Annotated in this window: 52 protein-coding genes (2 of these 52 cut by a window edge); 32 read left to right on the forward strand and 20 right to left on the reverse strand. The window is 56.2% G+C overall.

The window, feature by feature from the left end:
- A protein-coding gene (locus J2D75_RS07435; protein ID WP_207854143.1) for an amidase crosses the window boundary here: on the reverse strand, positions 1-714 show its 5' portion. The gene continues 651 nt to the left of window position 1, outside the view; the window shows 714 of its 1,365 coding nt (coding positions 1-714); it begins with the start codon at positions 712-714; its stop codon lies beyond the left edge, outside the window.
- 338 nt (positions 715-1,052) lie between these two features.
- On the opposite strand from J2D75_RS07435, the gene J2D75_RS07440 reads away from it, so the two are divergent.
- Positions 1,053-2,510, forward strand: a complete 1,458-nt coding sequence (locus J2D75_RS07440) for an APC family permease (protein ID WP_243428590.1) — start codon at positions 1,053-1,055, stop codon at positions 2,508-2,510.
- A 180-nt stretch (positions 2,511-2,690) separates the two neighbouring features.
- Positions 2,691-2,930, forward strand: a complete 240-nt coding sequence (locus J2D75_RS07445) for a hypothetical protein (RefSeq protein WP_207854144.1) — start codon at positions 2,691-2,693, stop codon at positions 2,928-2,930.
- 37 nt (positions 2,931-2,967) lie between these two features.
- On the opposite strand, the gene J2D75_RS07450 is transcribed toward J2D75_RS07445, so the two are convergent.
- The gene (locus J2D75_RS07450; protein WP_207854231.1) at positions 2,968-3,705 is read right to left on the reverse strand and encodes a DODA-type extradiol aromatic ring-opening family dioxygenase; all 738 of its coding nucleotides are present in this window, start codon (positions 3,703-3,705) and stop codon (positions 2,968-2,970) included.
- 420 nt (positions 3,706-4,125) lie between these two features.
- Here J2D75_RS07450 and J2D75_RS07455 point away from each other — a divergent pair, with 420 nt between their 5' ends.
- From J2D75_RS07455 to J2D75_RS07475, 5 genes are all read left to right on the forward strand, one after another.
- Positions 4,126-4,458 carry an acyl-CoA thioesterase gene (locus tag J2D75_RS07455; RefSeq protein ID WP_207854232.1) on the forward strand — a complete coding sequence of 111 codons (333 nt, stop codon included), beginning with the start codon at positions 4,126-4,128 and terminating at the stop codon, positions 4,456-4,458.
- Positions 4,459-4,595: 137 nt separating this feature from the next.
- Positions 4,596-5,495 (forward strand): bifunctional methylenetetrahydrofolate dehydrogenase/methenyltetrahydrofolate cyclohydrolase FolD, encoded by a 900-nt coding sequence (gene folD, locus J2D75_RS07460; RefSeq protein ID WP_207854233.1) that lies wholly within the window; start codon positions 4,596-4,598, stop codon positions 5,493-5,495.
- Positions 5,496-5,582: 87 nt separating this feature from the next.
- Positions 5,583-6,200: an HAD family hydrolase gene (locus J2D75_RS07465; RefSeq protein ID WP_207854145.1), complete on the forward strand. Its 618-nt coding sequence runs from the start codon at positions 5,583-5,585 to the stop codon at positions 6,198-6,200.
- Positions 6,201-6,314: 114 nt separating this feature from the next.
- Positions 6,315-8,762: a GcvT family protein gene (locus J2D75_RS07470; protein ID WP_207854146.1), complete on the forward strand. Its 2,448-nt coding sequence runs from the start codon at positions 6,315-6,317 to the stop codon at positions 8,760-8,762.
- 67 nt (positions 8,763-8,829) lie between these two features.
- Positions 8,830-9,708 (forward strand): phosphotransferase, encoded by an 879-nt coding sequence (locus J2D75_RS07475; RefSeq protein WP_207854147.1) that lies wholly within the window; start codon positions 8,830-8,832, stop codon positions 9,706-9,708.
- A gap of 10 nt (positions 9,709-9,718) precedes the next feature.
- Here the strand turns inward: J2D75_RS07475 and J2D75_RS07480 are convergent, their stop codons facing one another.
- Entirely contained in the window at positions 9,719-10,753 is a 1,035-nt protein-coding gene (locus tag J2D75_RS07480; RefSeq protein WP_243428591.1) for an alcohol dehydrogenase catalytic domain-containing protein, read from the reverse strand.
- Between the two features lie 229 nt (positions 10,754-10,982).
- On the opposite strand from J2D75_RS07480, the gene J2D75_RS07485 reads away from it, so the two are divergent.
- From J2D75_RS07485 to J2D75_RS07495, 3 genes are read left to right on the forward strand one after another with little or no spacing between them, the layout of a single operon-like run.
- Positions 10,983-14,174 (forward strand): efflux RND transporter permease subunit, encoded by a 3,192-nt coding sequence (locus J2D75_RS07485; RefSeq protein ID WP_207854148.1) that lies wholly within the window; start codon positions 10,983-10,985, stop codon positions 14,172-14,174.
- Positions 14,174-15,370 (forward strand): efflux RND transporter periplasmic adaptor subunit, encoded by a 1,197-nt coding sequence (locus J2D75_RS07490; RefSeq protein WP_207854149.1) that lies wholly within the window; start codon positions 14,174-14,176, stop codon positions 15,368-15,370. Before J2D75_RS07485 ends, J2D75_RS07490 begins: the two co-directional genes overlap by 1 nt.
- A complete protein-coding gene (locus J2D75_RS07495; protein WP_207854150.1) occupies positions 15,367-16,908 on the forward strand; it encodes an efflux transporter outer membrane subunit in 1,542 nt (513 codons plus the stop codon). The genes J2D75_RS07490 and J2D75_RS07495 overlap by 4 nt, the downstream gene beginning before the upstream one ends.
- A gap of 19 nt (positions 16,909-16,927) precedes the next feature.
- Here the strand turns inward: J2D75_RS07495 and J2D75_RS07500 are convergent, their stop codons facing one another.
- From J2D75_RS07500 to J2D75_RS07510, 3 genes are all read right to left on the reverse strand, one after another.
- A complete protein-coding gene (locus J2D75_RS07500; RefSeq protein ID WP_207854151.1) occupies positions 16,928-18,133 on the reverse strand; it encodes an arabinose transporter in 1,206 nt (401 codons plus the stop codon).
- Between the two features lie 134 nt (positions 18,134-18,267).
- Positions 18,268-19,683 (reverse strand): carbohydrate porin, encoded by a 1,416-nt coding sequence (locus J2D75_RS07505; protein ID WP_207854235.1) that lies wholly within the window; start codon positions 19,681-19,683, stop codon positions 18,268-18,270.
- A gap of 467 nt (positions 19,684-20,150) precedes the next feature.
- Positions 20,151-21,449: a C4-dicarboxylate transporter DctA gene (locus J2D75_RS07510; protein ID WP_207854152.1), complete on the reverse strand. Its 1,299-nt coding sequence runs from the start codon at positions 21,447-21,449 to the stop codon at positions 20,151-20,153.
- 272 nt (positions 21,450-21,721) lie between these two features.
- On the opposite strand from J2D75_RS07510, the gene J2D75_RS07515 reads away from it, so the two are divergent.
- Genes J2D75_RS07515 through ureG form a run of 7 tightly spaced genes read left to right on the forward strand, consistent with a single transcriptional unit; the run spans position 21,722 to position 26,686 of the window.
- Positions 21,722-22,543, forward strand: coding sequence for an urease accessory protein UreD (locus J2D75_RS07515; RefSeq protein ID WP_207854153.1), 822 nt, complete (start codon positions 21,722-21,724; stop codon positions 22,541-22,543).
- Between the two features lie 34 nt (positions 22,544-22,577).
- Positions 22,578-22,880: an urease subunit gamma gene (locus J2D75_RS07520; protein WP_207854154.1), complete on the forward strand. Its 303-nt coding sequence runs from the start codon at positions 22,578-22,580 to the stop codon at positions 22,878-22,880.
- The gene (locus J2D75_RS07525) at positions 22,864-23,208 is read left to right on the forward strand and encodes an urease subunit beta (RefSeq protein ID WP_207854155.1); all 345 of its coding nucleotides are present in this window, start codon (positions 22,864-22,866) and stop codon (positions 23,206-23,208) included. The genes J2D75_RS07520 and J2D75_RS07525 overlap by 17 nt, the downstream gene beginning before the upstream one ends.
- Positions 23,205-24,911, forward strand: a complete 1,707-nt coding sequence (ureC, locus tag J2D75_RS07530) for an urease subunit alpha (RefSeq protein ID WP_207854156.1) — start codon at positions 23,205-23,207, stop codon at positions 24,909-24,911. Before J2D75_RS07525 ends, ureC begins: the two co-directional genes overlap by 4 nt.
- Positions 24,911-25,366: an urease accessory protein UreE gene (locus tag J2D75_RS07535; RefSeq protein ID WP_207854157.1), complete on the forward strand. Its 456-nt coding sequence runs from the start codon at positions 24,911-24,913 to the stop codon at positions 25,364-25,366. The genes ureC and J2D75_RS07535 overlap by 1 nt, the downstream gene beginning before the upstream one ends.
- Complete coding sequence (locus J2D75_RS07540; protein WP_408736749.1) at positions 25,356-26,075, forward strand: urease accessory protein UreF; 720 nt, start codon at positions 25,356-25,358, stop codon at positions 26,073-26,075. Before J2D75_RS07535 ends, J2D75_RS07540 begins: the two co-directional genes overlap by 11 nt.
- Positions 26,072-26,686: an urease accessory protein UreG gene (gene ureG, locus J2D75_RS07545; RefSeq protein ID WP_207854158.1), complete on the forward strand. Its 615-nt coding sequence runs from the start codon at positions 26,072-26,074 to the stop codon at positions 26,684-26,686. Before J2D75_RS07540 ends, ureG begins: the two co-directional genes overlap by 4 nt.
- Here ureG and J2D75_RS07550 read toward each other — a convergent pair.
- The 5 genes from J2D75_RS07550 to J2D75_RS07570 are packed head-to-tail and all read right to left on the reverse strand — an operon-like array spanning position 26,664 to position 31,328.
- Entirely contained in the window at positions 26,664-27,428 is a 765-nt protein-coding gene (locus J2D75_RS07550) for an MBL fold metallo-hydrolase (RefSeq protein ID WP_207854159.1), read from the reverse strand. The two genes, ureG and J2D75_RS07550, sit on opposite strands and share 23 nt — an antisense overlap.
- 33 nt (positions 27,429-27,461) lie before the next feature.
- Complete coding sequence (locus J2D75_RS07555) at positions 27,462-28,595, reverse strand: ABC transporter ATP-binding protein (RefSeq protein WP_207854160.1); 1,134 nt, start codon at positions 28,593-28,595, stop codon at positions 27,462-27,464.
- On the reverse strand, positions 28,596-29,414 hold the full coding sequence (locus J2D75_RS07560) for an ABC transporter permease (RefSeq protein ID WP_207854161.1): 819 nt from the start codon (positions 29,412-29,414) through the stop codon (positions 28,596-28,598).
- Complete coding sequence (locus J2D75_RS07565) at positions 29,411-30,271, reverse strand: ABC transporter permease (RefSeq protein ID WP_207854162.1); 861 nt, start codon at positions 30,269-30,271, stop codon at positions 29,411-29,413. The genes J2D75_RS07560 and J2D75_RS07565 overlap by 4 nt, the downstream gene beginning before the upstream one ends.
- Complete coding sequence (locus J2D75_RS07570; RefSeq protein WP_207854163.1) at positions 30,264-31,328, reverse strand: ABC transporter substrate-binding protein; 1,065 nt, start codon at positions 31,326-31,328, stop codon at positions 30,264-30,266. The genes J2D75_RS07565 and J2D75_RS07570 overlap by 8 nt, the downstream gene beginning before the upstream one ends.
- Before the next feature lie 423 nt (positions 31,329-31,751).
- Here J2D75_RS07570 and J2D75_RS07575 point away from each other — a divergent pair, with 423 nt between their 5' ends.
- The 3 genes from J2D75_RS07575 (at position 31,752) to J2D75_RS07585 (ending at position 34,811) form a co-directional block, all read left to right on the forward strand.
- Positions 31,752-32,684, forward strand: coding sequence for a LysR family transcriptional regulator (locus tag J2D75_RS07575; protein WP_207854164.1), 933 nt, complete (start codon positions 31,752-31,754; stop codon positions 32,682-32,684).
- A gap of 154 nt (positions 32,685-32,838) precedes the next feature.
- Positions 32,839-33,894 carry an agmatinase gene (gene speB / locus J2D75_RS07580; RefSeq protein WP_207854165.1) on the forward strand — a complete coding sequence of 352 codons (1,056 nt, stop codon included), beginning with the start codon at positions 32,839-32,841 and terminating at the stop codon, positions 33,892-33,894.
- A gap of 125 nt (positions 33,895-34,019) precedes the next feature.
- A complete protein-coding gene (locus J2D75_RS07585) occupies positions 34,020-34,811 on the forward strand; it encodes a DeoR/GlpR family DNA-binding transcription regulator (RefSeq protein WP_207854166.1) in 792 nt (263 codons plus the stop codon).
- Positions 34,812-34,822: 11 nt separating this feature from the next.
- Here the strand turns inward: J2D75_RS07585 and J2D75_RS07590 are convergent, their stop codons facing one another.
- Positions 34,823-35,608, reverse strand: a complete 786-nt coding sequence (locus J2D75_RS07590) for an inositol monophosphatase family protein (protein WP_207854167.1) — start codon at positions 35,606-35,608, stop codon at positions 34,823-34,825.
- 176 nt (positions 35,609-35,784) lie between these two features.
- Between J2D75_RS07590 and J2D75_RS07595 the strand changes: the two genes are divergently transcribed.
- Positions 35,785-36,924, forward strand: coding sequence for a THUMP domain-containing class I SAM-dependent RNA methyltransferase (locus J2D75_RS07595; protein ID WP_207854168.1), 1,140 nt, complete (start codon positions 35,785-35,787; stop codon positions 36,922-36,924).
- Between the two features lie 17 nt (positions 36,925-36,941).
- Here the strand turns inward: J2D75_RS07595 and J2D75_RS07600 are convergent, their stop codons facing one another.
- From J2D75_RS07600 to J2D75_RS07615, 4 genes are all read right to left on the reverse strand, one after another.
- A complete protein-coding gene (locus tag J2D75_RS07600; protein WP_207854169.1) occupies positions 36,942-37,889 on the reverse strand; it encodes an NUDIX hydrolase in 948 nt (315 codons plus the stop codon).
- Positions 37,890-37,974: 85 nt separating this feature from the next.
- The gene (nadC, locus tag J2D75_RS07605) at positions 37,975-38,829 is read right to left on the reverse strand and encodes a carboxylating nicotinate-nucleotide diphosphorylase (protein ID WP_207854170.1); all 855 of its coding nucleotides are present in this window, start codon (positions 38,827-38,829) and stop codon (positions 37,975-37,977) included.
- A gap of 26 nt (positions 38,830-38,855) precedes the next feature.
- On the reverse strand, positions 38,856-39,836 hold the full coding sequence (gene nadA, locus J2D75_RS07610) for a quinolinate synthase NadA (protein WP_207854171.1): 981 nt from the start codon (positions 39,834-39,836) through the stop codon (positions 38,856-38,858).
- A gap of 118 nt (positions 39,837-39,954) precedes the next feature.
- On the reverse strand, positions 39,955-40,692 hold the full coding sequence (locus J2D75_RS07615; RefSeq protein WP_207854172.1) for a putative quinol monooxygenase: 738 nt from the start codon (positions 40,690-40,692) through the stop codon (positions 39,955-39,957).
- A 208-nt stretch (positions 40,693-40,900) separates the two neighbouring features.
- Between J2D75_RS07615 and cydD the strand changes: the two genes are divergently transcribed.
- From cydD to J2D75_RS07640, 5 genes are all read left to right on the forward strand, one after another.
- Positions 40,901-42,601 carry a thiol reductant ABC exporter subunit CydD gene (gene cydD, locus J2D75_RS07620; RefSeq protein WP_265782960.1) on the forward strand — a complete coding sequence of 567 codons (1,701 nt, stop codon included), beginning with the start codon at positions 40,901-40,903 and terminating at the stop codon, positions 42,599-42,601.
- Positions 42,598-44,340 (forward strand): thiol reductant ABC exporter subunit CydC, encoded by a 1,743-nt coding sequence (gene cydC / locus J2D75_RS07625; RefSeq protein ID WP_243428592.1) that lies wholly within the window; start codon positions 42,598-42,600, stop codon positions 44,338-44,340. The genes cydD and cydC overlap by 4 nt, the downstream gene beginning before the upstream one ends.
- A gap of 51 nt (positions 44,341-44,391) precedes the next feature.
- Positions 44,392-45,987, forward strand: a complete 1,596-nt coding sequence (locus tag J2D75_RS07630) for a cytochrome ubiquinol oxidase subunit I (RefSeq protein WP_207854174.1) — start codon at positions 44,392-44,394, stop codon at positions 45,985-45,987.
- A 66-nt stretch (positions 45,988-46,053) separates the two neighbouring features.
- Positions 46,054-47,190, forward strand: coding sequence for a cytochrome d ubiquinol oxidase subunit II (gene cydB, locus J2D75_RS07635; RefSeq protein WP_207854175.1), 1,137 nt, complete (start codon positions 46,054-46,056; stop codon positions 47,188-47,190).
- A 13-nt stretch (positions 47,191-47,203) separates the two neighbouring features.
- Positions 47,204-47,398: a hypothetical protein gene (locus tag J2D75_RS07640; protein ID WP_207854176.1), complete on the forward strand. Its 195-nt coding sequence runs from the start codon at positions 47,204-47,206 to the stop codon at positions 47,396-47,398.
- Positions 47,399-47,689: 291 nt separating this feature from the next.
- Here J2D75_RS07640 and J2D75_RS07645 read toward each other — a convergent pair whose 3' ends face one another.
- Both J2D75_RS07645 and J2D75_RS07650 read right to left on the reverse strand, forming a co-directional pair.
- A complete protein-coding gene (locus J2D75_RS07645) occupies positions 47,690-48,712 on the reverse strand; it encodes an alpha-E domain-containing protein (RefSeq protein WP_207854177.1) in 1,023 nt (340 codons plus the stop codon).
- The gene (locus J2D75_RS07650) at positions 48,694-50,172 is read right to left on the reverse strand and encodes a circularly permuted type 2 ATP-grasp protein (protein ID WP_207854178.1); all 1,479 of its coding nucleotides are present in this window, start codon (positions 50,170-50,172) and stop codon (positions 48,694-48,696) included. Before J2D75_RS07650 ends, J2D75_RS07645 begins: the two co-directional genes overlap by 19 nt.
- 269 nt (positions 50,173-50,441) lie before the next feature.
- Between J2D75_RS07650 and J2D75_RS07655 the strand changes: the two genes are divergently transcribed.
- Entirely contained in the window at positions 50,442-51,281 is an 840-nt protein-coding gene (locus J2D75_RS07655; protein ID WP_207854179.1) for a transglutaminase family protein, read from the forward strand.
- Positions 51,278-52,378, forward strand: a complete 1,101-nt coding sequence (locus tag J2D75_RS07660) for a zinc-binding metallopeptidase family protein (protein WP_207854180.1) — start codon at positions 51,278-51,280, stop codon at positions 52,376-52,378. The genes J2D75_RS07655 and J2D75_RS07660 overlap by 4 nt, the downstream gene beginning before the upstream one ends.
- Before the next feature lie 31 nt (positions 52,379-52,409).
- On the opposite strand, the gene J2D75_RS07665 is transcribed toward J2D75_RS07660, so the two are convergent.
- Both J2D75_RS07665 and J2D75_RS07670 read right to left on the reverse strand, forming a co-directional pair.
- Positions 52,410-53,384, reverse strand: a complete 975-nt coding sequence (locus J2D75_RS07665; RefSeq protein ID WP_207854181.1) for an ABC transporter permease — start codon at positions 53,382-53,384, stop codon at positions 52,410-52,412.
- 8 nt (positions 53,385-53,392) lie between these two features.
- Positions 53,393-54,418: an ABC transporter permease gene (locus tag J2D75_RS07670; protein WP_243428593.1), complete on the reverse strand. Its 1,026-nt coding sequence runs from the start codon at positions 54,416-54,418 to the stop codon at positions 53,393-53,395.
- A 227-nt stretch (positions 54,419-54,645) separates the two neighbouring features.
- Between J2D75_RS07670 and J2D75_RS07675 the strand changes: the two genes are divergently transcribed.
- From J2D75_RS07675 to J2D75_RS07690, 4 genes are all read left to right on the forward strand, one after another.
- Entirely contained in the window at positions 54,646-54,795 is a 150-nt protein-coding gene (locus tag J2D75_RS07675) for a hypothetical protein (protein WP_207854182.1), read from the forward strand.
- 92 nt (positions 54,796-54,887) lie between these two features.
- On the forward strand, positions 54,888-56,042 hold the full coding sequence (locus J2D75_RS07680) for a pyridoxal phosphate-dependent aminotransferase (protein ID WP_207854183.1): 1,155 nt from the start codon (positions 54,888-54,890) through the stop codon (positions 56,040-56,042).
- A gap of 135 nt (positions 56,043-56,177) precedes the next feature.
- Positions 56,178-57,656 (forward strand): IMP dehydrogenase, encoded by a 1,479-nt coding sequence (gene guaB, locus J2D75_RS07685; RefSeq protein WP_207854184.1) that lies wholly within the window; start codon positions 56,178-56,180, stop codon positions 57,654-57,656.
- Positions 57,657-57,665: 9 nt separating this feature from the next.
- On the forward strand, positions 57,666-57,671 hold the 5' portion of the coding sequence (locus J2D75_RS07690) for an RsmB/NOP family class I SAM-dependent RNA methyltransferase (RefSeq protein ID WP_207854185.1). The gene runs 1,314 nt beyond the window's last position; only the first 6 of its 1,320 coding nucleotides appear in the window; it begins with the start codon at positions 57,666-57,668; its stop codon lies off the right edge, out of view.

A 57,671-nucleotide genomic window follows, 5' to 3' on the forward strand; every position in this document is an offset into this window, starting at 1 on the left:
CCCCGTTGCCATCAGGCTGTCAGCGGCCCAGCAGCACTGCACCGTGCGACCAAGGCTGCCAACTGAATCCAGTGTGTAAGATAATGGCACCGTACCCTGGGTGGAAATACGTCGTGCGGTTGGTTTGAAACCGACAAGACCGGTCAGGGCCGCCGGGATCCGGCATGACCCGCCAGTATCGCTGCCAATCCCGACACAGGCCATGCCATCGGAAACTGAAATGGCGGCACCAGAGGAAGACCCGCCGGGAATGCGCCGCTCAGCCCTGTGCCACGGATTGGCCGGGGTGCCGAAATGTGGGTTAATACCAACCCCGGAAAACGCAAATTCCGTCATTGTGGTGCGGCCCATACTGATCATGCCCGCCTGCTTCAGGCTGCGTATGGCGGGGGCATCCGTGCTGGCGGGAGCAGCCTTGTCCAATACCCGAGAGCCTGCACGGCTGACAGAGCCTGCTTCATCAAACAGATCCTTGATAGAAAGCGGCAGCCCGGCTGCAATGGAGGGCGCACGCCCCTGCTGGCGGAGTGTGTCTATTATATTAGCCTGCTGGCGGGCTTTATCCGCATGCACGGCCATGAAAACACGTGATCCTTCGCCGTTTACATCGTGGATACGCTCAAGGGCCTGTTCCACCAGTTCACGGGCCGTGGTGCGACCATCCGCCAGAGCCAGAGCCGCATCAAGCAGGGAAGGGAAGGGAGAAGGCGTCATGAGGCGGATCCTGATCGTGGCGATGGTTCTTTAATAACTGATGCCGAATGTATCACGAACCACGAGAAGACAAAGACTGCCACGGTATAGGCAGGCTGTCTGATCGACTGTGCTCTGATGTTATCAGATTGTGCCCGGCTGTCATTAGCTCAGGCGGCGACCGGTCATAACATAACCAATCAGCCTACCCGCGGGGAATGTCTGACGCATGGTGGGGAGAGACGGTGCACCTACTGGGGCACCGGGCCATATGGGCGGGGCTTTGTGGGTATATTGTTACGAAATGGCAATTAGTGACTATCGGAGCAGGTCATCACGGTCATGGAAAGGGAAAGACTTTGACAAAAGAAAACGGAACAGTCCCGCTTTCGGATAACGGGCCATCGGGGTTAAAGGGAAATCTCGGCGTTGCGTCCATTGTCATGATGGTGGTGGCGGCCGCAGCCCCACTGACCGTCATGGCCGCCAATAGTCCGCTTATTATTGCGATGGGCAATGGCATTGCAGCTCCATTGGATGCAGCGATTGCAACGCTGATCATGTATTTGTTTACCGCCGGTTTTATTGTTATGTCGCGCTATGTGACCAATGCCGGAGCGTTTTACGCCTATATTCAGAAAGGGCTTGGCCGTCAGGTTGGGCTGGCTTCTGCTACGCTGGCAACGGCGTCATATACGTTCATTGTGTTGGCGCTGGAGGCCTATCTTGGCTACACGTTGGCCGAACTGCTGCACAATACATTATCCATTACAGTGCCTTGGTGGATCATGTCGTTTGTAGTCGTATTGGTTGCCGGTTTTCTGGGGTATCGGCATATTGAAATGAGTTCACGCTTTCTCGGTGTAGCCCTTGTACTTGAGGTGGGCGTTGTTTTGCTGGCCGATCTGGTGGTGCTGGTTACCAAAGGCACGGCATTGCTTGATCCCGCGCCATTTACACAACATGCAGCCCTGAGCGGGTCGCCCGGTCTGGGCCTGATGTTTGCCATTTACTGCTTTATCGGCTTTGAATCGACCGTCATTTTTCGGGATGAAGCACGCAATCCTGAAGTAACCATTCCGCGCGCAACTTATATCGCCGTGTTTGGTGTTGGACTGTTTTACGTTATTTCCATGTGGTGCGAAGTTGCGGGCATCGGGCTGGGCCAGACTGTCCAGATGGCCAATGAGCACACAGGCGATATGTACCTGATTTTCATCCATAGCTATATGGGAAAAGTCGCTGAGGATATTGTCAATGTCCTGCTGATTACCAGCCTGTTTGCCTGTATTCTGGCGTTCCATAATGTTGTTGTGCGGTATCAGTTTGTCATGGCGCGCTACAATGTGCTGCCGCCCCTGATTTCACGCGTGCATGACAAGCATGAATCTCCGCATATGTCGTCTTTGGTACAGACAGGCACTTCGCTGGTGGGGCTGATTGTGCTCGTCATTCTGGGTCTTGATCCTGTCACGCAAATCTATGCTTGGGCAGCAACGGCTGGCACGTTGGGTTATATGGTTATTCTGTCCATGACCTGCCTGTCCATTCTGGTATTCTTCAATGTGCGTCGTGGTGGAAAAGGGGGTGTGTGGCACACACTCATTGCACCGATCGGGGCGCTGTGCGGGTTGCTGCTCTGTTTAGGGGTCGCCATTGTCAATCTTCCGGCTCTTATCGGGGGAGATAATGCCTCGGTTGCCGCATGGGGAGTTGGGGTGCTGGTGCTTGTATCCTTTATTGTAGGATATGGCGCAGCAGGACGCCTGAAAATGAAAGACCCGGCCCGCTTTGAAGCTCTTAAAGAGCTGGCCTGAATTATTCAGACAAAAAACGCCTGCCAAGACAATTGGCAGGCGGCACTTCGTTGTCATAAATTTGTTGTTCAGGCGTACAGGCTCAGTCCGCTCTGATCACTGCTGTCAGTCTGATCGGTGGTTTGTGTTCCGCTAACACTCATGACGGAAATGATATTTCCACTAGAATCTTTTTCAATAATGACCGGTGTGCCATCAGCACTGGCGGAAGTAATCGTAACGGTTGAAGATGACGAAGACGAGCTGTTCGTGTCAGAACTGCTCGCGCTGTCAGTATCGGTTCCGCTGTTGCCCGATGTCAGGGTATCCAACAGGCTTTTGGTCAATGTCGCTGTGCTGAGAGATGAAGAAGAGGACATGGCGTTTTCTTTCCTGTTTCCAGACACGGCATTGCCCGTCAAAGGACGGATTTCTCCATGATTAGCATACAGACGCCCCGCCCGGCAATTGAACCCGTCTAGCCAAAGCGAAAGCCCGAAAGAGCCTTGCCCATGACAATATCGCTATAGGTACGGACACCCCGGTCATGACCTGCCGCACCAGCTGCGAACATGAGCGGGAGGAGGTGTTCCTCACGCGGGTGGCAGATGCGTGCTCCGGGCGCCTGCTCCCATGCCAGCAGGCGCTGATTGCGCTCTGCGGGCAGGGCTTCTGCTGTATTGCGCAGCCATGTATCAAACTGCACGGATGTCTCATCCGTTCGTGGGCTGCCACTCATGAAATGTCGGAGGTTATGGTAACTCATGCCTGTAGCGATAATCAGGATATTGTCCTGACGCAGCGGCTCCAGCGCCTGACCGACACGCATTTCCTGCGCAGCATCCAGTTTAGCACTCATGGAAAGCTCGATAACCGGAATATCAGCATCAGGAAATGCCAGTAGAAATGGAATGAAAACCCCGTGGTCCAAGCCGCGTGTGGCATCGCCCTCGCAGGCAATATCGTTCTGCCGGAGCAAAGCCTGCACATGAGCTGCTAGCGCGGGGGATCCGGGGGCGGGATATTTCAGAGCATAAGTATGCTCGGGAAAACCATAATAATCATAGATCAGGGGAGGGTGCGCGGCTGTTGTAACGGTTGGAACGGACGTCTCCCAATGGCCCGACATAACGACAATACCCGATGGTTTGCGGGGGAGGGTTATGGCAAGCCCTTGCAGATGGGCCGCCAGATTTTCCCATCCCGGCCAGTCCATGAAAAAGCACGGGCCACCACCATGGGGTAAAAAAAGCACAGGCTGGCGTGTGGGCGCTGCGGCCGACGTGGTTGTATGCACGGTCTCAACCTTTTTCTGGGTTATATGTCTTGCTATCTGGGCACTTTATATCATGGTGTTCGCGCTTTATTCTTGCTCATATGGATGGAATAATTTTCCACTCGAACCTCTTGAACGCCTTTTTTCCTGCTTGTCAGGTGATGCTGTTGGGGGTTTGTGATCAACCCTGTGTGAAAAATGGCCGGACAGGGCTACCCTGTGCATTAAGCGCGTTACGTATAAAGGGAAAATGTGCAATTTTCCTGATGCTGTTATATCAGGACCGGAGCCGTTTCAGTGGAAAACGCGGAACAGAGTAATTGGATTCATGACGCAAATCTGGCCGTGCGCGTGGTGGCCATGCGGCGTGATACCAATGCCGCAGGCGATGTATTTGGCGGTTGGGTTGCCTCGCACATGGATCTTGCGGCCAGCACGGCAGCGGAAGATCGGGCCGGATGTAAATGCGCGACTGTCGCGGTCGATGGTCTGGTTTTTCACCGGCCCATGGCCGTGGGTGATGAACTGAATGTTTATACGCGTATCCTGCGTGTGGGCCGTACGTCCATGACTATTGAGGTCGAAGCCATTCGCCGGGTACGCCGCACGGCTATCCGGCAGAAAGTGACGCAGGCACGTTTTACCTTTGTCGCTCTTGATCAGGATGGTCGTCCCTGTCTGGTTGATCGCTAAGCCGCTTTTTTCTTTCTGGACAACACACCACACAAAAGCACAGACAAAGGCTGCATGTGCCTGCGGCCTGTCGTTTCATGCGCGAAGACAGCCCGCAGGGTTTGCCGTATGAAACGCAAGGGGCAGGTGTGACAGATATGTGTAGTGCGCGGGCGGATATTATCGACGGAAAGGCTTTTGCAGCGGCTCTCAGGCAGAAAATTGCCACGCAGGTGGCGCGTCTGAAGGCCGAATACGACATCGTGCCGGGGCTGGCCGTAGTGCTGGTGGGAGAAGACCCGGCCTCTGCGGTGTATGTGCGCAACAAAGAGCGTATGACAGCAGAAGTGGGCATGAATGGGCACGCATTCAAACTGCAAGCAAGCGCTTCGGAAGCGGAACTGCTTGAACTGATAGAACAGTTGAATGCCGATGCGTCCATTCATGGTATTCTGGTGCAGTTACCCCTGCCTGCCCACATGGATGCCCGTAAGGTTATCAATACCATTACCCCCGCAAAAGACGTGGATGGTTTTCATGTGATCAATGCCGGTCTGCTTGCGACCGGGCAGGAGGCCATGGTGCCCTGCACACCCCTTGGATGCCTTATGCTGCTGAGAGATCGGCTTGGCAGTCTGGCAGGGTATAAGGCGTTGATTGTGGGGGCGTCCAATATTGTCGGCAAACCTATGGCGCAATTACTTCTGGCTGAAAAATGCACTGTCAGCATTGCGCATTCCAAAACCCGAGATCTGGAGGCGGAAGTGCGTCAGGCGGAAATTCTGGTTGTGGCGGCAGGCCGGGCAGAACTGATCCCTGGTGCGTGGATTAAGCCCGGAGCTGTGGTGATTGATGTCGGGATCAATCGTATAGAGCGGGATGGCAAGCCTGTTCTGGTGGGGGATGTTGCGTTTGAACAGGCTGTGCAGGTAGCCGGAGCCATTACGCCGGTGCCCGGCGGTGTTGGCCCCATGACCATTGCCTGCCTGCTGGCCAACGCTCTGACAGCCTGCTGCCGTGCAGTCGGCGCCTCTGAGCCTGCGGAACTTGTCGCCTGAAATAGAACAAATCTGCACTGGCTCGTGTGCGCGTTGCCCATTGGGTAACGCTGTGCCGGGCGTGCAGTGTAATGGGGTGAGACAGACATGATCTGTTTTGATTTTGATGGCGTTATTTCGGACTCCCTGCTCATGTGGGGCGGTGTGCTGCATAAAACGGCAGCCCGGTTCAGTATCGACCTGCCTGATGATATGCGGCCTTTCCAGCGCCTGCGTCCGCTGACTTTCGAAACATTGGGCAAGGCGCTCGGGGTCGATCCTGTAGCCTTCAGTAATGCTATGGCGGCAGAAGCCGCCAGCAATGCTGCTGTGCCCCCTCTGGTAAAGGGTATGCGGAGCGTTTTGGATACCCTGCTGGGGCAGGAACCTCTGGTTATTGTCAGTTCCAGCCGCCGGGCCGTGATCGAGCGGTTTCTGGTGGAACATGATCTGAGTCATGTCTTTAACGATGTGATCGGCAGCGATGTCTATCCCTCGAAGGTGGAAGTCCTGCGCGCACTCCTGCCAGCAGGGGCCAGAATTATGGTGGGGGACGCCGCCAGCGACATGGAAGCCGCCCGTGCCGTGGGTATCAGGGCCGTTGGCGTTTTGTGGGGCTGGCAGGATGCGGACATGCTGACAGATGCCCATGAACTGGTGAAAACCCCGGCTGCTTTGCTGGATGCTTTGGCCCCCGTTCAGGTTGGCTCCGCACATAGCCACTAAAAGCAACATATAGTGTGGTTTTGTTGTTGACTTGAGTGGGAAAAGCCGCACACTGAACATCTGATACGTAAGCACTGTCCGGGAATGCCTTCCCGGCCGCACGGAGCAAGGTTCATGTCGGAGTTTCCCACACACGCGCGTGTTGTTGTCATTGGCGGGGGCATTATGGGGGCCTCGACCGCGTATCATCTGGCCAAGCTGGGCTGGAAGGATACGATTGTCATTGAGCGGCACAAGCTAACCTCAGGCACCACATTTCATGCGGCAGGGCTGGTAGGGCAGCTACGCTCTAATGCCAACATTACCCAGCTTCTGGGGGAGTCCGTCAAACTCTACAAAACTCTCGAGCAGGAAACCGGTCTGGCAACCGGCTGGAAGATGAATGGTGGGCTGCGGCTCGCCTGTAACGAGGAACGTTGGACCGAGGTGCGGCGTCAGGCCACAACGGCGCGCTCGTTTGGGCTGGAGATGCACCTGCTATCTCCCAAAGAGGCGCTGGATCTCTGGCCCCTTATGGATATTTCGGATCTCGTGGGGGCGGCTTTCCTGCCAACCGACGGACAGGCCAATCCATCCGACATTACTGCCTCTCTGGCCAAGGGCGCTCGTTTGCACGGTGCGCGTATTTTTGAAGATACCGATGTAACCGGCTTCAAGGTTGAGAATGGCCGTGTGACAGAGGTGCAGACCAGCCGTGGCACGGTTCAGTGCGAGATCGTGGTCAACTGTGCAGGGCAGTGGGCGCGTGAACTGGGTGCTCAAGTGGGTGTGAATGTGCCGCTGGTTTCTGTTGAGCATCAGTATATGATCACAGAGCAGATCGCGGGTGTAACATCCAACTTGCCAACCCTGCGTGATCCCGATCGTCTGACTTATTATAAAGAAGAAGTCGGCGGGTTAGTCATGGGTGGATATGAACCCAATCCCATCGCATGGGCGGCGGATGGTTTTCCCGACAGGTTCAATTTCCAGCTTCTAGGCTCGAATTTCGATCATTTCGAACAGTTGACTGAGCTGGCTCTAGGCCGCGTCCCTGCTCTGGCGACTGCCGGGGTAAAAGAGCTGATCAACGGGCCGGAAAGCTTTACGCCAGATGGTAACTTCATCCTAGGATTGGCGCCCGAGCTGGATAATTATTATCTGGGCTGTGGTTTTAACGCCTTTGGTATTGCGGCAGGTGGTGGGGCTGGCAAGGTTCTGGCGGAGTGGATCGTGGGGGGAGAGCCGCCCTATGATCTCTCTGCAGTTGATATTCTACGGTTTGGTCGCAACCATCAGGACGTCAACTGGGTGCGCAGCCGCACTCTGGAAGCGTATGCAAAGCATTACACAATTGCATGGCCCAGCGAGGAATATAAAAGCGGCCGTCCCCTGCGACGTTCTCCGCTTTACGACCGGCTTAAGGTACAGGGCGCCGTATTTGGTGAGAAACTGGGATGGGAAAGGCCAAACTGGTTTGCTGCCCCCGGTGAGGACGCCGCCGATCACTACACTTTTGGGCGTCCCAACTGGTTCGGAGCTGTTGCGCGAGAGCATGCGGCAACACGTGATGCGGTAAGTGTGTTTGATCAGACATCTTTCGCCAAATTTATGCTGGCTGGGCGAGATGCGGCAGAGGCTCTATCCGTTATCAGTGCGGCGAACGTACACAAAGCTCCCGGCAGTCTGATCTATTCGTTGATGCTCAACTCGCATGGTGGCATTGAATCAGACTTTACCGCTGCACGCATTGCGCAGGATGAATACTACCTTGTTTGCGGCACAGGGGCTGCAACCCGCGACTTTGACTGGATCAAGCGGCATATCCCCCGCGGCATGGATGCGCGGCTGATTGATGTCTCTTCAATGTATTCAACCCTGTCGCTCATGGGGCCACAGGCACGGCGTGTACTGGAAAAACTGACGCGCGATGATGTCTCGAATGCCGCGTTCCCGTTCGGAACATGGCGCACGTTGCATATTGCGGGCGCGCCAGTACGGGCCTTACGCGTTACTTATGTGGGTGAACTCGGTTGGGAGCTGCATATACCGGTTGAATTCGCCGCAACTGTTTATGATGCGCTGATGCAGGCCGGGCAGGCTTTTGGTCTTTGCAATGCCGGTTATCGTGCCATTGAAACCCTGCGTCTGGAAAAAGGCTATCGGGCTTTTGGCTCTGACATTGGCCCCGACCATACCCCTTACGAGGCAGGACTTGGCTGGCTGCTGAAAATGAAGAGCGGTCTGCCCTTTATCGGTCGAGAAGCATTGGAAAAACTGCAGGATGCGCCATTACGCAAGAAACTGGTTTGTTTCACTGTAGAAGACCCTACGGTTGTGCTGCTGGGGCGTGAGACGATCTATCGCAATGGAGAGCGCGTAGGTTGGGTTGGTTCCGCAGGTTTTGGGCATACGATTGGTAAACCCATTGCTTATGGTTATGTCCGGCAGTCAGAAGGGGATGTCACCGATGAGTTCGTGCTGTCCGGCCAGTATGAACTGGATGTCGCAACAATACGTGTGCCGGCAACGGCTCATCTGAAACCGCTTTACGATGCCCAGCGCAGCCGTATTCTAGGGTAAGGGAGCAGGCAGGAGCGGGCTTTCCAGGCCCGCAGGTTAGCATGACGGCATCTGAGAAGGACGGCGCATGACACAGACACTGCATGATAGGCTGAAGGCGCTGCCATGCTGGACGGGGCCAGTTGATCCGCGCCCGTTAGGGGGCGGCATTACAAACAGCAATTTTGTGGTGGATGATGGGCCCCGGCGTTATGTCGTGCGTGTGGGGCAGGATATTCCCCTGCACAATGTCATGCGTTTTAACGAGCAGGCGGCCTCCCATGCGGCCGCGTTAGCCGGTATTTCTCCTTCAGTGCGCTATGCCGAAGCCGATTTACTGGTTATTGATTTCATAGAGGGGCAAACACTCGACGCGGCAGGAGTACGCGCCCGTTTGCCGGCTGTCGTCGATCTTGTTCGCCGTATGCATCATGGCATACAGGAACATCTGTCCGGGCCTGCTCTGAGTTTCTGGATTTTTCATGTTCTACGGAATTACCTGCGCGTTTTACGACGCAAGGATTCCAGCCCACCAGTAGAGCTTGATAGACTGGAGCGGATTACCCATGAACTGGAGCAGGCTTTGGGGCCTGTCGAGACCGTTTTTGCCCATAATGACCTGCTGCCTGCGAATTTTCTCGATGATGGGCAGCGTATCTGGTTGATCGACTGGGACTATGGTGGGTTTAACACGCCGCTGTTCGATCTCGGTAACCTGGCTTCGAACAATGCGTTTGATGCAGCCGAGCGTGAGGCCATGCTGGCACTTTATTATGGTCATCCACCAGATGATGCCCTGCGTTATCGCTTGCAGGTTATGGCCGTAGCTTCGATGCTGCGTGAAGGATTGTGGAGCATGGTTTCTGAAACGGAATCCACAATCGCTTTTGATTATCGGGATTATACCCGCATGAATATGAGCGTGTTCGAGCAGGAACTTGAGATACTCAACATCATGCGAGGCTGATGGGCCCTTTTTAGGGAGCCAACACAATACGGCCGGGCAGGCCACCCTTGCGGGTCTGTTCAAGTGCTGTTTCAAACGCTTCCAACGGCAGGGTCTGAGCAACCGGAACACGCAGTATGCCACGGGCCAGAAGGTCTATGGCTTCGTGCAGATCTGACAGGGTGGCTCCAACGGAGCCGATAAATGAGACTTCGCGCACGATCAGGTCAATCGGGTGTGTCTGGAATGTATCCTGTGTATAGCCGATAAGCACCAGTCTGCCACGGCGGCGCAGCATATCCATGCCGGAGCGGATACTGGCCGCTGTCCCCACCAGTTCAAAGACTATATCCGCACCTTCGCCCGTTATTTCCTTCACGCGTGCGGCAAGATCGGGTTCCTGCGTGGCATCGAGGGTGTATTCGGCTCCCTGTTCATGAGCGAGAACCTCTCTGGCTCCCCCGCGCCCAACAGCGATAACGCGTGCGCCTGCATTTCTGGCATATTGCAACAGGGCCAGCCCCACCCCACCCGTGCCATAAACGACCACCCATTCACCCGGCCTGATTGTAGCCAAGCGCCCGGCATGTACGGCTGTTGAACCCGCACAGCCCATAACGGCGGCCTCAGCCGTAGAAACATGATCGGGGAGGGGGACGCAGTTACGCACTGGCACACAGATATATTCAGCAAAACCGCCATCCGCATTGAAACCGGGCTGCGCATGCGGGGCGGGGCAGAGATGCTCGTCTCCTTTCAGGCAGTAGCGGCAATGGCCACAACCCTCATAATAATAAATAGCGGCACGCTGTCCCAGCCATGTGTCGGAAACACCAGCACCACAACACATAATGGTGCCGGCAATTTCATGACCAACAGCAAAGTTCCGTCCACCCAGATCAAGCAGTCCATCGCGGATATGCAGATCCGTGCGGCAGACACCGCAGGCATTGATCCGCACCAGCACCTCTCCTTCAGCGGGTGAGGGGATAGAGACGGCGCGCAGGGCAAAAGGCTTGCCCGGCTCAATGAGTTGCACGGCCCGCATGGTGGCTGATTCTGACATGATGTGGCCCTGCGTTCTGATTGCGGAATGGTTTGTCTGCGTATGATAGGCAAAGAGCGATAGCCCGGCAACAGCAGAAAAAACGGCACTTAATAGCGCTTTTACAGGCTGTATGGCGCAATATTAATTTGTTTTTTATATCAATAAAATTTTTTGTAACAGATTTTTGAATAAAAAATTCCTACCGTCAGGCCGATCCCGACCACAATCCATCGAGAACTGGGAAGGCATGAATGCAATCGTCATAACCGCATTGAAACGGCCCTATACTTTTGTGGTCCTTTCACTGCTCATTCTCGCGTTTGGCGTGCTGTCCGTAATGCGCGCGCCAACCGATGTGTTTCCCAATATCAAGCTGCCAGTTGTGTCCGTTGTGTGGACATACGGCGGCATGCTGCCAGAGGAATTTGCAGGACGCATAACGTACAATTACGAACTGGCTGTAACCTCCACCGTGGAGGGCATCGAGCATATGGAAAGCAGCTCGTATTATGGCCGCAGTATCGTCAACATCTACTTCCAGCCCGGCACGGATATCGGCGAGGCGGAAGCTGAAGTTACGGCTATTTCCCAGACCGTTATCAAGCAGCTTCCCGATAATATTCCTGCCCCTATGGTCATGCGTCTGGATGCGTCCTCCGTGCCGGTTCTGGCGCTGCAGGTCACATCTGACAAACAGACCCCGTCAGATCTGTTCAAGATCGCGATGACGCGCATCCGGCCTATTCTCGTGACAGTGCCGGGCTCGGTGCTGCCACAGGCTTATGGCGGTATGGACAGCTTCATTATGGTCGCACTGAACCAGAAGCAGCTTCAGGCACACCATCTCTCCGCTATGGACGTGCAGAACGCTTTGCGTAAGCAGAACATCGTACTGCCTGCGGGTGATCAGAAAATTGATCGCACGGACTGGATGGTTCAGACCAACGCCACCCCCCGCTCCATGCAGGAACTGGGTGATATTCCCGTCAAGCGTGTAGGTAACTCGGTCATTTATGTCCATGACGTGGCCAATGTGTACCGTGGCGGACACCCCCAGACCAACCTTGTGCTGGTGCAGGGCAAGCAGGGTGTCATGATCGTCGTCATGAAAAGTGGCGAAGCATCAACGCTTGATGTCGTGTCCAGAACCAAGGAACTGCTGCCGCGTGTGCGCCAGCTCGTACCGCCTGACGTGCATATTTCGGTGCTGAACGATGCCTCGGTTTTCGTGAAAGACGCCATCAAGGATGTGGTCCGCGAAATGCTGACAGCCGCTGTGCTGACTGGCCTTGTCGTGCTGCTGTTCCTTGGTTCCTGGCGCTCGACCATCATTATCGCCACGTCTATTCCGCTGTGCATTCTGGCTGCCATTATCTGCCTGCTTTGGGCGGGGCAGACCATCAATGTCATGACTTTGGGTGGTCTGGCGCTGGCCGTTGGTATTCTGGTGGATGATGCAACCGTCATGATCGAGAATATCGATACCCACCTTGAAATGGGCAAAGATCTGGAAACAGCCATTATCGATGCGGCTAACCAGATTGTTATTCCCACGCTGGTTTCCACCCTGTGCATCTGCATTGTGTGGACACCACTGTTCCGCCTGAGCGGTGTGGCTGGCTGGCTGTTCATGCCGATGGCCGAGGCGATTGTCTTCGCCATGCTGGCATCGTTTATCCTGTCGCGTACTCTGGTGCCGACCATGGCCAAATATCTTCTGGCAGGACAGGTACATCCGGGGCTGCATGGCGATGAGCATGAAGCCTTGCCAAAAGGGTTTTTTGGGCAGTTCCAGAACAAGTTCGAACATGCGTTTCACGCTTTCAAGCTCCGCTACGGGCGGGTGCTGGAACGTGCCGTCACTCGACGTCGCAAGTTTGTCACGGTGTTTCTCGGGTTATCTGTTCTCTCTCTTGCGCTCTTTGCAGTCGTCGGACAGGATTTCTTTCCCGAGGTGAAATCCGGCGCGTTGCAAATGCATGTGCGCGCGCCCCTTGGCTCGCGTATTGAAACCACGGGGCGTATCGCCAGTCTGATAGATGACCGGATTGAGCAGATTCTGCCTGGCAAGGTGGAAGGCATTATCAACAACTGCGGTCTGCCCGAAGGCCCGCATAATCAGGCGTTTATTCCCACGCCCACAATCGGTACACAGGATTGCGACCTGAGCATTACCCTTAAGGACGAGGTCTCTCCCGTATGGGATTACCGCGCCCTGCTACGGCGCAAGCTTTCAGCCAGTTTCCCCGGCACGGTCTTTACGTTCCAGCCTGCCGACCTGACTGAAAAAATCCTGAACTTCGGCTCACCCGCACCGGTTGATATCCAGATATCCGGCCCGGATATTCGCGATAACTACCGTTATGCCCGCCTGCTGGTTAACCGCCTGCGCAGCATACCCGGAGCCGTGGATACAGTTATCCAGCAGACCATGCGCACGCCAACACTGTTCGTGCAGGGCAACCGTACATTCAGTCAGGCCACTGGCATGACGGAAGGTGATATTGCCAATAACGAACTGATGACTCTCTCAGGCAGCCAGACGGTAGACCCGCAATACTGGCTCGACCCAAAAACCGGCATTACGTTTCCACTTAATGTCTATGTCTCACAGGATCAGCTTACCCACTACAACAACCTGCTGACCATTCCTGTCGATAAGGGGGATAACGACCCCGAAGGCAAGGACATGCAGCTTCTGGGCAGTATCAGCACGGTTACGCCTATCGGCACGCCGGGACAGGTGTCTCACTATAACTCCATGCCTGATATTGATATTTACGTTTCGACAGAGTTTACCGATCTCGGGTCTGTTCTGGCTCAGGTCAAACGTGACATCGCAGCGACAAAAGGCGATCTACCGCGTGGTGTTGCTGTGGATATCCGTGGGCAGGCCACAACCATGCACAGCGCTTATGTGGAGCTGATTGCCGGTCTCGTGGTTTCGGTGGTGCTGATCTACATGCTGATTGTGGTCAACTTCCAGTCTTGGATTGATCCTTTCATTATCATCTCGGCATTGCCGGGCGCGTTGGCCGGTATTGCATGGAGCCTGTTCCTGACCCAGACACGCCTGTCCGTGCCGGCATTGACGGGGGCCATCATGTGCATGGGAACGGCTACGGCCAACTCCATTCTGGTGGTGTCCTTCGCCAAGGAGCGTTTCGCCATGCACCGTAGTGCTGTAGCGGCTGCGGTTGAAGCGGGGATAGGTCGTATCCGTCCTGTCATCATGACAGCATCGGCTATGATTATCGGCATGGTGCCAATGGCTATCAGCAACTCTCAGAATGCTCCGCTGGGTAAGGCGGTCATTGGCGGGCTGATTGTGGCCACTATTTCCACCCTGCTTTTTGTCCCCTGTGTTTATGCAATTTTCCATCATCGTCCGGAAAAGCCGTCCAGCACGGATACGGCACACCGGCAGGAGGCTGTCTGATGTCTGTTTCCCGCAAAGGCAGAATCTTCATCATTCTTCTTGTGGTTGTCATCGTGGCGGATGTCGCGCATCTGCTGGTTCAGCGTGCCCGCAATGGCGTTCGCATCCAGCAGGATGCGGCCTATAGTCGGGTGCCCGATGTAGCGCTTGTGCTGCCAAAGCCCGCGCCGCCAACCGTCACCATGACCCTGCCGGGCACAATCAGCGCATGGTACGAAGCGCCCATTTACGCACAGGTCTCGGGCTATGTGAAAATGTGGTACCGTGATTATGGTGCGATCGTGAAAAAAGGCGATCTTCTGGCAGAGATCAACGCGCCCAGACTTGATGCGGAATACGCTCAGGCACAGGCAGACCTGAAAGTTGCTCAGGCCAAATATGGTCTGGCGGCCATAACCGCTACACGCTGGCGCTCAATGGGGCAGTCTCAGGCGGTTTCTGGTCAGTCTGTTTCCGTGCAGAACGCCAACGAGCAATCCGCCAAGGCTGAACTGGAAGCCGCCGAACACAAGGTGGCCCAGTATCAGGCTACGATCCACTTCAAGAGCATTGAAGCCCCGTTTGATGGCGTGGTGATCGCACGTAGCATCAACGTGGGGGATTATGTTGGGGCGGGTAGCGGCAATATGAACGCGAACGGCACGGCCAGTGAGCTGTTTACCGTGGCGGACACGCATGCCATGCGGCTCTTTGTATCCGTGCCGGAAACGTTTTCTTCCATCCTGCGTCCGGGGCTGGTGGCAAAGGTGAGCGTACCGCAGTTCCCCAACAAGGTGTTTGACGCCAAGTTCCTGACCATTGCCAAGGGATTTGATCCGAATACCCGTACGGTGGTGACGGAATTTTCCATCGACAATGCGGAGCAGAAACTGTGGCCGGGCAGCTTTGCTTCCGTCACGCTTACAGCTCCGGCGGATCAGGGCGTTTTCACCATCCCCACCGGCGCACTGGTATTCCAGGAGCACGGCATGCAGGTGGCGACAGTCGATGCCAAGGAAATCACCCATTATCACAACATTACCGTGGGTCGGATGTCGGACGCCTATACCGAAGTCAGTGCCGGCCTGTCTCCTGATGACCGGATCATCAACAACCCACCGGCTGACCTGATGGAAGGCGGCAAGGTCAGGCCTGTCGAACCGGAAAAAGGCTACCTCAATACGCCAGCCGCCGCTGGGGAGGAGGAGGACGAATGAAACAGACCCTCTCGCGTTTGGGTACAGTGCGCGCGCGTCGTCTGACGGCGCGGGCAGCCCTGCTGCTTTCCCTGACAGTGCTGAGCGCCTGCGATCTGGCGCCACGTTATGATCCGCCACATTATGTGGTTCCGGCATCATGGCACGGACAAGGCCCCTTCAAGGATGCGGTGCCCAGCACCGTAACCCTGAAGCCGGACTGGTGGACAGTGTTTGGTGACACCACCCTGAACGGACTTGAGCAGGAAGCTTTGGCAAACAATGCCGATCTTCAGGCGGCGGCAGAGCGTTTCTCGCAATCCCGCGCGATTGTCATGGAAGCGCGTTCGGATCTGTTGCCGCATCTGGGCATGGCGTTTGGCGCGAGCGACAACAAAAGCTCGGCTGACCGTCTGTTCCGCTACAAAGGGCCGATTACGGCAACGGACGAGTTTTATTCGGGCCTTGCAAGCTGGGAGCCGGATATCTGGTCGGCTATCCGTAATCAGGTGCGGGTGCAGAAATACTACGCTCAGGAGCAGGCGGCTGATTATGCCGCCGCACGCCTCAGCCTTCAGTCAGAACTGGCGACAGACTATTTTGCCTTGCGCGGGCTGGATGCCCAGCATGCTATTTATACCCAGTCTATCGCGTATTATCAGCAGGCTCTGCACGTAACCCAGACACGGCTTGATAATCAGGACGCCACAGGCATTGATGTAGCGCGCGCCCAGAACCAGCTCTACATGACACAGGCGCGCCTGCTTGATGTGCAGGCCCAGCGCGAAGTGCTTGAGCACGGCATTGCGGTGCTGGTGAATGAACAGCCTTCCACCTTCCATATCGCGCCGGTGGATGAGCTGACCAATGTGGAGCCGATCGTACCCACCGGCCTGCCATCCGACCTGCTGGAACGCAGGCCCGATATCGCAGCCTCAGAACGCAGTATGGCGCAGGCTAACCGGGCGATTGGTATCGCACGGGCGGCGTTTTACCCACATGTGTTTTTCAGTGCCAATGGCGGGTTTGATTCCAATGGGTTCAATCTGGCCAATCTGGCCAACAGCATGTGGTCTTATGGCGCCTCGGTTTCCATGCCTCTGTTTGAAGGTGGGTTACGCCGTGCCCAGTTGCAGCATTCGTGGTCTGTCTATCGTGAAACGCTGGATCATTACCGCATGACGGTTCTCTCGGCTTTTGGTGATGTCGAAAACGGTCTGTCCCTGACAAACCGGCTGCGGGCGGAAACCGAGCGTCTGGGGCAGGCGGTTGAAACGGCGCAAAAAGCTCAGACCCTGACAATGACTCTCTATAAAGGGGGCGCTGACAGCTATCTGGATGCCCTGATTGCGCAGGTTAATACACTGGACGCCCGGATCGACCGAGTGCAGGTGCAGGCGCGCGCTCTGCAAAGCACGGTAGGGCTTATCCGTGCTCTGGGCGGTGGCTGGCGTCAGAGCGACCTGCCAACACCTGATGCCACCATGACATTTGGTGTCATGCAGTATTCCGGTTTGCAAACACCGGCTGACACCATGCAGCAGCTTAACAAACACTGACGGTCTTCTGGCTGGCAGGTTAAGGGCTTTCCCTGGTCTGGCGGGCTTCTTTCAGCGCCAGGGAAATGCTCAACCCCCAACCGGCACAAGCTGCCAGCATACCAACCAGAAAAACCACGCTCTCGCCCATTCTGTCAGCCAGAAGGCCTGTAAGCGGGCCAGTGGCTCCATAAGCAAGATCCTGAAACGCGGCAAAGCCCCCCATCGCCGTACCCCGCATATGAGGCGAAACCCGACGCACGACTTCCAGACCCATTGCGGGAAAAATCATGGAACAGCCAGCACCGGTCAGGGCGGCTCCAGCAAGGGCGAGTTCAGGGCCCGTGGCACACCATAACAAAAGCTGTCCGCAGGTTTCGACGCCCAGAGACAGTACGGCCACCCTTGCTCCGCCTATTTTATCGGGGAGATGACCACACAGAATACGCACCAGCACAAAAGCACCGCCGAAAAATGTTAAGCCCAGACTGGCATGTGGCCAGTGCTGGTGCAGAAAAATCAGTGGCATGAAAGCGCCGATTGCCGCAAAGCCGATCCCTTGCAAAAAGACGATAAAGCCAAGGTCGCGGATGCGGGCAATGATGGAGGTCAATGGCTGGCGTTCACCAGGATGCGGCGCTACGGGAGTAATGGGCCAGACTATGGCAAGGCCCGCCAGCGGTGCGATCAGGCAGGCCAAACCCACCCCAAGATACCCGGCGTGATCATAAAGGGTCAGCCCTAGCGGGCTACCTGCGGCCAGTGAGCCATACATGCCCATACCCACCACGGACAACACGCGGCCAGAGCGATGATGCCCCATCAGGCCGATACTCCAGGCCAGAAGCCCGACAACGGTCAGGCTTTCACCCAGCCCAAGCACCAGACGCCCCAGAATTAAGACGAGAAAACTCGGAACCGTAGCCTCAATCCATGTGGAGCCGATACAGATCAGACTGCTGAGCGCGTATAGTACAAGCCCTTGTAACATGCAGTGCCGTCCACCCCGCTGGTCAGCCAGTCGGCCGGCAAAACCCCGTGTCAGGATGGTGGAGGCAAATGCAACGCCCACAGCCAGTCCCGCCATGGCGTTACCCATGTGCAGGGTGGTTGCAACCTGAATGGCCGTTGTCGGCATGGACATAGCCACGCACAGGTACGACAGGAATAAGGCTCCCACCTGCCAGTACAGCATGCGCATGGGCGTTTCTGCGGCGGGGGAGGCGGCAGACGGTGTGGGCGACATGAAAACAGCTTCCTTGATATGCCGCGCATGCGGCCGCCATGACATTGGAGCACTCTATGTCATGGCCTGCATGCGGGTAGCCCCTATAAGCCTGTGTTTATGCAAGATGGGGCGACACCTGTTAAGAGTGGATGTTACAGAGCGGCAATCACCTTCAGACCAGCCAGCACGGCGTTGGGAATGACAGAGGTCTCACCGGGGCGCATCACGTATTCAAATTCCGGTGTAACCACCAGACCCGGTGTAACGGGAATACCGTAATAGGCCTCCAGTATGGCGGAGTGTGTCTGTGGGGCGTTGACATAAGCTCCCATCGACATCCCCGCGGATTGGCGTAACTCCTGCCCGTAGGTCAGCCGCGGGCTGAGTTGGTAATAGGAATACATGATGCCCACCCTGTCTCGTGGACGACCGGGCACCAGACCGAGGAGCGATGTGCCGACATAGAACTCGTTGGCAAAAGTGGAATTGCTCGGTGTGTTGTGTACAAACCCTGCGAGCACATATCCCCCCGCCATCTGATGTTCGCCACTGGCGCGATAAACCATCTGATCTGCTTCGATATAGAATGTATCGCGCGCTTTATCCGCATGCCGGGGCACGGAACCGGCATAAGCCGCAGGAATTGTCCCAATCAGATCCGGGTAGGGCGAGGTGTCATGCCCGTAACCAATTTTGTAATGTCCGGGCAGTTTTTTGGGGCCAATAAAGGGCTCCCATGTCAATTCAATAGGGGTCTGTATGCCCGTTGCGGTTTCGCTACCCCATGCCCAGCCGGTATTGTCCTGCGGCTTGGGGCCAATCCTGTAAATACCCGTACGCAGCGTCAGATCACGGGTCGGGCGAATGCGCAGCGTGCCACCCCACGAGGTTTTGGGATAAACGCTCCAGCCTGCCGGTTCTCGGATCGCCATAGGTGCTGAGCACATCGTCATGAACGTACATAGCAGCACCGATGTGGCATAGGTGTGCGTGATGGCAATGCGACCGATATTGATGTTGATCCGGTTGTTAAGAAAGGATTTTTCCAGATACAGATCAGCCAGCCGGGCTGCTGCCGGGCCATGAATGCTCCAGACTTCCGTCAGGAGCACATTGCGCTCCCCAACATGATCCCAGCCAACCTGACGGCCTTCACGGTTCATGACAATACCGTGCAGATACCAGCCTGCCAGCGGGCGCCAGTCCGTTAGCCTGCCAAGATCGAACAGCATGCTGGCGCGCACTTCATGGGTGTAGTCCATCCCTTTCGACAGGCCGCCTGCGACATTACCCATGCCTTCACCCTTGTAGGTGAATTCAAAGCTGAATCCCTTATCGCGCAGGCGCTCACGCCACGGTTTGAGAGCGGGAACAAGGTTGCCGCCAGCCTGCTCCGCCACAAAATACCCAGCACTGACATCCTGCCGGCGGAGTGCATCCGTATTATGGCTGAGCAGATAAGAGAGGCTAACCGTCTGAAACCATGAATCCAGATGCTCTTCGGCAATCGGTCGCTTGGGTTTGGCGTGGGGCTTGGGCACCTCAGGCGGCGCAATGGGGGGTGTCATCGCGTGATCTGCTGCCTCGGTTCTATCAGCAGGAGCGGTGGTCTGAGCTACGGCAGGGTTGAGCGAAAGACCCGAGCTCACAAACACAATGCAGGCCAGTATGGGGGCTGCGCAGCTACAGAAAAAACGATGCAAGGAATGGCGCAGCCCGTTCCAGTGGGCCGCGTGCAAAGATAGTGCATGACGCATGGCGATAATCCACAAAACCGACTGCAGACCGCTAGCGCTGCGGCCAGACAGGCACGCGCGAACAGGCTGCAGAAACAGCAAAAGACTGAGCGCCGGCCCTGCTGGACACAGGATGTGGCGGGGCCGGTCTCGTTATGGTGCGTGTGGGAGCGTGTCCCGCCGGTTTACGGCCGCAGTATCAGACCGCGAAGCCCGGCGATACGGCGGCTACGGTGCGGTTTTGTGAACGGGGAGGAGCATCGAGAGAGAGATTGATCATTGGTTTTTTCTTTTTCTTATTATTCAATGATGCCTGCCGTGCCCTGTCCATGCAGGGCATCGTGCAGTTTTTTGTCATCCAGCGCGTTTTCCCAGCGCGAGATCACAATAGCGGCGACCGCATTTCCAATCAGGTTGGTGAGCGATCGGCATTCGGACATAAAGCGGTCAATACCCAGAATAAGCGCCATGCCACCCACAGGCACGCTGGGCACGACAGAGAGGGTTGCCGCCAGAGTAATAAACCCGGCTCCTGTAACCCCTGCTGCCCCCTTGGAACTGACCATGGCAACCAGAAGCAGGGCAATCTGTTCGCTGAAAGAGAGATGGATATCCGTCGCCTGTGCAATGAACAGGGCAGACAGGGTCATGTAGATATTCGTCCCATCAAGGTTGAAAGAATACCCCATAGGCACAACCAATCCGACAATGCCCTGATTACAGCCGGCCTGTTCCAGTTTGGCGATCAGGCCCGGCAGAGCAGATTCAGAAGAACTGGTGCCCAGCACGATCAGCAGTTCTTCCTTTATGAATCCTAGCAGCCGGATAATGCTGAACCCGGCCAGACGGGCCACCACACCCAGCACGATCCCGACAAACAGAATAGCAGTCAGGTAAAAAGCCAGAACAAGGCCGATCAGGTGCAGCACTGTGCCAATGCCGAATTTGCCGATTGTAAACGCCATAGCCCCGAACGCCCCAACCGGGGCAAGGTACATGACCAGCCGTACAACGCCAAAAACCATTTCGGTCAGACTGCGGAACAGGTTCAGCACGGTTTCTCCAGCCTTGCCCATCCGGGCGAGGCTGATCCCGAACAGAATGGCGACCAGCAGCACCTGCAGGATCTCACCCGAGGTAAAAGCCCCAGCGGTGGTGGAAGGAATGATCTGGAGCAGAAAGTCCGAAAAACCGTGGTGCTCCTGTGCCGCGGCAACAAACTGGCTGACGGAACGCGTATCCAGACTGTCGGCATGGATATGCATGCCCGCACCGGGGCGAACGACATTCGCCACCACCATGCCGATCACAAGTGCGAATGTTGAGAAAAACAGGAAGTAGATCATGGCCTTGCCCGCGATCCGTCCTGTCTGTTTCAAGTCGGCCATACCGGCAATACCGGTGCAGACGGTCAGAAAAATAACCGGCGCGATAACCATCTTGATCAGTTTGACGAAAGCATCTCCCAGCGGTTTCAGCGATGCGCCGAAAGACGGAAACAGGACACCAACAATAACACCGGCAATAACGGCAATGATGACCTGAAGATAAAGGAAACGCTGATGCGACCCAGCAAGGGGAGAAGGGGAAGGAAGCACTCTGCTACTCTTTCTGTTTTTGTTTTTTTAGCGACGTCTGTGCTTCTGGAGCTTCCTTGTTATAGCGGAAACCGTGTCCAGATGGCCGACACGTTAACCTGTATTCACCCTCCTTGGAAAGAGGGGCGATGTTTTCATGCCCTGCGCCATACGCAATTCTACGGATGTCCGATCCCGTGATGTCGGCTTGAAAGGGATTGAACCGGCAGGTTTTTTGCGCCATCGTCATAATCACAACATAGCAACAGACAGTGCGGGAACAGGAAAAACAGGTGAGTAGCCTCCAGCGCGCGCAGGGACGCTTCGGCCTGACCGTCCAGAACAGGGAAGGCCAGACCCGTTGTGCCGATCTGGCGCAAGGTGGGTGCTGTCGGCTGTTGTTCCCTCGCATTGCCCGTTCAGGACTGGAGGCCGTTACCGTCAATATCTCAGGCGGCATTGTCGCGGGGGATCGGATCGAGGGACGTATCCAGTGCCGGGAAGGAACGGAACTGGTCGTAACCTCTCAGGCGGCTGAACGTATCTACCGGGCGCGGCCGGGCGAGAGCGCTGCCCAGATCAGCGTTACGTGTGAGATCGGGGCGGATGCCACCCTGGAATGGCTGCCGCATGGCACCATCTTTTTTGATAACAGCCACCTTGAGCGGCGCATGTGCGTTGAAATGACCAGCACATCGCGCTTTCTTTATCTCGAAAATCGGGTGTTCGGCCGGACAGCTTCCGGCGAGGTGCTTAGTCGGCTCAATGTGCGCGACACTCTGTCAATCAAGCGGGATGGACAGCCGCTCTTGGAAGACCGTCTGGCGATTGCGGGTGAAGAGATGACCGCGTTCTTTGACCGCGCCGTGGTGGCAGCGGGGCAGATGGCCGTAGCCACGCTGGTGTGGGTGGCGCCCGAGGCGCAAGCGCAGCTGGCTGACATACGCACCCTATGCAAAACATACAATGCGGTCGATCTGGCCGCATCAGCATGGAACGGCATGCTGGTGGTGCGCGGGCTTGCTGCCAGCGGCTGGCAGCTTGATCAGGCATGCCACGCTCTTGTAGCGCAGTTGCGGCAACAAAAAGCCGCGCCCGTTACCTGGCGCACATAATCATTTTATCTGGGAACAAGGACCGGACAGGACGATGAATCTGCTCCCGCGCGAGAAAGACAAGCTGCTTGTTGCCATGGCTGCCATGGTGGCGCGGCGCAGGTTGGAACGAGGGGTATTGCTCAACTACCCCGAGGCCGTGGCCCTGATTACCGACCATGTGGTGGAAGGCGCGCGCGATGGCCGCAGCGTTTCTGAACTGATGGAAAGTGGTGGGCATGTGCTGACACGCGATCAGGTCATGCGTGGCGTGCCGGAAATGATCCATGATGTTCAGGTAGAAGCAACTTTTCCCGATGGCACAAAACTGGTGACAGTCCATGACCCGATACGATGATCCGCTGCCCCCCGGCGCCGTGCCGGGAGAGTTCCTTGTGGCTGAAGGTGATATTACCCTCAATGAAGGCCAGCCCCGCATGGTGGTGTCCGTTACCAATACGGGCGACAGGCCCGTGCAGGTCGGGAGCCATTATCACTTTGCCGAGGTCAACCCGGCTTTGATATTCGACCGCCTTCGCACACGTGGCTGGCGGCTGGATGTGCCATCTGGCGGGGCGCTACGGTTTGAGCCGGGGCAGGAGCGCGAGGTCACGCTCGTGCCGCTGCGTGGCAAGCGACGGGTCATCGGCTTTCGGGGGGATGTCATGGGGAGACTGGGGGCATGACGCGGCTTTCACGGTTCGAATACGCAGCACAGTTCGGCCCCACCGTGGGAGACCGGGTGCGTCTGGCTGATACAGCCCTGCTGGTGGAAGTGGAGAAAGACTACACCATCTATGGCGAGGAAGTGCGTTTTGGCGGCGGCAAAACCATCCGTGACGGCATGGGCCAGTCACAGGTTTCCCGCGCCGAAGGGGCCGCCGATACAGTCATTACCAATGTGGTGATTATTGATTACTGGGGCATTGTCAAAGCAGATGTGGCCCTGCGCGATGGCCGGATTGCGGCTATTGGCAAGGCGGGCAATCCCGATATTCAACCCGGTGTCGATATTATCGTGGGGCCGGGAACAGAAATTATCGCGGGGGAAGGCAAAATCCTGACGGCTGGCGGGGTGGATAGTCATATCCATTTCATCTGCCCCCAACAGATTGAGGAGGCGCTGGCCTCGGGCATCACCACGATGGTGGGGGGAGGCACCGGCCCCGCCACCGGTACGGCTGCCACAACCTGCACGCCCGGCCCGTGGCATCTTTCGCGCATGATTCAGGCAGCGGAAGATTTTCCGGTCAATCTGGCTTTTGCGGGCAAGGGCAACGCCTCCCGACCCGAAGCGCTTGAGGAAATGGTGCGCGCGGGTGCTTCATGCCTGAAACTGCATGAGGACTGGGGATCAACCCCTGCTGCCATCAACTGCTGCCTTGATGTGGCCGACCGGATGGACGTGCAGGTCATGATCCACACCGACACGCTCAATGAAAGCGGCTTTGTGGAAGATACCATTGCCGCTTTTGAAGGTCGTACCATCCACGCTTTCCATACCGAAGGGGCAGGGGGCGGGCATGCACCCGATATTATCCGCGTGGCCGGATTGCCGAATGTGCTGCCATCTTCTACCAACCCAACACGACCGTACACCCGCAATACGCTTGACGAACATCTGGACATGTTGATGGTCTGCCATCATCTTGATTCCCGTGTGCCAGAAGATATTGCTTTTGCTGAAAGCCGTATCCGGCGGGAAACCATCGCTGCTGAAGATATTTTTCATGACATGGGCGCCCTGTCGATGATGTCTTCCGACAGTCAGGCCATGGGCCGGGTGGGCGAGGTACCTCTGCGCACATGGCAGACAGCCCATAAAATGAAGGTTCAGCGCGGCGCTCTGGCTGGCGATGGCGATGCGGATAACAACCGCGTCAAACGCTACATTGCTAAATACACGATTAACCCCGCCATTGCCCATGGGCTATCGCATGAAGTTGGCTCGGTCGAGGCGGGCAAGCTGGCTGACCTGGTGCTGTGGACACCGGCCTTCTTTGGTGTCAAGCCCGATCTGGTGATCAAGGGAGGGGCCATTGCTTACGCCATGATGGGCGATCCCAATGCTTCCATTCCCACGCCGCAGCCAGTTTACGGGCGCATGATGTTCGGGGCATATGGGGGGGCGCGCCTATGCACGAGCTTAACCTTTGTTTCCAAGGCTGCTTTGGAAAACAATATAGCCCGTAATCTCGGCTTGCGCAGGCCGTTGTCGGCTGTATGCAACACGCGCGGCGGTATTGGCAAACGCAGCATGATCCACAACAGCGCCACACCCCATATTGAAGTAGATTCCGAAACATACGAAGTCCGTGCCGATGGTGTTCTACTGACCTGCGAGGCTGCGGATATACTGCCTATGGCCCAGAGGTATTTCCTGTTCTGATGCACGATATTGTAGAGATTCTGGCGGCTGGAAGCTGGAACACGGAAGATGCGGTAGAACGCTTTACTGCTGATTACGAAGGACGGCACCGACGCCGTGCGAGCCTGACCCTGCAATCGGGAGAGCGGGTTATGCTGGAACTCGAACACCCACGCCTGCTACGCGAGGGAGAAGCCCTGCGGCTGGATGACGGACGCCTTGTCAGCATCCACGCCCTGCCGGAGCAGTTGATGGAGGTTACAGCCCATACGCCGCTCCATCTGCTGCAACTGGCATGGCACATCGGCAACCGTCATTTACCTGCCGCGATAGAGAGTTCCCGTATTCTCGTGCGTGAGGATCACGTTATTGCCGAAATGCTGCACGGGCTGGGTGCGCATGTTCACCGGATAGAAGCCGCATTCGATCCTGAAGGTGGAGCTTACGCTCCACGTCCTCATGATCATGGGCATTAACACGGCTCCTGCACCCCGCGTGCCGGATGAAAACAGGATGGAAGACCACGGTCTGGATTTCCTGCGTTTGCTGTCATGGGTTTCTCCTGCCTTTCCGACCGGGGGTTTTGCTTACAGCCATGCGCTGGAATGGGCAGTAGAACACGGAGATATTACGGCAGTAGACAGTCTGGTGGACTGGATCAGCGCCCTGCTTACCCACGGTAGCCTGCGTGCGGATATGATTTTTGTTCGCCATGCCTGGCAGGCAGGAGAAGATGTGCGCCAGTTGGAAGACCTGGCCGCCTATGCTTGCGCCTGTGCATCCTCCCGTGAGCGATATGAAGAAACAGTTTATCAGGGCGAGGCTTTTCTGAAAGCTGCGGCCGTGTGGGATGATACTGTACTGCAAACGCGCCGTGCAGCAATACGCTGGCCCCTGCCGGTAGCACAGGGTGCGGTTTTCCGGCGCGGGGGCGCACCTGTCCGGCAGGCCGTGCTGGCTGGGGGGCATATGGCGGTTGCGGCTTTGGTGTCTGCTGCTGTCCGCCTTGTACCACTTGGCCAGACTGATGGCCTGCGTGCGCAGGTAAAACTGGAAACAGTCATACTGGACGCGCTTAAACAGACAGAACAATGCGGGCTGGATGATGTCGGCACAGCCTGTTTCCGCTCCGATCTGGCAGCCATGCACCATGAAACACAGGAAACGAGGCTTTTCAGAACATGACAAAAGCAAAATACGGCCCGCTTCGGGTGGGCATTGGCGGGCCGGTTGGCACAGGAAAAACCGCATTGATGGATGCGCTGTGCCGTTATTTCCGCAATGATTACAACATCGCGGCCATAACAAACGACATCTATACGCGAGAGGATGCCGAATTCCTGACCCGCGCTGGCTCTCTGCCTTCAGAGCGGATCATGGGCATTGAAACCGGCGGCTGTCCGCATACGGCTATCCGTGAAGATGCCAGCATTAATCTGGCCGGAGTAGCGGAGCTGACGGCCCGTTTTGAAGGGCTGGAACTGATTCTGGTTGAAAGCGGAGGCGATAATCTGGCAGCTACCTTCAGTCCGGAACTGGCTGATTTAACCATTTATGTCATTGATGTTTCAGCAGGGGATAAAATCCCGCGTAAAGGTGGCCCCGGCATTACCCGTAGCGATCTGCTGGTGATCAACAAGATTGATCTGGCGCCGCATGTAGGAGCTGATCTCGCTGTTATGGACCGGGATAGCCGCCGTATGCGGGGAGAACGGCCTTTTGTGTTTACCAATATCCGCGCAGGAGAAGGGGTTGAGGCAATCGCGCGCTTTATTATCGAGCGGGGTGGATTGTAGCCACTGGGCAACCTGCCTTGCGTCGTCCATTGATATATTCGGCGCAAAGCTGGCGGAACCGCACGCCCCCAAAACTGGGGAAATGCCCACCATGCACGATACTGACGGGCATTTTCTCAAGTTTTTCAAGTGTGGAGACGTAATCCGGCACAGAGGAATGATAGGTATCATCCAGCAGGGGGCCATCATACACAACATCGCCAGATAGCAAGGTACCGGTCGCCTTTTCCCACAATGCAATGCCTCCGGGTGAATGGCCGGGTGTGTGCAGGACTTCAAAAACCCGGTTGCCCATATCTATGACATCGCCCTGTTTAAGCAGGCGCGTGGGGGTGACGGCGGTAATACTGTACTGCTGTGTGTTCCAGCCCTGCGGGCAGGCATCGAACATATCCTCGTTTGCATAGAGTGCAGCCAGAGTATGCTCGCCGTCCGGATTTTGCAGGATAGGAGCCTCTGCGGCATGAATAGCACAGTGTTCGAACTCATGGTGGCAGCCGATATGATCGAAATGAGCATGGCTGGCCACGCAAAGCACAGGACGTTCCGCCAGCATCCGCACATGCTGGCGTAAGGGTACCGCTCCTAAGCCGCTATCAAACAGCAGATCGTAATCGCGCCCACGCACATGCCACATATTACAACGGAAAAAGGGCTTGATCCACGGTTCGTGGATTAGCGTTATATCATCGGCATACGGTACGGTCTCATACCATCTGTCATGGGCGATAAAACCTGCCATTGCATCCTCTGGCGTCTGTGGGGGCGGGGAAGTCTAGCCTTCCTGTGCGGGTACGATGGTAATATCGTCCACCAGAGCATGGGGTGTTATGGTATCCCCACTTGCGGGTACCTGCCGTGCAGGGCTGTGCAGCACAAAGGTCTGGCCTGTTTCTGAGCGCGCAAAAACCCTGACATAATTCCCCTGAAAAACCGTTTCGCACACAAGCGCCTGACCTATGGCCTGCCCGTAATCGGGGGTGGTTTTGATATTTTCAGGCCGAATGATTGCAACAGCCTTATCCCCTATACACCAGGTTCGGCTCTGTGTGTCCGTGTCTGTCATAGCACCTTCAGCGGGAGCGGCCATGCCCCGTAAAAACCCTTGCTGGGTTTCAAGAGTAATGACCTGACCATCCTGCGCATGAATGCGTCCTTCTATTTGCGTACTTTCACCCATGAATGTAGCGGCAAAACGTGTTGCCGGGCGCATATAAACCCGGCGGGGTGGCCCCATATCCTCAATGCGACCATGGCTCATGACAACAATCAGATCCGCCAGAGCCATAGCTTCTTCCTGATCATGGGTCACATGAACAAAAGTACGGTTCATCTGCCGCTGGATGCGGTGTAGTTCGTCCTGCATCTGGCGGCGCAGGGCCAGATCAAGCGCGCCGAGCGGCTCGTCCAGCAACAGGATTTCCGGTTCTACCGCCAGTGCGCGCGCCAGAGCCACGCGCTGGCGCTGGCCACCGGACAGCGCTTGTATGCTACGCTCGCCATGCTGGCCAAGCCCGACCAATTCAAGCATTTCCGACACCCGGACTTTGCGGGCATCCGCTTTCAGACCGCGCAGCTTCAGGCCAAACTCGATATTGGCGGCAACACTCATATGCGGGAACAGTGCATAATCCTGAAAGACCGTTGTCGTGGGTCTTTTTGCTGGTGGCAGATCGGTTACATCCTGCCCACCAATGCGGATAACGCCTGAACTGGGCAATGTAAAACCACCAATAAGGGATAGCAGCGTGGTTTTACCACTCCCCGAGGGGCCAAGCAGCACAACATAATTACCGCGTTCCACATGCAGAGAAACAGTCTCCAGCGCGATTTGCCCCGGATAGTGCTTGGAAACGGCTTCCACAGACAGATGGTTCGTGGAGGCGGAAGAGGGATGTGAAACCGTCATTCAGGAACTCTTTTTTCGGAACATGAGATATTCCGCACCCAACGCAAGGGCGGCGGCACCGAAGAAAACCATGGAACCAATCGCATTGGTTTGCGGGTTCAGACCACCGCGCAGCAGTCCCCAGATGGCGACAGGTAGGGTAATGTCAAAGCGACTGAGCAGAAAAGCCGTCAGAAACTCATCCCACGACAGGGTAAAACAGAGGATAAAGGCAGCAATCAGGGCAGGGGCCATCATCGGCACGGTTATCTGGAGCAACACGCGCGGCAGGGATGCTCCAAGATCAGCCGCCGCCATTTCCATCCGCACCTGCGCGGGGTTGAACTGGGCTGAGCAGATTGCAAAGGCCAGCGGCATATTGATAACAATATGCGAAATACAGACAAGCCAGAGCGAAGGGGCTATGTTCAGCCACGAGGCCATGACCAGCAGCCCCATGCCCACAATCAGGTAAGAAACAGCCATAGGCAGCACGAGAATGCCGCGCACAAGCGCCTGACCACGAAAGCGATAGCGCGCCAGACCGTAAGCTGCCAGAAAGCCCAGCACAACAGACAGAAATGCCGAACCGGCTCCAACAACAAACGAATGCCCCATAGCGGAAAGCAGTCGATCATTAGCAAGTGCCTGCCCGTACCAATGCAGGGTCGGGCCATGGAAAGGCGGTACGGGCAGGCGGCCATCCTGAAAGGAAAACAGCACAAGAACGGCAACCGGCGCGAAAATGAAGCAAAAACAGGCGGCGATATACGTCGCTGTTAGTCCTTTGCAGATCAGTTGCTTCCACCCGCCCGCGTAGCGGGTCTGCACGGCGCTCATCGTCCGGGCTCCTCTGGCCTGAGGAAACGGTATAGCGCCAGATACGCCACAGCCATGATAACCGTAAGCACCAGCGACATGGCGGAAGCCATAGGCAGATCAAGATGTTTTTGTATCTGCATCATGACGGTCTGGGGCAGTACGATAGCACGCATGCCACCCAGAATCTGGGGGGTAACATAATCGCCTATACACAACACAATGGTCAGGAACGCTCCAACGGCAATGCCGGGCACGCTGAGCGGCAGTGTTATACTGAGGAAGGTGCGCAAGGCAGACGCTCCCAGATCACGCGCTGCCAACGCCAGCCGTGGGTTGATCTGCACCAGCGAGGCATAGATTGTCAGTGTGTCGAGCATGATGAAAAAATGCACGAACCCGATTTCAGTCGCCGTTGTGCTGTACGCCAGCCTGAGCGGCGTATGGATAAGCCCCAAAGCCATAAGTGCCGCATTGAGTGGCCCTGTAGGCGCAAGAACCAGAAGCCATGCGTATGAACGCACGACGTAGGATGTCCAGAACGGCAGCACGGCAAAGGTCAGGGCAAGGCGCTGTATTCTCGCCGAGCGGAGAGAGGCAATGGAGTAAGCCAGCGGATAGGCCAGAACAAGGCTTGCCAGTGTCACAACGGCTGTGAGTGTCAGGGAGTTGAACAGCGCATCCGTGTAGGCTTTTTCAGTAAAAACCTGAACGAAATTACCAATCCCGTATTGCCCGGTTGCGCTATCATGCAGGCTCACCGCAATCATCGCCAGTAAGGGGGCGGCAAAGAACGCCAGCAGCCATAACAGGGCAGGGGAGACGAACAGGAGGCCCGGAAGGCTCTCCCGTCGTGACACGGTGGCGACCTTATTCATTCTGCATGACTTCCGTCCAGAGTTTCTGGAGCGTTTTATCAAAAGCGGGGGTAAGCTGAGGATAGGTGGCGGTGCGGGCAATATAAGCTGGTTGCTGCGCCCATTGCAGAATGGCCTTGTCTGCATCGTTGAGAACCGCTTTGCGGTTGGCGGGCATGCCCCAGTAACAGCTTGAAGTTGCCAGTTTGGCTTGTGCCGCAGGCGTGAGAATATACTTGGCAAAAGCCGTTGCCAGATCCTTATGACTGGATGCCGCAAAAACAGCGATCCCCTGCTGCCAGCGAATGCCACCCTGCTCAGGCACGAGGTAGGCCAGATCGGGCCGGTCCTTATGCATGCCAGCGGTTACCCACTCACCCCCGCCGACCAGAATATCCACCTGTCCGGTAGCCAGCGCCTGCTGTGTGGTTGTGATGTCACCCACAAGAGCCGCATTATGTCGCAAGGCTGCAAGCTTGTCGCGCAAGGCTGGTAAATCGGCATCGGTCAGGTGTTCGGGGTCTTTACCCAGCGCTTGGGCCGCATAGGCGATAATCGGCACATAGTAATCATAAATGGCAACCCGGTCTTTGTATTCAGCGCTCCACGGGGCCTGAATATTGCTAAGGGCAGGCGCTTTTATATGGGCTGAATCATAAGCCACGGCGTTGTAGCCGAATTTTTCCGGCACAGAATACATCTTGCCGTTCACAACATTCAGCGCGGGGTTACTCACCCCCTCGAACAGATCCGTCATGGGAAAGTCTGCCGGGTCAAGTGCTGCGAGCAATCCCATGTCAGCCAGTCGGCCAGTATCGGTTTCATCGAGCACCAGCACGTCCCAGTCTCCGGGGTGAGACTGCTGGATAACGGCCAAAGCTGCCCCGGTACTATCAATGTCCTTGTAGTGAACCTTGACGTTATGGGCTTTTTCAAACGGTTCAAGCAGGGCGGGATCTTCATGGTCGCACCATGTCAGAACATTCAGGGCGCCTGTTTCAGCGCGCGCGCCCGTTCCCCATCCGGAAAGAAACGTGCAGGCAACAAGGAGGGGCAGGCCGATACGGTAACGGGTCATGGTACGGTTTCTCCGCTCGGAACGATCACGATACATTTGCGGGCATCTGACACGGTGTCCAGCCACACCCTCCATAGGCGTTCCACAAAAGAAACGATCTGGCGTGTGGTGCCCCGGTCGAAGCTGATACAACGATAAGCGTGGGAGGACGGTTTTTTGAATGCTGTTCTTGCGATCTTTGCATCAAGGTTTATAGATGTTTTATGCGGGCCTGACTTCAGGGGGAATTAAACCGCTCCACCACTCTCACACCATGATGGAATAACAAGAAAAAATCGTGTGATAACCACGCTTGTCGGCACTTTTCCTGACAGCTTTCATATGCCTGAGAGGACATGCTATAAACAGGGCACGAGAAGATCGTTTCGGAGGTGTTTGGTTGTGAGAATGGTTACATTGATTTTTATCAAAGCGGCCTGAACCATGCTGGGCACACTGAGCGACCTTGATCTAAGGCTCATCCGGGTTTTTCTGGCGATTGTGGATGCGGGCGGTATTTCCGTAGCGCAGGGTAGCCTTAATGTTGGTCAGTCCACGATCAGCACCCAGTTAGCCACACTTGAAACACGGCTTGGTTTCAGGCTGTGCGAAAGAGGCCGTGGAGGCTTCAGGCTGACAGCCAAAGGGCTGCGGTTTGCTGAGCTTGCCCGCACCCTTGTCGGGGCGGTGGAAGATTTCAGCATGCAGGCCCGCAACATGGACCGCAAACTGGTGGGTGCGCTGAGGATTGGTATGATCGGGCATACACCTTTCAGCGAAAACAGCCGGATCAGCCATGCGATTGCGCGGTTTCGGCAGCGCGATGAAGCTGTACGCCTTTTTATAAAAGTCTGTTCACCCAGCGCCATGGAGGAACAACTCCTGAGTGGCGAGCTGGATATTGCTGTCGGGTATTTCTGGCACAGAACCGCCAGCCTGCATTTTACCCCTCTGTTTCTGGAACGGCAGGTAGCCTATTGCGGCCAGCAGCACCCATTGTTTGCTCTTGCAGGGGAAGTTTCTGTAACTCAGGCATGGGATTATGACTGGGCCTGGCGTAGCTACCCCTTACCTGAAACCGTTTTTCCAACGCAGCCCCGCCATATTACGGCCGTTGCTGATAATATGGAGGCATTGGCCATGTTGGTGTTATCGGGGCACCATCTGGCTTTTTTACCGCAACATTTTGCTTTGCCTTACTGCCGCCAGGGACTGATGGCGCCTCTTAACCAGCAGGCATTGCATTATGAGGTCACGTTCCATGTCGTAACACGACAGCGCCAGCACGTGAGCGAAATCGCCCGTGCTTTTCTGGCGGATCTGGCCGCTGTTCATCTGGATATACCAGAAGGCGGTAAGGCTGAAGGTCTGGGGTGAGAGCAGTTGCCCGGATGCAGCAGGCCGTGATTAGGTCAATGAACATCAAACTAAACGTTCTGACTGAGCAATTTTTCCAGACAGGTATCTATGGTCTATTGGGCTACCCCTCTTGTGGAGCGCGCCAAGCTCCAGCCTGACAAGGAAAAGCCCCATGAGCACCGAAAAACTTGATGCCCTGCGTAAAAAATATGGCGGTGCCGCCGGAGAAACAGTGCACACCCCCGAGTTTCGTGCTGTAGCGGAAGGGCAGTTTTCCGCCGGGGCCAGTCGGGCTAAACCTTATTCCGGCGTGCCAACCTTTATGGGGTTGCCCTATCAGCCTGAAGTAACCCCCGACACACTCTCCGCTCTCGATATTGCGGTGGTTGGTGTTCCCATGGATCTGGGGGTAACCAACCGTTCAGGCGCACGTTTTGGCCCGCGGGCAGTACGCAGCATCGAACGTATCGGTCCGTATAATCATGTGCTGCATCGCCAGCCCGCAGCCCTGTGCCGTGCTGCCGATATTGGGGATGTACCGTTCCGCAGCCGTTTCAGCCTTGAGCAGTCTCATGAGGACATTCAGGCCTTTTATCATGTGCTGACAAAGGCAGGGGTTATCCCTCTTTCTGTTGGTGGCGATCACTCCATCAGCTATTCCATTCTCAAGGCACTGGGGGCTGAACGCCCCGTCGGCATGGTGCATTTTGATGCCCATTGCGATACCGGCGGCAATTATGAAGGAGCAAAGTTCCATCATGGTGGCCCATTCCGGCACGCGGTGCTGGAAGGTGTGCTTGACCCCACACGCTGTGTGCAGATCGGCATCCGGGGGGCTTCGGAATATCTGTGGGAGTTTTCAAAAGACTCCGGCATGACGGTTATTCATGGCGAACAGGTGCCCCATCTGGGAGCCGCCGCCATTATTGAAACCGTTCGGCGCGTGGTGGGCGATGGGCCGGTTTACATCACGTTCGATGTGGACTGTCTGGATCCGGCTTTTGCTCCAGGCACCGGCACACCCGAAATTGGTGGCCTAACCACCCGGGAAGCACTGGAAATCCTGCGCGGGCTTGATGGGCTGAATGTGGTGGGAGGCGATGTGGTAGAGGTTGCGCCACAATACGATTCAACCACCAATACGGCCCATGCCGCAGCGCAGATCCTGTTTGAGATTTTCTGCCTCAGTGCTGGACGGATTGCAGCAAACAGAGAAAGCAAGACCTAACCAGCGCAGCCCGTTGAGGCATAGCCACAAAACCATAATATTTTGTTGGAAATCATGGTGCCGTAGCCAAATTTTTGTTAGCATTTGCCGCAATTTGCATAAAACTGCGAAAAAAGGCCGGCACCATGTCTCTTAAACGCCAGAATGCGATCATGCAGGCCGTACGGGCCAGAGGCAGCTGCAGCATTACCGATCTGGCGACAGAACTCGATGTGTCCACGGAAACCATCCGTCGCAATATACCCCCATTGCTGGCAATGGGGGTGTTGACCCGCTTCCACGGCGGCGTGATGGTGCCAGAAGGGCGGGAAGAACCGCCTTTCCAGCGGCGCATGCATATCAATTACATGGCTAAAAAAGCTGTCGCTGAAACTGTGCGAGCGCATATCCGTGATGGTGATAGCCTCATTCTGGATAATGGCACCACCTCGGCTTATGTGGCTGAGGCTCTTCTGAATCATTCCAGCCTGACCGTTATTACGCATTCCGTGCAGATTGCCTACAGACTGTCTGCCCGTAACGGCAACCGCGTTTTTATGGCGGGTGGCGAGCTATCGGGAGAAGATGGCACGGCCAATGGCCCTTCGGTTATCAGCTTTATTCAACAGTTTCAGGTGCGTTACGCTATTCTGTCAGTCGCCGGGATCAGCCTGGATGGGGAGTTTGGCAACTTCCATCTCTTCGAGGCTGATTTTGCACAGGCCGCCTTGCAGCAGGCGCAGGAGACATGGATTATTGCGGATGAGAGCAAGTTCCGGCGCGAAGCACCGGTAAAAGTCTGCCAGCTTGGCGCTGTCGATGCGATCGTAACCAGCGCCCCGCCCCCTGCACCGTTTGCAACGCGTTGTGCGGAGGAAGGGGTTAAAATACTCCTGCCAGAGACAGGCAGGAGCACAAACTCCGCAAAAGATGACTAAACCGGAAAGCCTTACGCGTTAAGAATTTCGAGTGCGCGGGCATGCAAGGCTGGCGTGGCAGCTGCAACGACCTTACCCGTCGAGTTCAGGCCCAAAGGCTGGCCTTGCCAGTCAGTAATAATTCCGCCTGCATTCTGCACGACCGGCACCAGAGCCAGATAGTCATACGGCTGGAGCGAGGCTTCAACCACCAGATCGCAAAAGCCCGAGGCCAGAAGTCCATAAATATAGCAGTCGCCGCCATAGCGCCTGACTGCGGCCTGTCGGCTTAATGTATTATAGCGCTCAAGGTCGGAAGCCGAAAAACAGTCCGGTGAGGTTGTGTAAACCCGTGCCGCTTCAAGAGACTGGCATGTGCTGACAGACACGCTCTGTTCCTGACCATCCTGCGTAAACAGGGTTTTGCCTGAATAAGCACTCCATCGCTCTCCGGTTGCGGGAATTTCAATCACACCCAAAGTGGGCAGTCGGTCACGGGTAAAGGCAACCAGAGCGCCAAAAAGTGGAAAACCGGTCATGAAGCTTTTGGTGCCGTCAATCGGATCAAGCGCCCACAGATTGCGACTGTCGCCGCTCAGGCCCTCTTCCTCACCCAAAATGGCGTGTTCGGGAAAACGCTGGCGCAGAATATCGCGCAATGCCGCTTCTATTGCCTTATCGGCCACGGTAACCGGGCTATCATCCGCCTTACGGTCATAAGCCGTAACCTGACGAAAATGGCGTCGTGCCAGCACACGGGCTGTATCCGCCAGTTCCACAGCGCAGGAAGCAATGCTGGCAATATCCGGTTGTGTCATGATCTGCACTTTACCTGCTGTTTGTCATGCGATGTTGCGCCACTAAAGCCACATAAAAACAATAAATACAACAAAAAACGAGGCTATGTGTTGCTTTCATTCTTTTGAATGTATGGTGTCATGCTAGCGTGATGGAAAAGAATTGCCGTTTCCTCTGCTTCCTGCCATGCAGGCGCATGACGACGCACCCACCCGCTTCAGAAACCAAGCATGAAGACTTTGAAATCTTTTTGGCGACCGCGCCGGGTTTTGAAGAAACACTCTGTGATGAGGTTCGCCTCAAAGGCTTCAAGCGGCCTAAAACGGTCCCCGGTGGCGTTGTCCTGCGCGGTGGCTGGCCTGAAGTCTGGCGTGCAAATTTATGGATACGCGGAGCCAGCCGGGTTCTGGCACGGATAGAGACATTCCGGGTCGTCCATCTTGCTCAGCTTGATCATCTGGCGCGCCGCGTGCCGTGGGCTACCGTATTACGGCCTGATGTGCCATTTCGTGTTGAAGCCCATTGCGCAGCATCACGTATCTACCATGCTGGCGCAGCAGCCGAGCGGATCAGCCGCGCGATTAGCGAAACACTGGGCGCACCGTGTCAGCCGGATGCGGCGGTGGTTGTCCGTGCTCGCATTGAGCGTGATGAGTGCACCCTGAGCATTGATACATCCGGCGTACTACTGCACCGCAGAGGCTATAAACAGGCGGTCAACCGTGCGCCGTTACGCGAGACAATGGCAGCTCTTTTTCTGCGCCAGTGCGGTTATGATGGTACGGAGCCTGTTGTTGACCCCATGTGCGGATCAGGCACATTCATCATAGAAGCGGCGGAAATTGCGGCCCGGCTCAATCCGGGACGGGGGCGGAAATTCGCGTTTGAAGAACTGGCGACCTTTGACGCGCAGGCGTGGGAACGTATGCGCAGTGTCAACAGCCAGCGCGTCCCTTCTGTCCGGTTTCATGGCAGCGACCGGGATGCGGGGGCCACAGCCATGAGCATAGCGAATGCAACGCGCGCAGGCGTGGAGGCATATGTTACTTTTGAAACTGCCCCGATCAGCGCTCTTACGCCCCCCGAAGGCCCCAAGGGGTTGGTCATCTGCAATCCGCCTTATGGCGCACGGCTGGGTGACCCGCGTAGTCTGGTGCCCCTGTACCGCGCTTTCGGGCAGGTATTGCGCGAGCGCTTTAGTGGCTGGCGCGCCGCCTTCGTAACCAGCGCGCCTGATCTGGCGCGAGAAACCGGATTACCGTTCCTGCCTATGCGAGCACCGGTGCCTCATGGTGGGCTGCGGGTCTCTCTGTTTCAGACTGCACCGCTCCCATAAATCCATTGCGGCCCTGCCTACCACGCAAGGTCAGGCAGGGGGCTTTTTGCGCCAGCAAGATAGCAATTATCTTGTGCTCCACGACCTGCCACATATAACCGTGCAGGTCGACCAGAGCCGGAACTGTCCATCTGTTCGGTTTCTTCCAACAGGCCCTGCTGCAACACCAGTCGCCGGAAATTCTGTTTGTGCATAGGCCGACCGGCCAGTGCTTCCATGGCCTGCTGCAGATGCAAAAGCGTGAAATGCGAAGCCAGCAGATCAAATACGATCGGCGTATAGCGTATTTTGGCGCGAAGGCGCGAAAGAGCCGTGGCCAGAACATGCCGGTAATCATACTGCATGGGCTGTCCGGTGGTGCATGCCGGTTCACTCTGCGGGCAGGATTCCTGTAGCAGGCCAGCTTCCCACAGCAACTCATAGCGAGACAGGGCGAGTTCATCATTCCAGCTATGGCCCGCAAGCCCGAATGTAATCGCACAACGCTGTTGTCGTGCGACATCCTGCCCGGCCCAGTCTTTCAGGGCCAGTAAAACCGGAGCAAGCCTTGCCGCATGATCGGGGTTTCTACGATCCTCCCATGGAAAATACGCATAAAACGACACAAGCGGGTTTGTGGGTTTTGTGTCCTGATCGAACAAAACCGGCGCGAAGGGGAGGCTTTTGACCTCGGCACTTTTGGCGTTTGGGGGTAGGCAGGTCATATAGGAAATCCGCACCCTGCGGTGGCCGTTTCCTGTATGGGTATCAGCAAAGGTATAAAGCTGCTCTGTATGACCGGGCCTGATCCCGGTTTGCTGGCGCACCCATTCCCGCAGGCTCTTCTGGAGCGAGTGCTGTCCAGACATCAATGGGCCTGATGGCAGGATAGCCCCACGATTCAGGGTGAGAACCTGCGGATCACCGCGTTCCAGGCAGACCAGAACGGCAACCAGTTCTGTTTCGCAAAGGGCCGGAGCCTGCATGTGGGTGCGTTTTCCCCTTAACGATACCGATCAAAGGTTCGTGTAGCAGCCAGCGGGGCATATGCAAGGGTAAAAACAGAAAAGTTCAGTCTATATCCAGACCAATATCGAGCGCTTTCACGCTGTGCGTAAGCCACCCGAGAGACAGGATATCAACCCCTGTTGCTGCAATTTGTGCGGCATTGGTTGGGGTGATCCCGCCGGATGCCTCGGCAATGGCGCGGCCACCTATCATCTCCACCGCCGTGCGGAGTGTGGCGGGAGGCATATTGTCCAGCAAATAGGCATCCGCTATCGCGCAGGTTAGGGCTGCTTCAAGCTGGGCCAATGTATCGACTTCCAGCTCTATGCTGACCAGATGGCCAGCATGCGACCGGGCGGCTTGCAGGGCATGAACCACATCTCCCCCGGCAAGGGCAAGATGATTATCCTTGATAAGGATTGCATCATCCAGCCGGAAACGATGGTTGGAACCGCCACCCGCCCGCACCGCGTATTTCTGCACGGCCCGCAAACCCGGCAGGGTTTTGCGTGTACAGCATACGCGGGCCTTTGTACCCTCAACCGCTTTGACAACCTGAGCCGTCGTGCTGGCAATGCCACTCAGATGCGAGAGCAGGTTCAACGCCGTGCGTTCGCCCGCCAGCACGGTTTCAGCCCCGGCGCTGATGGTTGCCAACACATCGCCGGGTTTTACAGACGCGCCATCCTGCATATGGGGCGTAAACAGACTGTGCGGGTCGAGTTGGGCAAATGCCAGCCGCGCTCCTTCCAGCCCGGCCAGCACACCACTTTCACGCGCACGAAAAGTCGCTTGCAGGCTTTGTCCCGGCCGCAGCAGGCTCTGTGTCGTAATATCGCCCGCAGTCCCCAGATCTTCCAGCAGGGCCACGCGGATAATGCTTTCCCATAAGGGAAGGGGAAGAGGGGGGAGAAACATGGCGGGGTATCCGTTTCGAAAGACTATCAGACGGCAAGCATCCGTTCCACGGCACGCCGGGCGTTTGCTGCGATGTCCGGGGGAATGCTCACCTGTGTCTGCATTGTTTCAAGAGCACGGCGAATGGTTGCCAAGGTTATGCGCTTCATGTGGGCACACAGGTTGCATGGCCGCACAAACTCTGTTTCGGGAAATTCGACCGAAAGATTGTCGCTCATGGAACATTCTGTCACCAGCAGGATTTTTTCCGGGTTATGCGCGCGGATATATTCCGACATCTGGGCTGTAGACCCGGCGCAATCAGCCTCTGCCAGAACCGCAGGCGGACATTCAGGATGCGCCATGACCGTCACGCCGGGATGCACTCTGCGATACTGCCGGATTTCCTGCGGAGTAAAGCGCTCATGCACCTCGCAATGAGCGGGCCATGTGATCATTTCTATCCCGGTTTCGGCTTCGATATTGCGGGCCAGAAACTCATCCGGGATCATGATAACGCGCGGAACACCAAGGCTTTCCACAACCCTTTTGGCATTGCCGGAGGTACAGCAGATATCGCTTTGCGCCTTCACGGCGGCCGAACTATTGACGTAGGTGACAACTGGCACACCGGGGTTTGCCTGCTTTAACGCCAGCACATCGGCTTCGGTAATGCCTTCAGCCAGCGAGCACCCGGCTGCGGCATCTGGGATCAGCACGGTTTTTTCCGGGTTCAGCAGCTTGGCGGTTTCCGCCATAAAATGGACACCGGCAATGACAATGACATCGGCCTCAACATCCTGTGCGGCGCGGGCCAGTGCCAGACTGTCTCCGCGAATATCCGCCACACAATGAAAGATTTCCGGTGTCTGGTAATTATGCGCCAGAATTACCGCGTTATGCTGCTGTTTGAGGCGCAGGATCGCCTCAATATCGTCAGCGTAAAGCTGTTCCCATTGATCTCGGCGCATGATGCGCGAAACCGGGCCGTACAGGGCATCACGGTTGCCGGAAAGGAGTGATGTCACCACGGTGATCCTTGTCTGACCATATTGCTCAAGTTGAGTATAACAGGGACAGACGAACCGCAACAGCTTTATGCACACATTCGCGTGGTTAGGTTTAGCGTGATGGTGGGTGAGTCAGCTACAGCGCGGCATCGTGCAGTTCATGCCGCTCGGAAGCGTGCCTGAGCATGGCAGGCAGGATTTGGCGCAGCCTGATGATACAGGGCAGGCGTTCATGTTTTTCGTAAGCGGCAGCATCGCGCCAGCGGCCCAGCAGGATGAAATTATCTGGGCGTCCACTGACATGAAAGAGATCATAGGTTTCAGTCTGACGTCCTGCCCGCACGAGGGGAATGACATCATGGAATGCGGCAATAAAAGTCGTGCGCTCCTGCGGGCGAACCTGAAATCTGATCACAAGTGTTTGTGCGACGTCCTCCTGCGCATCATCCGCAGGCCCTTTCGTATGGCTATCGTATGCAGGGATGTTGGGCACATCGGAGAGATGGAGACTGAGCGCTTCCCCTGAGAGTGTGCTTTGCTCAAGGGTGGCCAATGCCTGTTGTGCATCGGTTTTCATGAAATCAGCCAGATCAGGCAAGCTGTCCCAGCTTTCGAACAGATACAGTGTTGCAGGGCTTTCAGTATCCATAAAAACGCCAAAAGCCTGATTGCCGGGATGCGCGCGTGCAACACGTGCATTTTCCTTCATGACAGGCAGGAACTCCGTCAGGGCTGGCGGTTTAACAGGTAGGACAGTGACGATTCTAACCGGCGCTGTTCTGGCGGCTGCATGTCCAAGGGCGGGTATTGCGGCCCATGCCGCCACACCGGCCAAAGCCTGACGACGTGTCATTACAGCAACAGGTCTGGGCATAAGGCGGCCTTCCAGCAAGCGGGCATACACAAATTACGAGGCAACATAACCCGATGCCCGAATGCAGGGGAGGGGGAGTGATCCACCACGGGATGATTTTTGCTTGACCCCCAAATGTTTTCACACTTAAGTTAATAACGTAACTGGCACTTACATTAGAAATGTAATTATGAGCAACGCAGGCAACACAGACACAAGCAAAGGGCAAGTGGCAGCACTCGCACGCAGGGCACGTGGCTGGCTGGCTGTGTCCGTAGGGTGCGGCGCGGTGTCTGCGGCTTGTCTGGTCGGACAGTTTGTCGCGCTGGCCCATATTGTGGACGACACGGTTTTCCACGCCCGGACATTATGGGCCGAGCATACCCTGTTGATGGTGTTTCTGGTGTGCCTGCTCGGATATGTCGGCACGCGCTTTGCCTCTGATATGGCCGGAACAGAAGCCGGACTGCGGATTGTTGCCTCTGTTCGCACCGCATTGCTGCGGCACATTGCCAAAGCTGGCCCGGTCGCCAGCCTGCGTTTGCCTGCCGGTCAGATTCTGAGTGTGCTGGATGATGGTGTTGAGGCTCTTGAGCCTTTTTTCGCCCGGTATGTGCCGAGTGCGGCCATGATGGTTGTTTTGCCTCTGCTGATTTTGGCAGTCGTGTGCGGCGTGGATGGCTGGAGCTTTGTTATTCTGGCCTGCACGGGACCATTGGTACCAGTTTGCATGGTATTTGTCGGCTACAGTGCGCAAAAAGCCATGGATCGGCAGTGGGGACACCTCAGCACGCTGGCTGGGAGCTTTCTTGATGCTTTGCGGGGACTGAAAACCCTGCGCCTGTTCGGCCGCACGGCAGGAAGTCTTGAAAGAATAGGCCAACTGGCGGACGCTCATAGGCAGGCTACACTGTCAGTAATGAAAATTGCGTTTCTGACATCGGCCTCACTGGAGTTTTTTGCCTCTCTCTCCATTGCTCTGGTTGCCGTTGTTTTCGGCAGTCGGCTGCTGGCTGGCACGGTCGATTTTCGCAGTGCGTTTCTGGTGTTGCTGCTGGCGCCTGAATATTTTGCTCCGTTACGTAACTTTTCCGCCAGCTACCATGCCCGGCAGAACGCAATGGCAGCTCTAGAACAGATTGCTACCGTGCAGGCCCTGCCTGAACTGGCTGTAGCACTTGATGCGAGACCTGCTGAACACCCGACTGCGCACATAGAAGTGGAGGAACTGGTCTGCGAACATCTGAGCGCTGCGTACGAGGCTAATACGGTTGTGCTGCATGATGTGAACAGCACTTTCGCCCGCAGCCAGCTCAGCGCCCTGTCTGGTGTCAGCGGAGCAGGCAAAAGCACGCTCCTCTCGGTGCTGCTGGGCTTGCTGCCCCCTATGGCCGGGCGCTGTTACGCACGGGATGCCAAGGGGCAGCCTCTACCTCGTAGCGCTCTCAATGTTGCCTACGTGCCACAACGGCCCCAGCTTGTTTACGGCACCATTGCGGATAACCTGTGTATGGGGCTGACAGATGTCGCCTTCGACACGCTATGTGAAGCAGCCCGCATAGCCGATGCACTGGAGTTTATCGAAGCCCTGCCACAAGGCTTTCTGACTCTTGTGGGCGAACGGGGTTGTTGTCTGTCCAAGGGGCAGGTGCGGCGTCTGGCACTGGCGCGCGCACTACTGCGCAAGCCTGATGTGCTGGTGCTTGATGAACCCACAGCCGATCTGGACCCGGACAGCGCTCGCCGTATCACAGCCGCTATACGGCTCTGTGTGGCGGGGCGGATTGTCATTGTAGCCACCCACAAAGCCGATGTTCTGGCCTGCGCAGATCAGATTCTGGACATTGCACATGGGCGGGTTTCAGTGCGGAAGAAGCCCGAGGCTAAACGTGCTCCACACCTGAATGCAGGGGAGGTTTGCCCGGCATGAAAACCCTCAGCAACCTTGATGTCTCAGGTCGTGCCTGCTCCGGGCTACGGGTGTTACTCACCCCCGCCGGGTTGGGGTTGCCAGTTTTCAGACCTGTGCGCTGGCATATGCGGCTTGGCATACTCCTTGCCTGCACCGGTGCTGTAGCCAATTTTGGCCTGTTAACGCTGTCCGGCTGGTTGCTGGCTGGTGCGGCAATGGCCGGGCTGGCAGGTGCCGTGGCGGCTCAGAGCTTCAATATTCTCCTGCCCGCAACGGCGGTACGTTTTTTTGCCACGACCCGTATTCTTGCGCGGTATCTGGAAAAAATCAGCACGCATGACACAGCCCTGCGCCTGACCGGACGGCTGCGTAGCTGGCTTTATGCCCGTCTGGCGCCACAGGCTCCTGCGGGCCTTGTATCAGTACGGGGCGGGGACATTCTGAGCCGCTTTGTCAGCGATACCGACAGGGTGGCGGCTTGGTATACGGATGTCGCCGTACCCTGCTGGCGGGCAATACTGTGCAGTCTGTTTTTTGCCGGTGTTTTCCTCTGCCTGCTGCCTCAGGCCGCGGCTGTACTGGGGGGCGGTCTGGCGCTCGCCGTTATGGGCGTGTGGTGTCTGGCCGTCCGTCCCGTGCGCGGGTTAATGCAGCGCTCAGTCGAACGCCACGCCGCACTCCAGGCTGAGCTGGCCGACACCCTGCATGGTCTGGGCGAGTGGTTGGTGCTTGGGGCCATGCCTCGCCAGATTGCGGCGCTGAATGCCCGGCAAACCGCCCTGACCAACACACACCGGCGCATTGCCGCACACGAGGGACTGGCAGGGAGTTGTATAACGCTTCTGATGTTCTGCACCGCTGTGGGGGTGTTAGGGGTTGCTTTACAGGCATTCCGGGCCGGGCAACTTGCCGGACCAGAGGTGCCCATGCTTGTTCTGGGCACGCTGGCTGCGTTCGATGTTGTAGCCGCCCTGCCAGGTGCATGTGTGGCAGCGGCCCGCACACAACTCGGCGCCCAACGGCTGGCGGCCTGTGAGACCGGAGAAAGCAAGGCGGTTGCAACCCCAGCACAGCCTGTGGCCCCGTATGATCTTGAAATGCGCAACCTGTGTTTCAGCTACCCACAAACGGGTGCCGCCGTTCTCGATCATACCACGCTCACGGTCAGACAGGGTGAAAAGCTGGGCATTACGGGCCCATCTGGGGCTGGCAAAAGCAGCCTTGTCGCCCTGCTGTTCAATTTCTGGCCCGTGCAGGAGGGACGCATCGTGTTTGGCGGCGTTGATGTCAGCACAACGGATGCGGAAACCCTTTCATCGCTGATCAGCGTTGCTTCTCAGGATTTTCACCTGTTTACGGCAACCCTGCGCGACAATCTGCTGCTGGCCGCGCCTCAGGCCAGTGAGGCGGATATGAATGAAGCCCTGCGGATTGCACAGCTTGCGACATTTGTCGCGGCTCTGCCGCAGGGGCTGGACACGCTCGTGGGTCATGAAGGGCTGAGGCTGTCCGGCGGGCAGGCACGCAGGCTCTCCATTGCTCAGGCGCTCCTGCGCCGGACACCCTGGCTGGTTCTGGATGAACCGACCGAAGGGCTGGACGATGCCACGGAACAAGCCCTGATGCAGGCCCTGCTAGCCGCGTGCCCCCGAACAACCATCCTGTGTATCAGCCACAGGAGTGGCGTGCTTCCCTTCATGGATAGGGTTGTACGCCTTGAAGGAGGGCGATTGTGTCCCGAAGGGGAAAAGACATGAAAAACTGAAAGTTAGAAAAACAGGTTTTCTCGTATTGCAAGGTCTTGAAAAATGGATTTGATAAACCCCTCCGTGGTTGACCTTTCGCGCTTCCAGTTTGCGCTTACGGCTCTGTACCACTTCATGTTTGTGCCCCTGACCCTTGGGCTTACCTTCATGCTCGCCGCAATGGAGACGGTCTATGTCGTCACCGGCAAGCAGATTTACAAAGACATGGCCCAGTTCTGGGGCAAGCTGTTCGGTATCAACTTCGCACTTGGTGTTGCGACCGGGCTGACCATGGAGTTCGAATTCGGCACCAACTGGTCGATGTATTCGCGCTTTTTTGGGGACATGTTCGGCACGCCCCTAGCGATTGAGGGCCTGATGGCCTTCTTTATGGAATCCACCTTCGTGGGGATCATGTTCTTCGGGTGGGACAGGCTGAGCCGTCAGGGGCACCTGGCCGTGACGTATCTTGTCGCCCTTGGTTCCAACCTGTCTGCATTGTGGATTTTGGTCGCCAATGCCAGCATGAACGTACCAGACGGTGCGCATTTTGACCCCGACACCATGCGCATGACGTTCGACAGCTTTGTTCACGTGGTGTTTAACCCGGACTCTCAGGCCAAGTTCGTTCACACATCTGTTGCCGGGTATGTTACCGCCTCGCTTTTTGTCATGGGTATCAGCTCTTTTTACCTGCTGCGTCGCGAACACCGGCAGTTTGCCGCACGTTCTTTTCGTATGGCCGCTATTTTCGGCATTATTTCCACCGTTGCAGTGATTACGCTGGGCGATGTGCTGGGCCGGATGGATTATGAACACCAGCCGACAAAAATCGCTGCAATCGAAGGGCTGTGGCACACAAGCAAGCCGCCGTACGAGCCGTGGATACTGGCGGCCCTGCCAGATGATGCAAAACAGGAAAGCTATTTTGAAATCGGCGTGCCTTATGTTCTCACTCCGCTGATTACTCATAGCTTCAATACGCCCATTACTGGCATGCGCGAACTACAGGAACAGGCAGGCCCGCGTATTGAATCCGGCATTACAGCCGTTGCTGCTCTCAAGCGCTATGGCGAGACGCATCTGGCTGAAGATCTGGCCATCTTTCAAGCGCATGAAAATGACATGGGTTATGGTTTTCTGGCCACCCGCCACGCCCCCAATCAGGATGTTTCGGGCATGACGGACGAACAGCTGCACACTGTTGTAGAGCAGACCAAGCCCGATATTCTGCCTAATGTGTTTGTGACGTTCTGGGCGTTCAGGCTGATGGTTTTTCTGTCGCTGTATTTCTTTGTGATCTTTGCCGTTGCAGCCTATCTGAGCCTGAAGAAACAGCTTGAGCGCTATCCGCTGTTCCTTAAAATCTGCCTGTGGTCCATTCCTCTGCCGGTGCTTGCAACCGAGTTTGGCTGGATTACGGCGGAGGCGGGCCGTCAGCCATGGACCGTGTTCGAGCGTCTACCCACTTTCATGTCCGCCTCATCGCACGGCGTTGGGTACATGCTGTTCTCGCTGGCAGGTTTTACCGTGCTCTACAGCATTTTTATCGCAGCGGAACTTTACCTGATGTTCAAGTTCGCGCGGCTCGGCCCGGATAGTCATGGCACGCATGAACCGGAAAACAGCACACCCTCGCTTTCGGTTATCGCGCATTAAGCCGGAGCGGCAACACGCGTGGCGGGGTTCAAGGCCCGCCACATGGTTGGGGAAAGAAGAAGTATCATGGATCTTTATACAATTCTCAAACTCGTCTGGGCTGGCCTGCTGTGCATCCTGCTGATCGGGCTTGGGCTGATGGTCGGCATGGATATGGGGGTCGGTACGCTCCTGCGCTTTGTCGGCCGCAATGATGCCGAACGCCGGACTGCGCTCAATATCATCGGCCCGCACTGGGATGGCAATCAGGTGTGGTTCATTCTGGGAGGGGGCGCGATTTTTGCGGCTTTCCCGACGCTCTACGCCACCTCCTTTTCCGTGTTTTATGTGGTTATGATCCTGCTTCTGTTCAGCATGATCCTGCGGCCTGTGGCGTTTGAATACCGCTCCAAGGTTGATGCGCGTCTCTGGCGGGCAAGCTGGGACTGGGCGTTTCTTGTATCCGGCTTCCTGCCCATGTTCGTCTATGGCGCAGCCTTCGGGAACATTCTGCAAGGCGTTGGCTATCATTTTGCATGGAGCGGACAGTATTTTCAGGATAGCTCGTTTTTCAGCTATCTGCTGAATCCCTTTGCCATTCTATGCGGCCTTATGGCCGTCAGCCTGAGCGTTTTTCAGGGTGGTGTCATGCTGATGATGCGTGCCGAAAACCCGATTTACGCCCGCGCACGGGGCTATGCCCAGACTGCTGCCCTGTCAGGTGCTGCCCTGTTTGTCATTGGCGGCGTATGGATCCGTAATGTGCGGGGCTTTGTACTGCTGGAGGGCGAACCCGGCATGCCAGCCAACCCGATGCGAGGGCAGCATGTAAGCATGGAAGCCGGGGCATGGCTGCATAATTACACCGCACACCCTGTGCTGTGGCTGCTGCCTGTGCTGGGGATTTTTTCCATGCTGGCAGGGGCCGCTTTTGTGCGCGCCAACCGTCCGTATCTGGCCTGGTGGACGGGACTTGGTACATGGATTGGCACCATCGGCACGGTTGCCGGAGCCATGTTTCCGTTCTTCATGCCCTCCACCACCAACCCGGATCAAAGCCTGACAATATGGAACAGTTCAGCCAGTCAATACGGGCTGACCTGCATGTTGGTGGTCGCACTGATCTTTGTGCCGATCATCCTGTCCTATACCGCGTGGTGCTATTACATCATGGGGGGCAAGGTACGCACGGAAAACATTGTTAATGATACGCATAGCTACTGAGAGGAGAGCCAAAATGACAACACTCTTACGCATTGCAGGTTTGGGTCTGGTTCTTGTCGTAGCACTGCTATTTGCAGTTTTCGTTGGGGATCAGGGGCCGTGGTATTTTGCCTGGGTAGTTGGAACGGTCATGATTGTGCTGATCGCCGGGGCAGGGGCCATTCTGTTCGATGCCCAACCCGACAATACTCCAGATGGGGAGGTATAATATGTTAGGCGATCTTGAAGGTATTATCCTTTTCATACCATTCCTTTACCTGACTTTTTATATTGCGGCATGGGCTATTTGCAGAAAGCTCTTTCCGTAAAATCATGTACATGAAATTATACTTTCAAATATAAAATTTTTATTTGAAAGTTATTTGTTTCGTGATATATTATTTTTGTAGAAGGTTTCTGGCTGACATCAGACTTTTACATGCCTCATGCAAAGCGCCCCGGCCGAAAGACCGGGGCGCTTTGTTATGCAACAATGGTTTTACGTATTTAAACGGCAGTTTTACTCCTGCACCTGCAAAACCCCCTGATTGACCGCACTTGGAATACTGGGCCAGAAAGTCTCGGCAATGGCGTTCTGTGTGCTGGCGAGGCGGGTCTGTATCCAACTCATGTAATCATGTAATCCACGCAGGATAATATCACCTGCTGTCTGATCGCTCAGGGTTGTGCGGAGTTCATCCAGGCATTCCTGCAGCGGGGCACATAACCCGTACAGTCCTGCATGGTTGGCCAATAAGCTCAACACATCATCAATCTGCCGCAGATTGGACGAAAGGGAGCGCGGAAAACCTTCGTTCTTGAGAAGAAAACCAACAATATTGGCGGGCGTCACCGTAACTGGCCGCAAGCGGCGGAAGGAATGATGCGCCGCAGCAGAGCGCAGAACAGAGGTCCACTGCGTGATATCAATGGCTGATCCCGGCACTTCTCCTTGTGGTAGCAGCATATGGTACCGGATATCGACCAGACGGGTAATCTGATCGCAGCGTTCAAGATGTTTGCCAAGTCGGTAGAACAGCCACGCCTGATCGCGATACAGCGTGCCTTCAGCAATACCATAATGGGTCTGGCATTCCTGTCGTATGCGCCCACACAGGCCGGACAGACTGCTGGTTTTGACCGATGTTTCGTCCAGTTCCAGCAGCCAGCGTGTGAAAACGTTCAGATGTGTCCATAACTCGGTAGAAACCAGCGGCCTAACAGCACGAGCGTTTTCACGAATGGCATGCGCCATAGACCGAATGGAACCGGGGTTTTCTGCTTCGATCAGGTAAAAAGGCACGGCATCAGCACTTGAGCCATCAGGGTGCAGGCGGCTGAACAGGCTTTCATCCGAATTGATGCTTACGATGGAATCCCATGCGGTCTGCCCTTCGGCATCACGCACAAAGGTTTCCGTCACTTCCAGCAGTCGGGCCAGATTTTCTACCCGCTCCATGTAACGGGCGAGCCACATCATGCACTCAGCATAACGGGATAAAAGGGGAAAATGCGCCAGTTCCATCATGATGCCATGACCCATGTATCTTTAGACCCGCCACCCTGAGAGGAATTGACCACAAGAGACCCTTTGCGCAGGGCCACGCGGGACAACCCGCCGGGCAGCACCCAGACTGATCGCCCTGTCAGGGCGAAAGGTCGCAGATCAACATGACGCGCCTCAACACCATCGGGGCAGAGGGTGGGTGTTACGGACAGGCCGATAACCGGCTGGCTGATATAATTGGCAGGGTCCTGTTGCAGTTTCTGCCGAAATTCCTCCAGTTCGGCCTTGCTGGCCTGCGGGCCGATCAACAGGCCGTAACCACCAGACTCTCCAACAGGTTTAACTACCAGCTTGTCCAGATTAGCCAGAGTATAGGCCAGTCCTTCCTCTTCTGCGCAGATATGGGTTTGCACACTGTCCAGAATGGGGTCTTCGTCCAGATAGTAGCGAATGATACGCGGCATATAGGCGTAAACAGCTTTGTCATCCGCCACACCGGTACCAAGGGCGTTAGCCAGTGTCACGTTGCCATACCTGTAAGCGTCAATCAGCCCCGGAACCCCCAGAAGACTATCGGGGTTGAAAGCAAGCGGATCAAGAAACTCATCATTAAGACGACGGTAAATGGAATGAACCGGCTTCGGCCCCATCGTGGTACGCATATAGACACGATGGTTTTCCACGAACAGGTCGCGGCCTTCAACCAGCGGCACCCCCATCTCGCGCGAGAGGAAAACATGCTCGAAATAAGCGGAGTTGTAGATACCCGGTGAAAGCAGAACGACCTGCGGATTGAGAACACCTTCGGGCGCCACTTCACACAGGGTCTGATGCAGGCGCGGGCCATACTCCTCAACCGAGCGAACTGGCAGGCCTGATGCCAGGTCAGGCATGAGCCTGAGCATCATATGGCGATTTTCAATCACATAGGAAACGCCCGAGGGCGTGCGGGCATTATCTTCCAGAATGAGAAAACGTCCATCCATATCGCGGATAAGGTCTGTGCCGTTTACATGCACATACACACCACCCGGCACCTTGAAGCCCACCATAGCCTCGCAGTAATTCGGATTATTCAACACCAGCTCGGCAGGAATAATGCCGTCTTTAAGGATTTTCCGGTCATGATAGATGTCGTGCAGGAAGAGGTTAAGCGCTTGAATGCGCTGCTGCACGCCGCGCTCGATATGTGACCATTCCTGTGCTGTCATGATCCGCGGAATGGCATCAAACGGCAGAATACGGTCTATGGCCTCGCGGTTGGAATAGACAGTAAAGGTTATGCCCATGCTGTAAAGCTGCGCCTCGGCCGAGGCCGTGCGTTTGCGCAGCTCCGCCACATCCATCGCGGCAAGCCTGCTGCGAACACGATTGAGGGCTTCAGGCATGGGGCCTTTACGGTTCATGAGTTCGCAGAAAAACTCAGGAACCTGATATCCATCCAGCAGGCCGGTTGGCGATGTTTCGGACAGAGTATGCGGCTTGGCACTACTCATGGGGCCTCCCGTCTGAACGGTCTGGCGTCAGGTGCCCGGATCAGGGGAGCGGGCCACGCCAGATTGTTGCGATCTGTTACTGACGGGAGCAGGAATTCCCGTCTTTGCCAAGAGGAAAAAACGAAAGACTTTTTTTATTCGTCCAGCACGGAGTAACGCTTGCGCGCGCTTTTGATGCTGATATGGTTTTGACCTTGAAATCCGTCATACATGACAGGCGGCCCCGGGGCCGGGCCGCCATCAAAGGTGAAAGAGTAGGCCGCTTTCTGATGAGTTCCCAGATAACGCTGGTACACCGGACGTGTTACCGTTACGACAGGCCGGTTGTCATGGGGCCGCAGACAGTCCGCTTGCGCCCCATGAAAGACTGCCGCACACCTGTATTGTCCTACACGCTCAAGGTAGAGCCCGCAGGGGCTGAACTGGGCTGGGGGCAGGATGATAACGGCAATGAAACTGCCTTTATCCGCTTTGATGAAAAAGTGACCCATTTCAATGTCGAAGTCAGCCTCGTCGCTGACATGAGGGTGTACGACCCCCTGCGATTGACTGACGAAAGCCCCCTCTGCACGCAAGACTGTGATACGGCCTGCCGGAGCCAACCTCAATTGGGGGAGCATGCCACAACCTTTATCAACGATTTACACGCTCTGTTGCCAGAAGACCCCGCCCGGAAGTTTATCAAGCTGAACGAAGTGATTGCCCGGCGGGTACGTTATGAACGCCGCATGGAGCCGGGAGTTCTTTCAGCCGAGGACGTATTGAGCCGTAATTGTGGCTCCTGCCGGGATAGCGCGTGGCTTATGGTGCTGCTGGCACGTCATATGGGCTTTGCTGCACGTTTTGTCTCTGGCTATCTGGTGCAAAGCCTGCATGGTGCCGGAGACGAGGAAGTTCTGAACGGAGACCTGCACGCATGGGCTCAAGTTCTGCTGCCTGAACATGGCTGGCTGGGATTTGATACAACTTCAGGCAGGCTGGCAGGGGAGGGGCATATTCCACTTGCCGTAGCTGCGGAACCAGAAGGGGCTGCCCCCATTTCGGGTCTACTGGATCGATGCGAGTCCTGTTTTAATGTTTCCATGCAGGTTCAGCGTCTGTTTTCATGAAAAAATTCTCGTGCCAGTCCTGCGGGCAATTGCTGTTTTTTGAAAACACCCGTTGCGAGCGGTGTGGGGCAACGCTCGGGTTTGTGCCCGAAACCGCCCGTCTCTCTGCCTTACAGGCCGGGGCGGATGGAGTATGGTTCCCGCTGGATAGCGAGGCGACTAGCGTGGATGGGCAGACCATCGCACGGCGCTTCTGCGCCAATCACGCCCATCATGTCTGTAACTGGCTTTTGCCTGCCGAGGATGTTGAAACAGTTTTCTGTTTTGCCTGCCAGTTCAACAGAATCATCCCCAATTTGGATATGCCGGGCAATCAGGAACGCTGGTACAGGCTGGAAGTCGCCAAACACCGGCTGTTTTACACAATCCTGCGGTTAAACCTGCCTGTTTACACGCGCAGGGAAAGGCCAGAAACAGGTCTTGTCTTCGATTTTCTTGATGATCCACCAGACGGTTCAACCTCGATCATGACCGGACATGCGAATGGTGTCATCACCATCGCCACCAAGGAGGCAGATGACGCCTACCGGGAAGGCATGAGGGTTGAGCTGGGTGAATATTACCGCACTCTGCTAGGGCATTTCAGGCACGAAATCGGGCATTATTACTGGGGTCTGCTGATACGCGATGGCGGGTGGCTGGAAGACTGCCGAGCAATTTTCGGGGATGACCGGCAGGATTATCAAGCAGCTCTTGCTGCCTACTACCACCGGCCAGAGTCCGCTCACTGGCGGGAATCCTTTGTCAGCCTTTATGCGACTTCGCATCCATGGGAAGATTTTGCCGAAACATGGGCGCATTATTTCCACATCGTCTCAACGCTGGAAACAGCACTCGCCTATGATGTGTCAGTCAGTGCAGATATGGGTGGTGCTGCGCTGACAGGCCATGCTGGCGATCCCTACACACGAATGTCGTTCGACGAAATCATTAATGCCTGGGTGCCTCTGGCCTCGGTTGTCAACGCACTCAACCGTTCCATGGGGTTGCCGGATTTTTATCCTTTTGTGCTGACACAGGGCGTGCGGGCAAAGCTGGCCTTTATCCATAAGGTCATCCGCGACACGCAGGAAAAGCAGCGCACACACCCCGTATAAAAGGGCAGAAATCAGGGGCACCCCAATCGGGTCAGCGGCTCGGGCGAATCCGTGGATCAAGCGCCATGTGCAGGACATCAACCAGCGCATTGGCAACCACCACGAAGGTAGCCGAATACATGACTGTTGCCATAATCAACGGCAGGTCCATATTGCTCAGGGCTTGATAAGTCAGGTGGCCAACGCCGGGCAGGCCGAACACCACTTCAGTCATAAGCGCACCACCCCCGGCAAGCTGTGCAAAATCCATGCCGAACAACGCGGTATAACCAATCAGCGCCATACGAAGGCTATGTCGCAGCATGATCCGCGAGGGGGATAACCCTTTGGCGCGTGCCGTACGAATAAAATCTTCATGCGAAAGGGCAATCAGGTCGGCCCGCAGAACGCGGCTATATATGCCAGTAAAGGCCAGAGCCAGCACGCACCACGGAATGACAAGCGATAAAAACCACCCCAATGGGTTTTGTGTAAGCGGAATATAACCCGGCGGCGGCACCCATGCGAACCACCAGCGGTCATGATAGCGGCTTTGGGTGAGCATGTTCATGACTTCACCCAGCCAGAAAACGGGAATGGAAATCCCCACCATGCCCAGAGCCATGATCATACGATCAATCATGCGCCCTTTCATGGCTGCGGCCAGAGTGCCAGCCAGTAGCGACGTAGCAATCCAGATCACGGCAGCCCCACAGACCAGTGAAGCCGTTACAGGGGCCGCATGTAAAATTTCAGGCACAACATGTTCGCCCCGATTGGCATAGGAGGCCAGATCCCGGGTGATGAAGAGCTTCTTCATCATGATACCGTACTGAACGGGCAGGGAGCGGTCGAAACCATACTCCTTGCGGATTGTTTCCATCACCTGCGGCGATGCCCCCCGTCCGGCAATACGCGCCGTTGGGTCCATCCCCGGCGTTGCGAAAAAAACACCGAATACCATGGCAGAAATGCCAAACAGAACAAACAGGGTCTGAGCCATACGGGAGAGAAAAGCGCGCAGCATGATCTGGCCTATGGCTCCCGTCCCGCGCTGCGCGGGTCAAGGTGGTCGCGCAAAGAATCCCCCAGAATGTTCAGGCAGAGCACTACGGCGGCAATCGCCAGCCCCGGTGCTATGGCAACCACGGGACGGGTATAGATCAGGCCTTCCCCATCCTGAATCATGGTGCCCCATGATGAGGCCGGTGCCTGCACCCCAATGGACAGAAAGGACAGGGCGCTTTCCGTCAGCAGCGCCATGGCCATAACCAGTGGCCCGAGCACGACCAGCGTATCACTGACATTGGGCAGAATATCAAACAGCACAATACGCCAGCGCGGCACCCCCAGACAGCGTGCTGCCGTTACGAATTCAGCAGTTTTCAGGCTCATGACCCGCGCACGGACTGGCCTGGCCGCATAAGGCATGTAAACCAGCGCGATAATCATGACAGGCACAAGAAGGCTGTTACCTTCAAGCGTAAACGGCCCAAGATGCAGGCCCGTTGTAATGGTGACGATCGAAAGGCAGATAGCAAAAAGATAAACCGGCACAGCCCACATAATGTCCATCAGCCGGGAAAGCACACTATCCACTACCCCCCCCATAAACCCGGCCACCACACCAATAAGCGTGGCAAAAACCAGACACAACGTAGCGGAAGCCGAAGCAATCAGCAGGGAGTTACGACCGCCATAGAGTAGCCGGGCCGCAATGTCGCGCCCCTGACTATCCGCCCCCAGCAGATAGTGGGTATGCCACGTAGGCCCAATAGGACTAAGCCCCAGATGCAGCGGGTTATCATTAGGCTGCATCAGATCAACTTCCTGCCCATCAAGCATAATACTGCCCGCAACATTGGCGCTGAACGGATCTGTATGCGCGATACGTGCAGCATAAAATGGCGCCATAAGGCAGGACAGAACGATCAGGAGCAGGCAAAGCCACGCAAACCGGGCCGTGTTATCGCGGGCCAGCCCTATCAGGGCTGTTTTCCACGGGCCGGATGAGTCAAGGCGTTCTGGCTGGGTAGAGGATGTATTCATTAACCCCGACATAAAAGACAGTCATTACACCCCACAGGATGCGGGCTGGCGTCAGTTTTGACAACTCCACATAAAAAACACCCTACCGGGCTTTTCACAAAACTATCACCTCATACTCATCAGGTATTGGATAGAGTGTGCGCACGCTCGCAATAAATACAAAGAGAGGCAGGGCCATGAAAGCTCGGCACGCTTCAAAACAGTCCGTTTCAGTGTCTCAGGAATGCTGGAGAGAGGCTGTGCACGAAAGATGGCGCTCGACCCTGCTCCGCGTATGGGAAGGGCAGGCGGAAAAGCCTCAACTGGCGACTGGCCGGAAAAAAATGCTGCCGCGCCCCGTCATTACCCGGAGTGCTGAATGCGGCTCGGTCAGGGTTGAACTGTCCTAAGCAGCTTTCAGAGCATAAATTCGCGCGAAAAAACTGGTCAGTGTAGTAATCTCCTTTATAAAAACAGGCTTTGCCAGCTTTTTGGATTGGTCATGCCTGTTCCTGCCATTGATCCGTTTCACGCTATCGCCATTAGTGCGCTGGCGCATCAGCTCGAATCACAGGGCCGCAGTATTATCCATCTGGAGTTTGGCCAACCCTCCACGCCCGCGCCTCAGGGCGCGATCAAGCGCGCACACCATGTGTTGGATACAGACCCCATGGGGTATTGGGAAAGCGAGGCGCTTAAACAGCGCATTGCCACCCATTATGTCGAGCAGTACGGCATTACCGTTGCGCCAGAACGCATCATTCTGACCTGCGGGGCCTCTGCCGCACTGGTGCTCGCTATTTCGAGCTGTTTTGTGCCGGGGCAATCGGTGGCGCTGGCGCGGCCGGGATATGTGGCCTATCGCAATACTCTGCGGGCCTTGCATGTCGGGGCGCAGGAAATTCCCTGCGGGCCGGAGACACGCTTTGGGCTGACAGCCCAAGCTATCGGCGCCCTTGATCCGGCTCCGGCCGGGGTGATTGTTGCCAGCCCTGCCAACCCCACCGGCACAATTCTGTCCCCAGATACCCTGCGCGACATCGCAGCTTTGTGCCACCAGCGCGGGATGGTGCTGATTTCCGATGAAATCTATCATGGGCTAAGTTACGGTCAGCCCGCAAAAAGCATGCTGGAGTTCGCCCCCGACGCCTTGGTGGTGAACAGTTTTTCCAAATATTTTTCCATGGCGCCCTGGCGTCTGGGATGGCTGGTGGTGCCGGATCATCTGATTGGTGCGGCCCGCGCACGCATGGGCAATCTGTTTCTGCCGCCTTCAGCTCTCAGCCAGCATGCTGCACTGGCTGCCTTTGACTGCAACGCGGAGTTACAGGCGCATGTAGCAACCTATCGGCGCAATCGTGATCTGTTTTTAGAGGCTTTGCCAGCCATGGGCCTGAACCGCCTCGCCCCACCGGATGGCGCGTTTTATATTTACGCCGATATCCGGCACCTAACGGATGATAGTCTGGCATTTTGCCGCCAGCTCCTGCTCGATACAGGCGTCGCCTGTGCACCCGGCATTGATTTCGACCCCGTAGATGGCAGACACTTCATCCGCTTTAGTTTTGCGGCATCAACCGCGCTGGTGAAAGAGGCTCTGGCCCGCATGATTCCGTGGTTTGCCGCCCGCCAGACGGGGGGCAATGCAAAAACCTGAACCAATCATGCGCAGAACGCTTGCGTTTATACGGCCAAAGTCATAAGAGGAAGCGCCAATGGTCGGGTGACCTGCGGCGCTGTTTCGTCAGCGGGTTGGCCTGCCTCGTTGTTTTTCAGCAAGGGTGCCCGTTGCATGACTTCTTCCCCCTACAGCCGTGTTCTAGAAGCCCTGGCTTTTGACGATGTCCTTGTCGTGCCAGCCGCTTCCGATGTCGTGCCCGGACAAACCGAGGTGCGCACGCGCCTGACACGCTCCATCGAACTTAATATTCCCCTGATTTCTTCCGCCATGGACACGGTGACGGAAGACCAGATGGCCATCGCCATGGCGCAGCAGGGTGGTCTTGGTGTTATTCACAAAAACCTGACGTCTGATGAGCAGGCCGAACAGGTGCGCCGGGTCAAGCGCTTTGAATCCGGTATGGTGGTCAACCCCGTAACGGTCGGGCCGGATCAGACGCTGGCCGAAGTCCGCGCTATCATGCAGCACCACGGTATCAGTGGCCTGCCAGTTGTGGAGCCGGGGTCGCAGCGTCTGGTGGGCATTCTCACCAACCGTGATGTGCGCTTTGCGGTTGACCTCAACCAGCGCGTGTCAGAACTGATGACGCGCGATAATCTGGTGACCGTACGCAACAGCGTCGATGCCGATACCGCTCGCCAGATCCTGCATAAGCACAGAATTGAAAAGCTGCTGGTTGTTGACGATGCTGGCCGTTGCATTGGCCTGATGACCGTCAAGGACATGGACAAGGCCGTAGCACACCCGCTTGCCATCAAGGACGCCATGGGCCGTCTGCGTTGCGCCGCCGCAACTGGTGTGGGTGATGACGGTTTCAATCGCGCCAAACAGCTGGTCGAAGCCGGTGTGGACGTACTGGTGGTCGATACTGCCCATGGCCATTCCGCCGGTGTGCTCAAAGCCGTTGAGCGCCTCAAGGCTTTCGATGCTTCGGTGCAGATCGTAGCCGGTAACGTTGCTACGCCAGAAGCAGCCCAGGCACTGATTGCAGCAGGTGCCGATTGCGTAAAAATCGGCATCGGGCCGGGCTCCATCTGCACCACGCGTATCGTGGCCGGTGTGGGTGTGCCGCAGTTCTCTGCTGTTCTGGAAACCTCTCAGGCCTGCCGTGAGCTGGATGTCCCCTGTATTGCAGATGGTGGCGTTCGCACCTCGGGCGATCTGGTCAAGGCCATTGGCGCGGGTGCCGATGTGGTCATGATCGGCTCTCTGCTGGCAGGCACGGATGAGGCGCCGGGCGAAGTGTTCCTGTATCAGGGCCGCTCCTATAAGTCTTATCGTGGCATGGGCAGCCTTGGCGCCATGGCCCGTGGCTCGGCGGACCGTTACTTCCAGCAGGAAGTCAAGGACGCTCTCAAGCTCGTGCCCGAAGGGATCGAGGGGCGTGTGCCTTACAAGGGCAGCATGGCCGCCGTTATCCATCAGCTTGTTGGCGGCCTCAAGGCTGGCATGGGCTATACGGGATCACGGCAGATTGCCGACCTGCAGACCCGTGCGCGCTTCCGCCGCATTACCGGGGCTGGCCTGCGTGAAAGCCACGTACATGACGTGTCCATCACGCGTGAAGCCCCCAACTACCGTCAGGACTGACAGCCTCACATGATA

It is taken from the genome of Acetobacter suratthaniensis, assembly GCF_017377745.1.
Classification (GTDB): domain Bacteria; phylum Pseudomonadota; class Alphaproteobacteria; order Acetobacterales; family Acetobacteraceae; genus Acetobacter; species Acetobacter suratthaniensis.

What these genes read in the sequence shown, in the direction of transcription:
- J2D75_RS07445 (WP_207854144.1), top strand. Translation starts at nt 2,691, where the DNA reads ATGACCGGTGTGCCATCAGCACTGGCGGAAGTAATCGTAACGGTTGAA.
- J2D75_RS07450 (WP_207854231.1), bottom strand. Translation starts at nt 3,705, where the DNA reads ATGGACTGGCCGGGATGGGAAAATCTGGCGGCCCATCTGCAAGGGCTT.
- J2D75_RS07455 (WP_207854232.1), top strand. Translation starts at nt 4,126, where the DNA reads ATGCGGCGTGATACCAATGCCGCAGGCGATGTATTTGGCGGTTGGGTT.
- folD (WP_207854233.1), top strand. Translation starts at nt 4,596, where the DNA reads ATGTGTAGTGCGCGGGCGGATATTATCGACGGAAAGGCTTTTGCAGCG.
- J2D75_RS07465 (WP_207854145.1), top strand. Translation starts at nt 5,583, where the DNA reads ATGATCTGTTTTGATTTTGATGGCGTTATTTCGGACTCCCTGCTCATG.
- J2D75_RS07470 (WP_207854146.1), top strand. Translation starts at nt 6,315, where the DNA reads ATGTCGGAGTTTCCCACACACGCGCGTGTTGTTGTCATTGGCGGGGGC.
- J2D75_RS07475 (WP_207854147.1), top strand. Translation starts at nt 8,830, where the DNA reads ATGACACAGACACTGCATGATAGGCTGAAGGCGCTGCCATGCTGGACG.
- J2D75_RS07480 (WP_243428591.1), bottom strand. Translation starts at nt 10,753, where the DNA reads ATGTCAGAATCAGCCACCATGCGGGCCGTGCAACTCATTGAGCCGGGC.
- J2D75_RS07485 (WP_207854148.1), top strand. Translation starts at nt 10,983, where the DNA reads ATGAATGCAATCGTCATAACCGCATTGAAACGGCCCTATACTTTTGTG.
- J2D75_RS07490 (WP_207854149.1), top strand. Translation starts at nt 14,174, where the DNA reads ATGTCTGTTTCCCGCAAAGGCAGAATCTTCATCATTCTTCTTGTGGTT.
- J2D75_RS07495 (WP_207854150.1), top strand. Translation starts at nt 15,367, where the DNA reads ATGAAACAGACCCTCTCGCGTTTGGGTACAGTGCGCGCGCGTCGTCTG.
- J2D75_RS07500 (WP_207854151.1), bottom strand. Translation starts at nt 18,133, where the DNA reads ATGTCGCCCACACCGTCTGCCGCCTCCCCCGCCGCAGAAACGCCCATG.
- J2D75_RS07505 (WP_207854235.1), bottom strand. Translation starts at nt 19,683, where the DNA reads ATGACACCCCCCATTGCGCCGCCTGAGGTGCCCAAGCCCCACGCCAAA.
- J2D75_RS07520 (WP_207854154.1), top strand. Translation starts at nt 22,578, where the DNA reads ATGAATCTGCTCCCGCGCGAGAAAGACAAGCTGCTTGTTGCCATGGCT.
- J2D75_RS07525 (WP_207854155.1), top strand. Translation starts at nt 22,864, where the DNA reads ATGACCCGATACGATGATCCGCTGCCCCCCGGCGCCGTGCCGGGAGAG.
- ureC (WP_207854156.1), top strand. Translation starts at nt 23,205, where the DNA reads ATGACGCGGCTTTCACGGTTCGAATACGCAGCACAGTTCGGCCCCACC.
- J2D75_RS07535 (WP_207854157.1), top strand. Translation starts at nt 24,911, where the DNA reads ATGCACGATATTGTAGAGATTCTGGCGGCTGGAAGCTGGAACACGGAA.
- J2D75_RS07540 (WP_408736749.1), top strand. Translation starts at nt 25,356, where the DNA reads ATGGGCATTAACACGGCTCCTGCACCCCGCGTGCCGGATGAAAACAGG.
- ureG (WP_207854158.1), top strand. Translation starts at nt 26,072, where the DNA reads ATGACAAAAGCAAAATACGGCCCGCTTCGGGTGGGCATTGGCGGGCCG.
- J2D75_RS07550 (WP_207854159.1), bottom strand. Translation starts at nt 27,428, where the DNA reads ATGGCAGGTTTTATCGCCCATGACAGATGGTATGAGACCGTACCGTAT.
- J2D75_RS07555 (WP_207854160.1), bottom strand. Translation starts at nt 28,595, where the DNA reads ATGACGGTTTCACATCCCTCTTCCGCCTCCACGAACCATCTGTCTGTG.
- J2D75_RS07560 (WP_207854161.1), bottom strand. Translation starts at nt 29,414, where the DNA reads ATGAGCGCCGTGCAGACCCGCTACGCGGGCGGGTGGAAGCAACTGATC.
- J2D75_RS07565 (WP_207854162.1), bottom strand. Translation starts at nt 30,271, where the DNA reads ATGAATAAGGTCGCCACCGTGTCACGACGGGAGAGCCTTCCGGGCCTC.
- J2D75_RS07570 (WP_207854163.1), bottom strand. Translation starts at nt 31,328, where the DNA reads ATGACCCGTTACCGTATCGGCCTGCCCCTCCTTGTTGCCTGCACGTTT.
- J2D75_RS07575 (WP_207854164.1), top strand. Translation starts at nt 31,752, where the DNA reads ATGCTGGGCACACTGAGCGACCTTGATCTAAGGCTCATCCGGGTTTTT.
- speB (WP_207854165.1), top strand. Translation starts at nt 32,839, where the DNA reads ATGAGCACCGAAAAACTTGATGCCCTGCGTAAAAAATATGGCGGTGCC.
- J2D75_RS07585 (WP_207854166.1), top strand. Translation starts at nt 34,020, where the DNA reads ATGTCTCTTAAACGCCAGAATGCGATCATGCAGGCCGTACGGGCCAGA.
- J2D75_RS07590 (WP_207854167.1), bottom strand. Translation starts at nt 35,608, where the DNA reads ATGACACAACCGGATATTGCCAGCATTGCTTCCTGCGCTGTGGAACTG.
- J2D75_RS07595 (WP_207854168.1), top strand. Translation starts at nt 35,785, where the DNA reads ATGACGACGCACCCACCCGCTTCAGAAACCAAGCATGAAGACTTTGAA.
- J2D75_RS07600 (WP_207854169.1), bottom strand. Translation starts at nt 37,889, where the DNA reads ATGCAGGCTCCGGCCCTTTGCGAAACAGAACTGGTTGCCGTTCTGGTC.
- nadC (WP_207854170.1), bottom strand. Translation starts at nt 38,829, where the DNA reads ATGTTTCTCCCCCCTCTTCCCCTTCCCTTATGGGAAAGCATTATCCGC.
- J2D75_RS07615 (WP_207854172.1), bottom strand. Translation starts at nt 40,692, where the DNA reads ATGCCCAGACCTGTTGCTGTAATGACACGTCGTCAGGCTTTGGCCGGT.
- cydC (WP_243428592.1), top strand. Translation starts at nt 42,598, where the DNA reads ATGAAAACCCTCAGCAACCTTGATGTCTCAGGTCGTGCCTGCTCCGGG.
- J2D75_RS07630 (WP_207854174.1), top strand. Translation starts at nt 44,392, where the DNA reads ATGGATTTGATAAACCCCTCCGTGGTTGACCTTTCGCGCTTCCAGTTT.
- cydB (WP_207854175.1), top strand. Translation starts at nt 46,054, where the DNA reads ATGGATCTTTATACAATTCTCAAACTCGTCTGGGCTGGCCTGCTGTGC.
- J2D75_RS07640 (WP_207854176.1), top strand. Translation starts at nt 47,204, where the DNA reads ATGACAACACTCTTACGCATTGCAGGTTTGGGTCTGGTTCTTGTCGTA.
- J2D75_RS07645 (WP_207854177.1), bottom strand. Translation starts at nt 48,712, where the DNA reads ATGGGTCATGGCATCATGATGGAACTGGCGCATTTTCCCCTTTTATCC.
- J2D75_RS07650 (WP_207854178.1), bottom strand. Translation starts at nt 50,172, where the DNA reads ATGAGTAGTGCCAAGCCGCATACTCTGTCCGAAACATCGCCAACCGGC.
- J2D75_RS07655 (WP_207854179.1), top strand. Translation starts at nt 50,442, where the DNA reads ATGAGTTCCCAGATAACGCTGGTACACCGGACGTGTTACCGTTACGAC.
- J2D75_RS07660 (WP_207854180.1), top strand. Translation starts at nt 51,278, where the DNA reads ATGAAAAAATTCTCGTGCCAGTCCTGCGGGCAATTGCTGTTTTTTGAA.
- J2D75_RS07665 (WP_207854181.1), bottom strand. Translation starts at nt 53,384, where the DNA reads ATGCTGCGCGCTTTTCTCTCCCGTATGGCTCAGACCCTGTTTGTTCTG.
- J2D75_RS07670 (WP_243428593.1), bottom strand. Translation starts at nt 54,418, where the DNA reads ATGTCGGGGTTAATGAATACATCCTCTACCCAGCCAGAACGCCTTGAC.
- J2D75_RS07680 (WP_207854183.1), top strand. Translation starts at nt 54,888, where the DNA reads ATGCCTGTTCCTGCCATTGATCCGTTTCACGCTATCGCCATTAGTGCG.
- guaB (WP_207854184.1), top strand. Translation starts at nt 56,178, where the DNA reads ATGACTTCTTCCCCCTACAGCCGTGTTCTAGAAGCCCTGGCTTTTGAC.